Here is a 57,671-nt window from a genome sequence, read left to right as displayed (position 1 = left end):
TCGAAATAGGTGTCCAGGGCCGCGACGGTCGGCTCGGGGAGCTGGTACTCGTGCTGGCGGCACTGGCTGGCCACGATCCGGGTGAGCTCCGCGGAGCTGTAGTCCTCGAAGGTGAGGGTGCGGGAGAAGCGTGAGGCCAGCCCCGGATTCGAGGACACGAACCGGCCCATCTCCACCGGATAGCCGGCCACGATGACCACGATCCGGTCCCGGTGGTCCTCCATCAGCTTGACCAGGGTGGCGATGGCCTCCTGGCCGAAGTCGTTCCCCAGCCCGTGCGGGACGAGGGAGTAGGCCTCGTCGACGAACAGCACACCGCCCAGCGCCCGCCGGAAGACCGCCTGCGTCTTCGGTGCCGTGTGGCCCACGTACTCGCCCACCATGTCCGAGCGGTCGGTCTCGACCAGGTGGCCGTGCTCGAGGATGCCGAGCGTGGCGAGCAGCCGGCCGTACAGCCGTGCCACCGTCGTCTTCCCGGTCCCCGGATTGCCCGCGAACACCAGGTGCCGGCTCAGCGGCGGCGCCGGCAGGCCGGCCTCCTGCCGGCGCCGGACCGTCTGCATCAGCTTGACCTGCGCGCCGACGTCCTGCTTGACCCGGTCCAGGCCGACCAGCCCGGTGAGCTCGGCCAACAGGTCCTCCAGGGTCTCGGCCGCTTGCGACCCGGCCTCGGCGCCGTCCCCGCCGGCGCCGAGGCCGGCGCGACTGGCAGTTCCCCCGCCGAGCGCGGTGGCGGCGCCGATGGCGGTCGCCGCGGTGGCGCCGGGGCCGGAGCGGCCCGTGCCGGGCAGGTGCGACTGGCGCACGCCGTCGGTCTCGCAGCGCTCGAAGTGCGGCTCGGCACCCTCGGCCAGGCTCAGGTCCGTCTCGCAGTCCGCGATCCGGCAGCCGACGAGCCTGGGCCGGGCGCCGGCGCCGATGTGCACCGCGGGGAAGGCGGAGCCGGCGATCTCGCACCGCTCGAACGTGCCCGCTCCACCGTCGCCGACGAACAGGCCGTTCTTGCCCGGCCGGCGCAGCCGGGTCGACCGGACGTCGGGAGCCGCGCCGGTCCAGACGACCAGGCCTGAACCGCTGGTGTCCTCGATCCGGCAGTCCTCGATCAGGGTGCGGGCCCGGCCGGCCAGCACCACGCCGGCCGTACCGGTCCGCTCGACCCGGCAGGCACGCAACGTGGCCTCGGCGTCGACGCCGATCTGCACGCCCGCTCCGGACCCGCCGGTGATCCGGCAGTCCGTACAGGTGACGGTCGTGCCGGTGGCCACGGTGAGCCCGGTGGCGTTGTCGTCCAGCTCGCAGCCGGTGGCCACCAGCGCCGCCGTGCCCTCGGCGTGGACGCCGGACATGACACTGCCCCGGACAGTGACCGCGGTCAGTCGGGCGACCGCGGCGCCCGCCAGGTGCAGGCCGTGCTCGCGCGTCCCCCGCAGCCGGGCGGCGGTCAGCTCACCGTGGGCGTCGCCGCCGAGATGGACGTTGCTGTAGCCGCTTTCCTCGACGGTCAGGTCCCGCAGCGCCGCCCGGGCCGCGTCGCTGGCGAAGACTCCGTTCGCGCCGCTGCCGCGCACCGTGAGGCTCTCGCCGTCCAGGGCCCCGCGGTCACGGGCGACCACCCCGCTGGTTCCGGCGGTGTCGACGTCACATTCCGCCAGGCGCAGGACCGCGGCGCCGGTGACGACCGCGCCCGCCTGGGCGGGGCGGCGGATCCGGCACCGGGTGAGCGCGGCCTGGGCCGCACCCTCGACGAGCAGCCCGTCCGCGCCCGCGTGGACGACCTCGCATTCGACGAGACGCACACCGCCGCCCGCATCGCCCGCGTCCTCGGTGCCGTCGGCATCGTCCGCGTCGGTGGCCTCGGCCTCGGCGTAGGCGGGCGCGGGTGCGGCGGCCAGCGGGGACGAGCCCAGCAGGCGCACCCCCTCCGCACCCGGGTACAGGAACTGGCAGCCTGTCAGCGTCGCGGTGGCGCCTCCCTCGACGAGCAGCCCGCTGCGCCCGGCACGGTTGATCTCGCAGTCCCGCGCCAGCAGCGTCGCGCCGTCCCGGGCCCGCAGCCCGGAGCCGCTCACCCGGCTGACCCGGGTGCTGACGAGCTCAAGGGTGGCCGTGYCGCCGACCACCAGGCCCGTCCCGGCGACGCCCTCGACGACGCAGCTGTCGAGGAGCACGCGGGAGTCACCCAGCACGTGCAGCCCGGCCAGGTCGGCGCCGGCGAGCCGGCAGGCCCGCAGCCGTGCCCTGCCGTCGGCGACCTCCACCCGCCCGCCGACGATGTCGCAGTCGGTCAGCTCGACGTCGCCGGAACCGACGAACAGCGCGGCGGTGTCGGGCTGGGCGGCGACGACGATCAGCCCGACACCGGTCATGGTGACGGCCGCCGCGCTCACGACCACCGGGTCCGGCCCGCTCAGCCACACCGTCCCCGGCCCCCGCTCGGCGACCAGCCGCACCGGCCGGTCGAGGACGAGCCGCTCGGGATAACGGCCGGGGGCGATCGATACCGTGCCGCCGGCCGTCACCGCGCGCAAGGCGGCCGTGACGGTCGTGAACGCCCCCGGCCCGACCCGCGCCACCGCGGCATCGCGGGTGCCGGCGGCACGGCCGGCGCCGCGGTTCCCATCACCGGTGACCGGATCGTGGTCCGTCCCGGCGCCGCCATCCGCGGCGGGATCGACGCCGTCGGTGACGTGCCTCGGCCCGACCCGCAACCTGCGCATCTGCGTTCTTCTCCCCTGTCCACTGCCGTGCCCGCCAGTCCGTCCCGCCTGTCCGTCACATCGGCGGCGGGGCGGGCGGGACGACGACCGGTGGTGGCGCCGGGATGTTGTCCTGCGGGCGCAGGCCGGCGGCGGTGAGCAGCAGGTAGGTCCCCATCGCCCGCTCACCCAGCCGCTCGACGAAGGAGAGGCCGATGTCGGCCAGGCCGCCGCGGTGGAAGTAGCGCCCGGATCCGAGCTGGTGTGCCAGGGCGCGGGCGCCGCCGAGAGTCGAGCTGACGACCAGTGTGCCGGCGCCGCCCCAGGCCCCGGCGAGCGCGGCAGCCCCACCCGCCAGCGGGACGTAGTCCTTGGGCAGTCCGAACGCGGCGGCGTTGACGGCGTTGGCGACGAACGCGGCGACGAAGTTCACCGCGATGGTGGACTGGAAGTAGTCATAGGTGGTCTGCCGCCAGCGCGGTGGGTTCTCCGTCCCGCCCCATTCGTTGTCCCAGTGCTTGTCATGGTTGTACGGGTTGCGGTTGAAGTCCTTGCCGCCGTCGACGTTGGCGAGGCCGTCCTTGACGCCCTTGAGCCCGAGGGCGGAGCTGTCGTGGTACACGCTGTTGCCGGTCTTGATACCGCTGGCGATGCCCGCGCCGACCAGCGCCCGGAACCAGTCCTGAGGGTTGAGCTGGCCCTGGTTGAAGGCGAGGCCGATCAGCACCTGGGCGGTGAAGTCCAGGACGAACTCCTGGCTGAAGTCGAGCGCGGCCTTCTGCAGAATGCGGCGGGTGGGGCTGACGAACTCGCCGGCGAGGCCGTCGATCGCCTTGTACTGCAGCCGGTTGGACTCCCGCCACATCCGGTTCTTGCCGCGGAACTCGCTCAGTCCGCCGCGGAACTCGAACTCGCGGCCGACCTGCTCGAAGTTTCGGTGCTGGATGGACCACCGGTTCAGCGGGCCGCGCTCCCACACGGTGCCGGACAGGGAGCGGTAGCGCAGCAGCCGGCCGCTCGCGTCGGTCTCACGCCACTGCTTGTGGAAGCTCTCCGTCTCCCGGAACACGCCGCCGCCGGAGTCGACCCGCTCCCGGAAGACCGCGCCCTGGTCGAACTCCTTCCAGGCCCCGGTGCCGGCCGGCGCGTTCGCGGGCCGCGGGTTGGTGTACTGGCGGACCCGGCCGTCGACCAGCTCGCGCAGGACGTGACCGTTCGCGTCGACGTCGCGCCAGCGCGGCTGGCCGGTGCCGGGTGGCGCGTTGCCGGCCCAGGTCCCGTCGCCCCGGCTGAACTGGCGGGTGCCGGCGCTGTTCGGCACGGGGGTGCCGTCCGCGCCGCGGATCTCGGCGCGCCAGGTGCCGTCGGGCATCCGCTGGGCGGTCAGCGACGTGCCCTTGCCCAGCGCGCGGACATCCCGGATCTGGTGCCGCACACCGGCGGCGTCGGTGCGGAAGTCGCGGTAGGAGTCGTCCCACGAGCCGGACCAGCGCTCGTTTCGGCCGCTGGTGCGGACCCCGCTGTTCGTGCCGTCGTCCCAGCGCCACCTGCCGGTGCGGGCGTCTCCGGCGGCCTCGACGGTGATCCGTGCCGGGCCGGCCTGGCCCGCGCCGAGCGGGGCGTCGGAGAGCCACTGCTCCGACCGGCCGACGATCTGCCCCATCGTGTTGCGGGTGATGGTCTGCCCGGTGTGCACCGGGGCGAACGGGCCGTGGCCGTGGCCGCCCGGCGGCCTCGGGTTGAACAGCGGCCGGTGGCCCGCCCCGACCGTGCTCACGACGTTGCCGGCGGCGTCGGTGTGCCGGACGACCCGCAGCTGCCCGGCGGGGGCCCCGGTCGCGGTGCCGTCGACCCAGTGCTTCCCGTCGGCGAGGAAGTGCCGTTCGCCGTTCGCGACGACGTTCTTGGCGGAGTCGATCTCCCGCCAGTCCAGGGTGCGGGCGCCGGCGGCGGGCAGGTTGCCGTCCAGCGAGGCCCACTTCCCGTTCGCGGCCCGGCCGATCTCCACCGTGTTGCCGTTCTCCAGTTTGATCGCCCCGCGGACGAACAGCCCGTCCCGGGTGAAGTCGGAGAAGGAGCCCTCCGGGGTGATCGCCCGGACGCCGGTGGCCACCTGGGCGCCGTGGGCGTCGGTCTCGGTCCAGCGGAAGACCTGGTAGCGGCTGTCGCCGAGGATCGAGCCGCGGGCGGGGAAGTCGACGGCGCCCAGCTTCGACCCGGCGAGGTGCGAGACGGCCTTGCCGATCGGACGCCCGGGCAGTCCGGCCGGTGTCTTCCAGAGTGCGTCGGGCGGGCGCTGCTCGGCCCACCGGGTGGTCTTCAGCGTGTTGCCGTTGCCCAGGACGTCGAGCGTCCCGGTGTCCTTGATCTGCGGTGAGAACTCCTTGAAGGCATCGGTGGTCCGGAACCCGCCGCCGGGCCTCGGGGCGACGGCGTACTCCCGGTAGTGCAGGGCCTTGGGGAAGAAGTTGACCGCCGAGTGGTAGCGCTGGGCCACCACCTGCGCGCCGTTCGCCCCGGTGTAGGTGTCCCGCCAGCTGGTGCTGAGCCAGCGGTGGTCCCGGACGCCTTCGAGGGTCAGCTGGCCGCCCGCGTCGAACCGGTACCACCGCCACGACCCGTTCGCCTGCAGCTCGGCGCGGATCACGCCGCCGTCGGCGGCCCGGCGGTACTCGCGCACCGTCCGGTCGGCGGGCCAGCCGTGCTGGTGGTCCGACCACAACCGGCCCTCGGGAAGATCCTCGAAGACCCGGGTGCCCCGCCCGGCCGAGGCGCCCAGCGTGCCGTCGGCGGCGCCGCTCCACTGATGCCAGTAGCGCCGGCCGTCGCCGCCGCGGAAGACCTCCAGGGTGGGCCGCGGGTGGCCGTTGCCGTTGCCCAGGGTCTCCCGGGCGTAGAACGGCGTCCGGTCGCCGCCGACGAGCTCGATGTCGCCGTTGGCCTTCACCGTGACGGAGCCGCGGCTGTTGTAGCCGCGCACCGCCGGCGGGGCGTGTCCCGGGCCGAGCCCGGCCCGGGGCGCCGCGTTCGCGTGCCCGGCGAGCGGGCGTCCGGCGCCGTCCTGGCGCGCCCACTGGTTCGTGCGGTAGTCGACGGACAGGTGGGTGCCGTCGGCCTGGCCCTTGCGTCCCAGGAAGGAGATCCGCTCCGAGTGCAGCGCCCCGTCGTGGCCGATCACCCGGTAGTCGCCGCCGTGCGGGCCCGGCCCGGTGCTGGTGATCCGGTAGTCGGCGCCGTCGATGGTGACGCGGGTGTTCGGGACGGGGTTCCCGCCGTGGCGCAGCTCCAGCACCGGGTTGCCGGCCGGGTTCAGCGTGGTGTGCAGCCGGCTCGGTCCGAGGTTCCCCCGCGGGTCGCGCGGGGCGATGATCTCGTCGGTGAGGCCGCCGCCGGGTGTGTAGCGCTGCATCTCCCCGGCGGCGTTGCTGAGCCGGAGCTCGCCGCCGGCCCCGATCTGCAGGGTGGGCCAGTCTCGCGGCGCGCCGCCGGGGGCCAGGTGGCGGCCGGTGCCGGCGACGATGTCGAGCTCCACCGCGCCGAACGGGTTCGCGCCGAGATCGGTGGCGTTGAACCGGGTGGCGGTCTGGTTGCCGGCGGCGTCGTAGCGGTGCCAGGAGCCGTCGGCCGCGTTGGTGATCTGGTGCCCGCCGCCGGGCTGGGCCTGGTAGGTGAAGTTGTCCGGCGCGGGCTGCCCCGGCCGGTGCAGCGTCGCCGTGCCCGCGGTGAAGTCGATCTCCAGGCGGCCGGCCGCCGCACCGGCCGGGCCCTGGACGTCGAGCCCGGCGCCGGTCTGGCCGCCGGCGCCGTCGAAGCGCAGCGTCGAGTTGTCGGCCGCGTTGGTGAGCTGGTGCCCGCCGCCGGGCAGCGGCTGGTAGGTGAAGTTGTCGGGAGCCGGCTGGCCGGGGCGGTGCAGGGTGGCCGTGCCACCGGCGAAGTCGATCTGCAGGCGGCCGGCGGCCGCGCCGCCCGGGTCGCGGACGTCGAGGCCGGCGGCGGTCCGGGTGCCGGTGTGGTCGAAGCGGTGCCAGGACCCGTCGGCGGCGCGGGTGATCTGATGCCCGCCACCGGGCCGGAGCTGGTAGGTGAAGTTGTCCGGGACGGGCTGCCCCGGCCGGTGCAGCGTCGCCGTGCCCGCGGCGAGGTCGGTCTCCAGATGGCCGGCCGCCTGGCCGTTCGCCTCGCGGATGTCGAAACGGGCGGCGGTCAGGTCGCCGGCGGCGTCGAACCGCTGCCAGGACCCGTCGGTGGCCCGGGTGATCTGGTGCCCGCCGCCGGGCAGCGGCTGGTAGGCGACGTTGTCGGGCACCGCCTGGCCCGGCCGGTGCAGGCGGCCCGTGCCGGCGACGATGTCGATCTCCAGCTGGCCGGCGGGCAGACCGCCCGCCCGTACCTCGAACAGCGCGCCGGTCTGGTTGCCGGCGGCGTCATAGCGAAGCCAGGACCCGTCGGCGGCCCGGGTGATCTGGTGCCCGCCACCGGGCAGCGGCTGGTAGGTGAAGTTGTCGGGGGCGGGCTGGCCCGGGCGGTGCAGGGTCGCCGTGCCGGCGGTGAAGTCGATCTCCAGGCGGCCGGCCGCGACACCGGCCGCACCACCCGGGCCGGCGGGGCCGTGGACGTCGAGGCCGGCGTGGGTCAGCTGGCCGGCGGCGTCGTATTCGCGGAACAGGCCCGCGTCCGCCGGGTCGGAGATCCGGAACCCGCCGTGCCCGAGCTCGGTGACCTCGCCGCGGAAGATCACCGTGCCCGCGCGGTCGATGACGGTCCCGAGCTCGGGTCCGGCGTGGGCGGCTGCTCCCGTCCCGGCGGGCGCCGGGACGTCGAGGTTCAGGTGCAGCCCGCCGGCCAGCGGCCGGCCATAGCCGTGGACGGTGCCGTCCGGCCCGAGCTGGCGGATGTCGGTGGGGCGCATGCCACCGAGCAGCCGGGGGCGTTCGAGCAGGGAGAGCCGTAGCGCCTCGTCGTCCGCCGCCTGCAGCCGGTTGACGTCGAGGCCCAGATCGTCGAGCCGGCCCTGCGCGACGTCGAGCCGGGCCGCGGCGCTCTCCAGGTTCGCACCGGCCTCCAGCTGGGCCGGCGTGGCGACCGTCTTGCCCTTGCCGGCGCCCGCCACCGACGTCCCCTCGCCGAGTGGCCGGGTGTCCGGGCCCGGGTGCAGGTCGTCGTGGACGGTGCGGGCCTCGGCGAGCTGGTGGCGGGCGATCTTGAACTCCGCCCAGGCGTGGTCGGTCGCGGCGGCGAACGGGTCGTCCACCCCGCGGGCCCGCAGCCCGGCGGCGAGCTTCGCCTGGACGGCCTCGGCGACGTGCAGGTTCTTCTCCGCCCGGGCGATCTTCTGGGCCGCGGCCAGTGGGTCGCTCCCGTTCCCGCCGCCGAGCCGGGTGATCTCCAGGTTCTCCCGGGCGAGGCGCACCTCGGCGGAGATCCGGGTGAAGTCGTTCAGCGCCTTGCTGATCGCCGCGCCGCCGTCGCGCGCACCGCCCTCCACCGCCCGGGCGCTCACCGCGTCCGTGGCTGTGGCCGCGTCCGTGACTGTGGCCGTCGCCGGCGTTGGCGGGCTGAACGGTTGCGGGCCGGGGGGGGTGCGGCGGGGCGAGCAGGTCGAGCGCCGAGTGGACCGAGGGGTCGCGCGGCGCTGGCAGCCCCTGGCCACCGTCGGCTGACCGGGCGGTCAGCCCCAGGTCGTTGCCGTGCACGGTGCCGAGGGTGCCCTGCTGCAGACCCGCCAGCTCGCCCGGCCGGCCCAGCTCCCCGGTGTGCGGGGCCGGGTGCACCGGCGCCGCGATCTGCACGCCGTTCGCACCGATGAGCAGCTCGGTCCGGGCCGGCGGCGCGAGGGACGCCGGGCTCGGCAGCGCACCGCCGAGCGCCGCCGCGGCGGGAGGGGCGGTCACGGCCGGCGGCGGCGCGATCTGCTGGGCTACGTGACTGGGCGGGGTCAGCTGGGTGGGCGGGGTCAGCTGGGACGGCGCGGGCGCCGATGGCGCGTCGAAGGCGCCACCCGGGATCACCGCTCCGTCGTCGGCCGCGCCCAGGTTGAAGGCGACCTGGGTGTCGGAGACCCTGACCGCGGTGAGATCACCGTTGAGCACCGCCCGGATCTCGGGCAGGCCGTTCGCCGTCACGTCGCCGGCGTGGTGCACGGCCAGCCGGGCCGGGGAGACGAGGTCGCTCACCTGCGCGCCGCCGGCCGGGGTGACACCGCCGAGGGCGCTGGTGCTGGCGGGCGTGTGGACACTGGCGAGCGGGTTCGCGCCGGTGACGGTGTTGGCGTCGGCGAGGAGCTTCGTGGTGTCGGCCGACAGGTGCGACGTCGTCGGCAGGCTCGCGGGCGCGGGAGCGGCCTCCTTGCCAGGCGCCAGCAGGACGGCGCCCGAGAGGTCGAGGTCGGACCGGACCGGTGCCACCGGCTCTGGCCTGAGCGCCGCGAGATCCCGGCCGGCGACGGTCAGGTTCACGTCGGGCAGGGGCGAGTCCGCGGTGACGATCCGCCCGCCCAGCCCGGCGGGGTCGAGCGGCTTCGCCGAGACCCCGCCGCCGAGATCCGTCCGCAGGGCCGAGACCCCGTCGGCTTTCTCCGGCACCAGCAGGCCGGATTCGGTGCGCACCATGCCGGGCTCCGGCGGGTCGACACCCCGCAGGATGCCGTCACTGACCCGCAGCGCCCCGCCGGCCGCCGCTGCCAGCTCGACCTGCCTCGCCAGCCCCGCGTAGCGGCTGGCCTGCCCCAGGCCGCGGCCGAGGACCGCGAGCCGGAAGGCGTCCTGGACGCCGAGGACGCCGATCTCCACGCCGTTGAGCGGTAGGAAGATCTTGAGCCACTTCCACCCGCCCAGCTCGTTGCTCAGCACCTTGCCCACCGACCGCGCGGCCTCGATGGACCACCCGCCCAGCCCGCGGGCGAAACCGGGCACCGCGCGCACGCTCGCGACCAGTGCCGACGGCAGCTTGCCGGTCAGGTTGACGATGTTGCGGATGAGGCCCGCGGTTGCCGCCGGGCTGGTCACCACGAAGTTCTGCAGCGAGACGAACCCGCGGGCGGCGAGGCCGTCGGCCGAGGTGAACGCCTTGAACACCCAGGTGGAGCCGGCCCGGACGGTGTTCGCGAGGGTGGCGGAGATGTCGCCGACGCCCTTGACGACGGCGGAGAAGGTGATCGTCGAGATCGCCTGCCAGAAGTCGCCACCGATCCTGGCGATCGTCACACCGACGGAGCTGGCCGCACCTTTGAGGATCTTCGCGGTGGCGCCGGCGATACCGCGCAGCGTGGACAGTGCGATCAACGGCTTGGTGGACGGGCCGAGCAGACCGAGCAGGCCCAGGACCAGGCCGGTGATGTTCGTCTTCCCCGAGGCGAAGTCGACCAGCGCCTTGGTCGCCATGATCGCGTTCAGGCCGAGCGCGATCAGGCCGAGCGGGCCGCCGACGAAGATCGCCACCACGGTGATCGCCAGCACGATCCAGCCGAAGATCTCCCAGAAGACCTCGCAGGCGGACTTCTTCGGGTTCGGCGAGCGGATGTGCTCGCGGGCCCCCCTGATCGTCGCCGCGGCGGTGCCCGCGGCCGTCTTCAGATCGGTGCCGGCCTGGTTCGCGTCCGCGGTCAGGGTGTCGCGGCGCGAGTCGCCCTCGGCGAGGCCCGCGGCCTCGGTGAGCGCGCCGTCCGCCCGGGACTGCGCCTCCCGCAGCGCCGAGATGTAGCTGCGCACCGCGGGCTCGGTCTGCCCGAACGCGGTGCGCACGCCGCCGATGAAGTCACGGATGGCGGTGGAGATGGTGTCGCGCAGCCAGTCCGCGGTCTTCCCGACGAATGCGCCCTCGCCACTCTTGGCGACCACCTGGTTCAGGCCGGTCTCGGCGGTCTGCGCGTGCCCGGCCATGGTGTGCATGAAGTCGGCGACGGCCACCAGCGCCTCGGGGTCACCGGGGGTCGGGTCCCCGGCCAGCCCCAGCGGCGACCAGTCGGTCGGACGCGGCACGCGGGCCTCCTGTCGGCGGGCGGGGCACCCTCGGCGGGCGGGGCACTGTCGGCGGGCGGGGCACTGTCGGCGGGCGGGCGGCGTTGCCGGCGGCGCGGCTGTGGCGGGCAGCCACGGCTCCGGCAGGTACTACGCACCCGCCGGGCACCGCGGTTCACCGGTGGACGCCGCGCGGCGCGTCTCCCACCGGTGAACCTTCTGTGGCCGGGGCGCGTAGTAGGCGGTGGACCAACTGCCGGGGCTCGCCGCCGAGGCCCCGCAGTTCCACGTCCCGCGTCCCGCGCGGGCCCTGTTGCGGTCAGTCAGGAGCCGGTATGGCCGATCTCGTGCTCGACTACGCGCTGCTGCACGACCTCGCGGGCAGTATGCGCAGCCTGCGCGGGCAGATCGAGACCGACGTGAACACGGTCTCCGGGCGCTCGGTGGTCGGCTCGGGCGGCGAGGTCGGCTCCGTCGCCGTGGGTGACGGCACCCTGTTCGCCGCGTTGAGCGCCTTCTACTCGGCCTGCCACAAGCCGTTCAAGGACTCGATGGACAAGCTGAAGGAGCTCGGCGACCTGCTCGACAGCGTCGCCAAGGCCTTCTTCGACGTCGACGCAGACTTCGCCGGCAAGGTCAACACCGGCCGGCTGCAGGCCCAGATCGGCCAGTGGGAGGCCAGGAAGCTCGCCTGGGAGCACTACCAGGAGACCAAGGACAAGGTCATCACGTACCAGTACTACGACGAGAACGGTGTGCTCCAGACGGCCACCATCCCGCTGTGGGGGCCGGACCGGCCGCCGCCGGAGGATCCGGGCCTGATGCCCACCAGCCTGACCGGCGGGCCTGGCGAGTCGACGACGACCAACGCCGCCGAGGTGAACGACCAGGGACTGATCATCTCGGAGACGAGCACCACCACCACGCCGAACGGGCTGACCTACACCGAGACGACGTCCTACACCTACGTCGACCGCGACAACGACGGGGATCCGGACGTCGTCGACTACACCACCACCATCACCCATTCGGACGGCACCACCGAGCAGATCGTCAAGAGGACGAACCCGGACGACAGCTATGTCGTCACCAGCACCACCGGGGACGGTACGACCACGACGAACGTCACCCCGGCGGCGAACGGCGGCTACCAGAGCGTCACGGTGGACACCGAGGGTGAGACGACCACCGTGACCGTCGCGGTGAACCCGGACGGCACCGGGACGAAGACCGAGGTCGGCCCGAACGGGACCGACGTCTACACCGGCACCCCGGCGATCGGCCAGTGGACGCTGCAGTCCCACACCGACCCCGAACCGGACTACTCCGATTACCCCATCGGCGTCTGATCACCAGGATCTGATCACCAGGAGCGGCCCATGCCCAACATCTCGATCGACTACGCGAAGGTGAACACCGTCGCCACGTCGCTGAACGCCGCCGTCACCGAGACGGTGCCGAAGCTGACCTCACTGCAGTCGGCGGTGACGGCGCTGCTCACCAGCGACGGCGGCCTGTGGCTGCAGAAGTCCAGCCCCGTGCTCAGCCAGCAGTACACCGACTTCAACACCTCGGTGACCGGCGCGGTGAACAACATCACCAGCTTCGCCCAGCAGTTCAACAACATCGTCGCCCAGCTGCAGGCGATGGACGACGCGATCAGCGCCTCCTGAGAGAAGGACGGAATCCATGGCGGAGATCCAGGTCGACTACGGCCAGGTCAACACGGTCGCCAGCCGACTCACCACCGAGGGCGGCGAGATCAAGACGACGCTCATCCGGCTGCAGGGGCAGGTGACCGAGCTGCTCACCGGCAGTGGTGGGTTGTGGCTGCAGCAGTCCAGCCCGGTGATGAGCGCCCAGTACACCGAGTTCAACGCCTCGCTCACCACCGCGATCGAGAACATCGGCAAGTTCGCCGAGAGCTTCAACCTGATCGCGCAGAACCTGCAGAACATGGACACGGAGCTGTCCAAGCCCCCGCCCGCCTCGACCGGCGGCTGAGCGAGCCCGGCGGGCCGCGGCGGCGTCCGCGCGGGCCCGGGGCTGTCTACCGCAGGACGGTGTGCGGGATGGTGATGGTGCGCAGCGTCCCGGTCGCGTCGGTGACGTAGCCGCGGCCGGGGCGGATCCCGCCGCGCAGCAGGCTCGGCGGGATCCGGGTGCCCAGCAGGTCGCCCTCCAGAGAGGACTGCGGGGCCAGCAGTACGCCCTGCCGGGAGCGCCGGGCCTCCCCGAGCCAGCCGCTGATGGACTGGGACAGGATCTCCCCGCTGCCCGCATAGGCGAGGCCGACGCCGCGGTCCCGCCCGGCGGCGACGATCTCCCGCAGCGGTGGGTCGAGCGGCGCGTTGTACCCGAAGAGGTCCACGTCGTCGACGAGGACGACCGCCGGCCCCTGCACCTGCAGGGAGTCCATGCCGGCCAGGGTGACCTGGGGGTGGGCGGCGAGCCGGCGCAGCGGGGAGTCCCGCGGGGTGACCACGACCAGCCGGGTGCCCCCGGCGAGCAGCGACACCGCCAGGGTGGCGAGCGTGTTGCTGCGCCCGGACCCGGGGGGCCCGGCGACGAGGAAGGTGTGCGCCCGGCCGGCGAAGTCGAGCGTCATCGGCGCGGCCTCGTCGCCACCGAGCCCGAGCAGCGCCCGCAGCGGGCCGCGCTCGGCCTCGGGGACCCGCGCGAACGCGTCGGCGAACGTCAGCGCCCGGGGCAGTGCCGCGACCGGGAACGGGCGCCGGTCGGCCGGTACGTCCCGGTCGCGCACGCCGGCCCGGGTGGCGATCCGGCGCAGCGCGTCGGCCTGCGCCTGGCCCGCCGGGTCGGGGTCGAGCAGCGCGATCTGGAGCTCGGCCTGGTTCACCGACCGCCACCCGCGCCCCGGCGGGACGTGCGCGGGGACGCGCTGCGGCGGGACGCGGATCGTGGCGTAGTCGGTGCGCTCGCCCATCCGCAGCAGCACGCGGTGATCGTTCATGCCGCCGGCCCGCCCGGCCAGCAGGCCCCGGTCGGCCGTGGCCACCACGTGGATACCGGCACCGGTGCCCTCCCGCAGCAGGGCGAGCAGGGCGTCGTAGAGCCGGCCGCCGTCATGCTCCGGCAGGGTCGCGGCGAGGGAGTCCCAGCCGTCGACGAACAGCACCAGATGGGCGGGGGCCGTCCCGTCGGGCATCGCGGCACGCAGCTCGTCCAGCCCCGCACAGGAGTACTCGGCGAGCAGGGCCTGCCGGCGGGCCAGCTCCACGGTGAGGCGGTCGCAGAGCCGGCCGACCCGCTCCAGGTCGGACGCGGTGACGACGGCCCCGCAGTGCGGCAGCTCGTCGAGGACGGCCAGCGCCCCGCCGGCGGCGTCGATGCCGTAGAGGTGGACGTCCGCGCAGGAATGGGCGCGGGCGAGCCCGCCGGCCAGCGTGCGCAGCACCTGGGACCGTCCGGAGCGCGGCGAGCCGATGACGTACAGGTGCCCGAACGTGCCGAGCTCGCAGCACACCGGCCGCTGCAGCTGCCGGCTCGGAACGTCCTCCAGCGCGTACGGCACCGCCCTGGGCCCGCACCGCTCGAGCAGGTCCTCGAACAGCACCCGCTGGCGCAGCGCGGGCAGCCAGGGGCTGGGCTGGGGCTCGTGGCCGGTGCGGTCCGCGGCGGCGCGGACCGCGTCCACGAGCACGTCCAGATCAGTGGGAGCGAGATCGTCGGCCGCCTGGTCCGGGTCGGTGCCGGCTGGGGCGGCGATGATCGGCAACGGGCGGCCGAGAGCGGACCACGACAGCGGCACGGCCGCTGGCTCGTCGCCCGCGCCGCGCGGACCCGCGAAACCCGCGAAACCCGCGAAATCAGCTGATCCTGCTGAAGCCGCTGATGCGGCTGAACCGGCCGCGTCGGCGGAGTCACCTGGAGCAGCGGCACCGGCCGGGTGCGTGGATGGATAGGGAGCGCCGCAGTAGGCGGTCTGGAACAGGAGGGTCGACCGGTGCGCGAGCCGGGCCAGCGCTCGACCCGGAGCCGCCGCCGGGATGAGGGCGGCGTCCGGGGTGTCGACGACGTCCGAGCTCTCCATCGGGTCGGTGACCCGCAGGGCGATGCGCAGGTTGGTGTTGGCCCGGATGTCGCCGGTCACCACGCCCGCGGGCCGCTGGGTGGCCAGCACCAGGTGGATGCCGAGCGAGCGGCCCCGCTGTGCCAGGCTGACCAGCCCCGGGATGAAGTCCGGCACCTCGCGGGCCAGCGTGGCGAACTCGTCGATGATCAGCAGCAGCCTGGGCAGCGCGGGCAGGCCGGGCTCCCGGGCCCGCAGCGAGCGGTAGTGGACGATGTCCTTGGCGGCCGCGGCGGCGAGCACCTCCTCGCGCCGGCGCAGCTCGGCCGCCAGCGACTCCAGGGCCCGGACGGCGAGCGCCGGGTCGAGGTCGGTGACCATCCCGAGGGTGTGCGGCAGGCGTGCGCAGCCCCGGAAGGCGCTGCCGCCCTTGTAGTCGACCAGGACGAAGACCAGCTCGTCCGGGCGGTTGTGGGCGGCCAGCGAGCCGACGAGGGACTGCAGCAGTTCGGACTTGCCCGCGCCGGTGGTCCCGGCGACGAGCGCGTGCGGGCCGTCGCGGACGAGGTCGAGGACGACCGGGCCGTCGAAGCCGGTGCCCAGCGGGAAGCGGGTCGAGGCCGGCCGTGCCGCCCAGGCGGCGGCGACGACGGCCGGAAGCTCGAGCTGGTCCGGTTCGGCCAGCCCGAGCAGGTCCAGCAGGCGGACCCGGTCGGGCAGTCCGTCGGCGGTGTCGGGGCTGATGTCGCGCAGCGGGGCGAGAGCCCGGGCGACCTGTTCGCACCAGTGCGTCAGGACCAGGTCCGGACGTACCCCGGGCACCTCGGGGATGTCGCTCTGGCGCACGGTCAGGCTGCCCACACCACCTGCACGGCCCTCACCGCCGCCGTTACCGCCGCCCCCGCCGTCGCAGCGCACGACGGCGGTGCACTCCTCGGGCAGCAGGCGTGTCTCGGTGTCGAGGCAGATGGCGAAGATCCGCACAGCGGGGCCGTCGGTGAGCACCTGGATCATGCCCGGCACATCCCGCAGCCGGCGTGCCCCGTCGACGAGCACGACCACATCCGGCTGGGTGAACATCACCGGTCCCAACGCGGAGCCGCGGGCGGACTGCCGGGCCCGGATCTGTGCCTGCAGCTCCGCGACTCGGTGGGCCACGGTCTCGGGGTCGTTGCCGATCAGCACGAACGGACCGTGGCCGGTGGCCGCCGAGGCCGGGCGGGCGTGGGGCAGCCAGCGCACCCACTCCMAGCTCTGCCGGCTGGCCGCGTCGGTGAGAACGACGAGCTGCAGGTCACGTGGGCTGTGCAGGACGGCGCACTGAGCGAGCAGCCAGCGAGCGAGGGCGTGGACGGCGCTGCGTTCACCGGCAACGCCGACGACACCGCGGCCGGGCAGGTCCACCGCGAGCGGCACCTCGGGGACGTTCCAGCGCAGCTGGCGGTCGTAGTCGTCGAGCGCTGGGTCGTCCACCTCGATCAGCGACGGCTGGTCGACCGTCCCGACCCGCAGCAGGAGGTGGTCCGGGTCGGTCCGCCGGCGTTCCCAGAGCCGGTGGCCCGGGCCGGTGGCGGTCAGGCCGACGGCCGCCGGGTCGGGTGCGGCGTCGCAGCGGGCCAGCCGCTCGGCGAGGACCGCGGTGCGCAGGTCGCTCTCGCCCGCGGCCCGGCGGGTCCGGTACCGCGCGCACTCCTCCCGGTAGCGGCGGCGGCCGCTGCGCCTGTCCTGGCTCCAGTTGGCGAACGCCAGGATCGGGCTGAACAGCATGATGACCAGGAAGAAGAAGGAGTGGAAGAACCACACGAACGCCAGGCCCAGCAGCATCGGCGCGATCATCATCAGGACCGGGACGGGCCGGCGGCCGGGCGGCGACGGAGGCGTCGGGAAACGCCGGCGTGAGGTCAGCAACGGCGGAACGATCCGTGGCGGCCGGTTGAAGTCGTGGCCGACGACGTCCTCGGCCGGTGTGATGGCGGCGTCCGGCTCGAAGGGCTCGGCCAGGCGCAGCAGCACCGGTCCGACGACCAGGTCCGACCCCACCTCCCACGGCGTGCACCCGGGTGCTCCGGGGCCGGCCTCGGGCCAGTCCGGCGGTTCGGGTGGAAGGGGCAGGTCCCGGTGCTCGACGCGCAGCGCCGCGCGGTGCTCGTCGGTGCGGCGCAGCTCGGGCGCGCTGGGCACGGTCGTGCGCACCCCGGTCGGGGAGATCCCGGTGAGCCAGGTGTCTCCGCCGTGCCCGATGTGCAGCACCGCGGCGAGCGGCGGTACGCCGTCGTCGTCCAGCTCGATGGCGCTGCCCGCCGCCGCGCCGATGTCGTGGGCGCCGGGGCCGACCCGCCAGACCCGTCCCGCGTCCGGACCGCCGACGACCCGCACTTCGAACCACAGGGTTGGGCCGGTGTGCGTGACCAGCGGATCGACCGGGCGGGGCGGGGTGTCGAGACCGAGTCGCAGTCCGGGGACGATGCCGCTGCCCCGGACCGTGGCACGCGGGTCGAGTGGTCGGGTGCCCAGGAAGCAGGCGGGCGCCGGGTCGGCGAGGCTCGCGGCGAGCTCCCCGACAGTGCTCGTGGGCCGCAGCTGGACCAGGACGTCGCCGCGGATGTCGACCGGGGGCGGGCCGAGCGCGGGCGGTGGCGGGAACGGGGCCGGGTGGTCGGCGGGGTTCTCGATGCTGAGCAGCACGTGCACGGTCAGTCCTCCGCTCCCGCCGCGCCGACGCCGGCGTCGACSGTCCCGGGCCGGCCGATGGCCGCGGCGGCGTGGCTGCCCTCGTGCCGGGCCGGCTCCGGTTCGGTCAGTCCGCCGGCACCCGGGGCGGCCGGGCGGATGGTCGCCGCGTCATCGGCCACTGATATGTTGCTTTCTGTCACCGCGTCGCTTTCTGTCACCGCGTCGCTGTCTGGTGCTGTGCCGCTGTCTGACGCTGGGACGTCGGATGGCGCTGGGACGTCGGATGGCGGCGGGTCGCTGTCTGGTGCGGCGGCGGCCGGGACGGGCCGCCAGGCCGCTGCCGGCTCGTCCGGGGCCGCGCGGCGGTGCTTCCGGTCGAGGTCCCTCAACGCACGGGCCACACCGCGCTCCAGCGGGGCGCAGTCCGCGTGCAGACCGAGCTCGGGAGCCGTGATCCGGCCCAGGGCGTCCAGTTCGAGCCGCCAGCGCGGACCGGGATGCCGGCCGACCATGAGTACCCGCAGGTTGGGCAGCAGCTCGACGAGGCGGACGAGACGTGGCAGATCTTCGGCTGCCGGAGCGGGGCAGACCAGCACCGTCAGGTCCGTGGGCCCTGCCTGGTCGTCGCCGTCGCCGTCGCCGTCGCCGTCGCCGTCGCCGTCGCCGACGCCGGTCCGGCCGCGGCTGTCATCCCAGGGCGAGCCGGCCGGACCGGGGCCGCCGAGGACCAGGCCGGCAGCCGCCTGCCAGTCGAGGAGGTCGAGGGCGTCGGAAAGCGGCGGTCCGCCGAAACCCGGCAGGATCGCGTCGACGACGATCAGCCGGGTTCCGGCCGGAGCCACGACGCCGGCGGCGATCTGCGCCGCGATCGTGGCCGCCAGCCGGCGGGACAGGGCCGGCGGGCCCTCGATGGTCCCGACCGAGGGGAGCGCGGCGAGGTCGAGCAGTGCCAGTGCGGCGCGCGACCCGGGCAGCAGGCCGACCGCGACCGGGCAGTGCGTCCGCGCTGGGGCGCGGCCCGGCGCGCCGGCCGCCGGGAGGTCGGCGGTACCGGGGCTGACCGGTGGCGCGGCCAGCTCCGCGCGGGTGAGCACCGGCCCGGCGGCGTCCACCTCGCGCCCGGCGACGTGGGCCTGGATCGTGTCGGCCCGCACGACGGCCTGGAACGGCCAGATGTCCGCCCGCCGTCCCACCGGCGGCGCGGGCTCGCCCCCGTCCGCCGCGGCGAGCGCGGCGACGGTGTGCGGGCCGAGTGTCGGGTCCGTGAGCAGCACGGCGATGTCGCGTACATCCCGATGGAAGCGGTACCAGGCGGTGGCGAGGCGGCCGAGGTCCCGCACACCCCCGGCGAACTGGCGGCGTCGGTGGGAGATCGTCCGACGCCAGCCTCTGGTCCGGGAGAACCAGCGGGTGAACACGATCACCAGCACGAGGGCGACGACGCCGGTCAGGATGTCAAGGATCAGGGTGCGATGCTCCCGCAGCAGGTCAGCCACGTGCCCACCGCTGGTACGAGCCGTTGTTGCAGCCCATCGTGTAGAGATTTCCCTGGCCGTTGCTGTCCAGGCAGAGGCCGGTCGCGACGTCGACCAGGTTCACCGTGCCGTAGCCGGACTCGACCATCCTCCACTGCTGGTACTGGCCGTTGTTGCAGCCCATCGTGTAGGCGTTGCCGCTGGCGTTGCTGTCCAGGCACAGGCCGGTCGCCCGGTTGACGAGCACCAGGGTCCCGTAGCCGTACACCGTCCACTGCTGGTACTGGCCGCCGTTGCAGCCCATCGTGTAGCCGTTCCCGGCGCTGTTGCTGTCGAGGCAGTAGCCGGTCGCGAGGTCGGTGAAGGTCACGACGCCCGAACGCTGTTGCTGGGTGGTCGCGGGTGCCGCGGCCACCGGCGCGGCGGCGGGGGCGGGCGCGGCGGCAGGGGCCGGGGCGGCCGCGACGGTGGCCGCTGGTGCCGGTGCGGCGCCGGCCGGGGCGGCCGCGGCCGGTGGCTGGGCCGGCGTGCCACCCCCGCGGGATGTCGGCCGGGTGGTCGACGGCTTGGGCCGGGGTGCGGTGACTGGAGGGGGGGCCGCCGGGGGAGGCGGTTCGGTGGTGGGTTCGGGCCGCTCACCGGCCGCGGTGGGGTCCGTCGCCGTGGGGTCCTGAGCCGGTGCCGCCTCGGTCCGGGCTGGCCGCGACGGGCCGCCGGCCGACTGGGTCGGGCTCTGCTGCGCGCTCGCCGCGGCTTCGTCGCCGGCTGGTGACCAGGGCCCCGGAGTCTGCCCCGGGCCGACCCCGCTCACCAGGAGCGCGGCCGTTGCGAGGACCGCGGCGGTGCCCAGCACGGTCCAGGAGCGGCCCGAGACGCGGGCGCGGGGGCGGCGGCCGCGCGGTGCACGGCTCCAGGCCGCGAGGAACGAATCTTTCACGGGTCTCACCTCGCCGCTGGGAAACCTTTGCTGGCCGAACGGTCCCCGTACGGAACATTCCTGGAGGGGGAATTGTCCGAGATGGGAAGCTATCGAGATGCCGCGGCGGGGTCGAGTCCGTCATGGAACATTCATCGGGACTTTGCCGTGAGGTCACCGCAGGTCCGGGTGAAAGCCGTCGGCCCGCACGGTCACTCCACGGGGCCGGCCGGGACCCGTGTGCCCACGAGAGGCTGAGCCTTTTGCCGGCAGGCTGCGGAACCCGGTCGAAACCCGTCGGCTGTTCGGCCTTCGGGCGTGATGCGTCCACCGATTTCGCGGCGGATTGTGCCCGGCGATTCCGGGCCGCGCCGCGCCGCGCCGAACGCGGTTCGCGATGGCTCCGGTTCGCGGATGGCACGTCGTGCCAGGGCGCCGTCACACGTGCTGTCTCGGTCGATCCGCCGCGGCCACGACGTGGCCTTCGGCCGTGACCCTCGGCCGCGCCTCGTGCGGGCCGGCTGACGGCCCGACGGGGTTGGCACGCAGCGCCCGGACCTCCGGCCGGCGGATCTGCACCCGCCCAGCGATCTCACGGACCTCGTAGAGCGGCTGCGGACGGGTCGCCGGGCCTCGCACGACCGCTCCGGACTCCAGCTCGAAGCGGCTGCCGTGCCAGGGGCAGCGAACGCAGCCGCCGACGCGATCACCCTCGTGCAGGGGGCCGCCCCGGTGGGTGCAGCGGTCGCCGATCGCGACGATCTGGCCGTCGACCCTGGTCAGCAATACCGGCACCCCGTCGATCTCGACCTTTCGCGGTTCCAGGGTGACCTCGCCGGCGGCCAGCACATCCGTCCAGTCAGCCGGGCCCCGCTGGAAGGCGGTGGTGTCGACGCCGACCCCCTGCGCGTACGCGAGGTGGCCGCCCAGCCAGCCGCCGATGCCGAGGGCAGCCGCTCCGGTGACGCTGGCGGCCAGCCCGCGGGCGCCGCGGCGGCGCTGGTTCCACGACACGGCGTAGCTCGCGATCCCCACGATGTTGGACGCGGCATGGACGAGGCCGACTCGCCGCTCGGCGCCCCCGGTGTCGAGCCAGTCCGACCACCCGGCGAGCGCGGCCGGGCCGGCTGACAGCAGGCCGAGCGCGAGGAGCCGGCGGGCCGCGGGGCGGAGGGCCGCGCCGCCGGTGGTGTCCAGGAGGGTCGCGCTCAGCAGCGTTCCGGCTGGCACGAGTATCGCCGCCGGGTGCAGCGGATGGCCGAGCGCCCGGCCGCACAGCACATCCCGCAGACGCTCGGATCGCAGCGCTGATGACCAGAAGCCCGAAACACCGTCGGCGATCGTGTCAAGCCGCTCGTCCCGTTCAATGCGGTCGAGCAGCTGTTCGGTCCCGCGCATATCGACCTCTTTTCGCGTGCTCGGACGACCTGACTGGTTCGCGGGGGCAGGGTGCCTTGTCGCTGTCGCTGTCTGTCTGTCCTGGACGTCGTGGGGCGACGTCGCTGCTCACGGTCGGTGGCTGCTGCTCACGGTCGGCGGCTCCGGCCTGCTCCGCCTGCGCTGCCGACCTTGTCCTTGCCGTCCTTGCCGTCCTTGCCGTCCTTGCCGTCCGAGGGCCGAGCCAGCGACAGGAGGGCCCCGACAGCACAGACGACGCCGGCGAGAATGACGGCGTCGCTGCCGGCCCGGCTGGTCATGACGCCGGCGCCGATCACGAACAGGGCCACCGCGACCGCCGCGAAGCCCAGGGCGATCAGGATGTTGCGTGGAGCCATGCTGGGCCTCCTGCCGATGTCAGGTGCGCTCGACCGCGGCTTCGGTCATCGTCGTCCGAATAGTCCGTCCTGTGATCTTCCCTCGGCGCGGACGGAGCAGGGTAGGGGACAGGTCTGGGCGTGCCCTGTTGTCAGGGCCCGAACCACAGTCGGGGGCGTGGCGCCGCGCTGAGACGAGGACGCGGGACTTCTGGTCCCGAGGCCATGGTCATCGTGCGGGGTGCAGGCGGAACAGCGCCGACCCGTGCGGGGCGAGAGCGACCGGAAGCGAGCCGTCGGCGGTGTGGCTGACCTTGCCCGTCCAGAGGTCCGTGGCGCGGTAGCCAGCCGCGGAAGCCGGCAGCGCCAGTTCMGCGCCGGTGACCGTGGCTGTCCGGGCACGGTCACCGCGGTTGACCGCCAGCACGGCGAGATCGCCGCCCGCCAGCGGACGGGACCACAGCAGGACGCCGTCGTCGCGCGCCACCCTGGTCGCGGGGGCACCGAGCGGGTCCTGGTCGACGGCGAGCACGGCGGTGTTCGTGAGGATCGCGCGGGTGCTCTCGGTCATCGTCGTCAGGTCGTTGCCGGCGATCAGCGGCGAGGCCAGCATCGCCCACAGACCCAGCTCGCTGCGTGCCTCGGTGTCGTCGAGCGCGGGCGCGTCGGTTCCGGTGGCAAGCTCGGCCAGCTGCTCCACGAAGGGATTGGCGGTGGCCGGGGTCAGGCCGATCGTCAGCATGTCGAGGTCGTTCCAGTGCCCGGGGCCGCCRCTGGCCGTCCAGCGGGCGGTGGCGTCGAGGTTGTCGGTCAGGCAGACGCCCGGGTAGCCGTCGAGGGGCTGGGTGGACGTCCAGCATGGTGCCTGGTCGTTGGTGACCCGCCACAGGTGGGCGACCGACGGTGCCCACTCCCACGGTGTCACCGCCTGCGGATCGCCGTCGGCGGACGGGTTGATGCTGAACACGATCGGCCGGCCGGTGGCGTCGAGGGCGTTGCGCATGCGGGCGAAACCGGCCCGCAGCCAGCGGCGGGCGTCGGTGCCGGCCGGGCGCAGCGACGGGTAGGTGCAGGCGTCGTACTTGAGATAGTCCACGCCCCAGGCGGCGAAGGTGGCCGCGTCGGCGGACTCGTGCCCGAAGCTGCCGGGCAGGCCCTGGCAGGTGGCGGTGCCGGGGGAGGAGTAGAGGCCCAGCAGCAGACCCCGGGCGTGGACGTGGTCGGCGAGGGCGGCGATGCCGGTGGGGAAGCGCTGCGGGTCGGCGGCGAGCCTGCCGCCCGCCGTGCGGGCCGGCGCCTGCCAGCCGTCGTCGATGATCACGTACCGGTAGCCGGCGGCCCGCATCCCCGAGTTGACCAGGGCGTCGGCCGCGGCCCGGATGTCCTGCTCGGTGGCTGCCGCGCCCAGCGCGTTCCAGCTGTTCCAGCCCATCGGCGGGGTGCGCGCCAGCCCCGCGGAGACCTGCCGGTTGACCGGGCCTTCAATGATCACCTGCGTACCGCCGCCGGTGTCGCCACCGATCAGGACGATCAGCGACAGCAGGGCGATGACCAGAGCGAACACCGGCGCGACCGGGCGGTGCGCCGTGCGGCCGGCGGGCGGGCGGCGTGCATCGGCGCTCCCGGCGGTAGGCGACGACGAGGACTCTAGTGCTGTCGCGACCCGCGCCGTCGTGGCCGGCCGCAGGCGTCCACCATCGTGGAACAGGGCCCGGCCGGGGCTCGGACCGTCGTGCCGGCCGCCTCAGACGGCGGTGATGCGCCAGCCTTCCGGCGTACTGACGAGGTTGACCTCCCGGGTGGCCGAGGTCGCCCCCGGCCTGCGGTCGATGACCGAGCCGTCAGCGGCCACGATCGTGAACGGCGCCATGCTCGCGGTGAACCGCAGGACCACGACCGACGCGTTGTGGCTCACCACCTCGACCGACTGGACGGTCTGCTGCCCGCCCTTGCCGCGCGCGCCGTTCGCGCTCATGAGCTGGATCGCCTCCTCGTCCGTCGCCCGCGCGCCGCTGCCCTCGGCGTAGACCTGGGAGAGCAGGCGGACGTCGGCGGACTCGAACGCGGCTACCCGGGCCTGGTCGAGCCGCTGGAGAACACTGATCCAGTCCTGCTCGCTGTACTGCGGACTGGCCGACGTGGCGGGCGTGGAGGGCGTCTGCGCCGAGGTCTGAACGGCGGGACTGGGTTTCGCGCCGGGGGCGTCGGAGTCCGTCAGGTAGCCCCCGGCGAGCAGGACCACGCCGGTCACCCCGAGCACGGCTGCCGTCGCCACCGCGGCCCCGACCGCGCGCCGCCTGGTCTCCCGCCGGGAACGGCGCCGTCGGGAACTGCGCCGGCCCGCCGCCGGGAGGTCGTTCGCCGCGGCCTCCTCGTCGGTGGCGGGCTGCGGCGCGGCGGCTGGCGCTGTGCCGTTCTGCTGTTCGGGCGCCGGGGGTGCTTGTGCCGGGCGTGCTGCGTGCGCCGGAGGTGTCGCGGATGACGGAGGTGTCGCGGATGACGGGGGTGTCGCGGATGACGGGGGTGTCGCGGGCGGCCCGAAACCGGTCGCGGTCGCCGATGGTGGCACGGACATCCGGCGGCGCAGCTCCGCGTCCTGCTCCGGCTCAGGTGCCCAGGCCGGGGCTGGGGTCACCTCCCGCGGAGGCGCCTCCCCGGAGGGCCTGGTCGCGGCCAGCGCGGCCGAAGGACGGGTCGACCCGGTCAGCTCGCCGAGTAGCTCGGCGGCGCTCGGGCGGTCCGCGGGGCGCTTGCTCATCGCCGCCCGGACCAGGGGGAGCAGGCGGGAGTCGAGACCGTCGAGATCCGGCTCCTCGTGGACCACGCGGTACATGACGATGGGTGCGGCTCCGGTCCCGAACGGTGACCGCCCGGTGCCGGCGAACGCGAGGACCCCGCCCCAGGCGAACACGTCGGCGGACGCACCCGTCGGCTCCCGGGCGGCCTGCTCGGGAGCCATGAAGGCGGGGGTGCCGATGGTGTCCGAGGCGTTGGTCAGCAGTGACTGCGACTCGATCGACATCGCCACGCCGAAGTCGATGACCCGCGGGCCGGTCTTTGACAGCAGCACGTTGGCCGGCTTGATGTCGCGGTGCACCAGCCCGGCGCTGTGGATGGAGGCGAGTGCCGCGGCGATGGACACCGCGAGCTGGTGCAGGTCGGTGGTCGACAGCGGCCCGTGCGTGGTGACGGCCTCGGCGAGGGTCGGCCCCTCGAGGAACTCGGTGACGATGTAGGGCCGGCCGTCGAAGACGCCGAAGTCGAGGACCTCGGCGGTGCAGAACGGCGCGACGCTGTACGCGATCCGGGCCTCCCGCTGGAAGCGGGCAAGATACTGCTCCTCGCGGGCCAGATGATCGTGGATGACCTTGACCGCGACGCGGCGGCCGGCCGGTGAGCGCCCCAGATAGACCCGGCCCATCCCGCCGCTGCCGAGAACGCTCTCGAGGGTGTGCGGACCGATGAGGCGGGGATCCGTCGGACGCAGCGGCGTCACGCCGCCGATCGCCATGCGCGCACCCGAAGCCCTTCTCGCTGCGATGCCCAAACGCCTCTTCCGGGCGTTCTGTATCCGGGCGGTTCATGCCTTCTCGGATGATTCTGCCGTCGCCGAGTTCCAGGCGCCAAGCCGGGTCGGCACCGGTGCTTCGGTGCCCGCGGGCTTTCCCCGAAAGGAATAGGGAAATCCCGCGAGGTGCCCCCGCCGGTGTTTTCGGTGCCGGCATATCCGAACGCTTCCCCGCGCAGGTCAGGCCGCTACGCGAGCCGGCGGCGGTGGGCTCAGGCAGCGGCCGCGTGGTCCGGGCCGGCGTCGGGCCACCCGCGAGAGTCGGCCACGGGTACCGGGTGCCGCCGGGTGATCACGTTGTCGACGAGCCGGTAGGCCTGGACGAGGCCGACCCGGCCCTTGACCGTCGTCGGTGCCAGCCCGAGGACCTCGGCACCGGCCAGCCCGGCGGCGGTCGCGGCGGACACGACCGTCATGCCCGGTTCACGGGCCATGCTCTGCAGCCGTGCGGCGAGGTTCACGGTGTCGCCGACCAGGGTGTAGCCGAGCCGCTCGTCCCCGCCGAGCACGGCCGCGGCCACCTCACCGGTGCAGACACCGATGCCGAGACCGAACGGCTCGAGACCGCGGGCGGCCCACTCGCCGTCCAGGCGCCGTTGCCGTCGGTGCATCGCCAGGGCGGCTCGGCAGGCGCGGCGCCGATGGTCCGCGCGCCGGGCCGGCACCCCGAACGCCGGCATTCCGAACGCGGCCACCACCGCGTCACCGGCGTACTGCACGACGATCCCCCCGGTCTGGCGGATCGCCGCGACCATCTCCCGGCGGTGGGCGTCCAGCTGACCGGCGAGGACCACGGGATCGGAGCGCTGCGCGATGCCGCTGTAGCCACGGACGTCCGACATCAGCACGGTGACCACGAGGCGCTCGGCCTGCGGCGACGGCCAGCGGGTGGTCGCGGTCCGGTTGTTGGTTGCGATCCGGCCGGTGGTCGCGGACCGGCTGGTGGCGGAAAGGGGAGCGGGGGAAGGAACGGTGGCGGTGTGGGCGGTGGTGATCGGCCTCGCGGCCGGGAGGGCCTGGATCGTGTCCATGGGTTCGGCATCCTTCGCAGGGCTCGGACTGCTGCGGGGCTGGGGACTGCTGCGGGGCTGTGGGCGGGTGTGGTCAGCGGGCTCAGGCGGTCAGCGGGCTCAGGCGGTCAGCGGGACCGGGTGGCCCGCGACGAACATTCCGCCCGGGTCGACGGCGGCACGGATCGCCCGCAGGCGCGCCCAGGCGAGCGGGTCGTAGCCGGCGGCGACGTCGGTGCGGTTCGCGGTGAGGTTCAGGCACTGCTGGCGGGCGCTGAACGGCGCCATGGCGTCGACGACCCGGCGCGCGTCCAGCCGTGCCCGGGCGAGCAGCTCGGAGGTGGGGACGACGCCGCTGGCGTACAGCACGAACGCGCCGTCCAGCGAGGCGAGCGCGCCCCCGCCGGCGGCCGGTCGGGACAGCGCCCCGCCGAGCTGGCGCAGCTCGGCGGCGACCTGCAGCGAGGTGCCGGAGTCCGGGCCGGCGACGTCCAGCAGCGTGCCGACCGCGCCCGCCGGCAGCTCGTGCAGCGTGCGGCTGGCGGAGACCAGCGGGGTCGGGCCCTCCGGGTCCAGGTGCAGCCGCAGCAGCGCGGACGCGGGCAGCCGGGTGAAGGTGTCGAGTTCCGGGGCCAGCTCGCGCAGCGGTGCGAGGATCCGCTCGGCCTCAAGATTGTCGGCGAGCACCGCACCGTCGATCATGACGAGTGCTCGGCCGCGGACCGGCTCGGGCATCTCGGGAAGCGGCGGCACCTGGAGGAGGCGCAGCGACGTGCTGACGGCGTCGGGCGCCGGCCCCGCCCAGTCGAGCCAGCGGGTCAGCACCCGCTCGCTGTGCCGCCAGTCCCAGGCCAGCAGGCCCGCGTAGGCGGTGCTGATCGGGTGGAGGGCGAACTCCAGCGCGGTGACGACACCGAAGCTGCCCCCGCCGCCGCGCAGGGCCCAGAACAGGTCGGGTTCGTGGTCGGCGTCGACGCGCACCAGCGTGCCGTCGGCGGTGACGAGCTCCGCCGCGGTCACGCTGTTCGCCGCCAGGCCCAGCGCCCGGCCGTACCAGCTCAGGCCGCCGCCGAGTGAGTAGCCCACCACCCCCACGTCGGGGGACGAGCCGTGCAGCGCGGCGAGGCCCTGCCCGCCGGCCGGGGGCACCACGTCGAGCCACCGCGTTCCGGCGCCCACCCGGGCCCGTCGCGCCCGGGCGTCGAGGGCGACGCCGGTGAGCCGGGACGTCCGCAGCAGCACCACGTCGTCGAGTGGGCCGAGTGCCCCGGCGCCGTGCCCGGTCGCCTGCGCGGCGACCCGCAGGCGGCTGGCCGCGGCCAGCCGGACCACCGCGGCCACCTCGGTGGCGTCGGCGGGATGCGCGATCGCCGCCGGGCGCTGCTCCACGGCCAGGTTCCAGGGCTTGCGGGCGAGGTCGAAGCCGGGGTCGCCGGCGACGAGCAGACCACGCGGATACGTCGCGTGCGTCGCGCCGCCGGACGAGGCGGATCCGGTCGTGGTCGGGTGTGTGTTCACAGCGCTTCTCCCAGGCCTGTCGTGCGATGGGACGACAGTGCCGGCAGCCGCTTGCGAGCTACTTGCGGCTGACCGGTTGCGGGCGACTTGAAGACTGACGCTCCTGGAGCACCGCTTGTTGAGCGTGGGTTCCGGCCCACGTCACGGGGCGGCGGACGTCGGACCGGGGCACGCCTGATCCGCGTCATATGCGACGATGCGACAGCAGAGCCGGGCATCCGGGCAGTGGGGGGAGAGCTGTGCGGGGTGGTCCAGGCCGTGTCGGACCGGACGCTGGTGACCGCGGCGGCGGCGAAGCCCTCCCCGCCGCCACCGAGGGGCATGGCGAGGTGGCCGAGGCAGCGGCGATCACCGTCCTGGGGGACCTCACGGCGTCCCGTGGCGGGGTCGAGCTGGATCTCGGTGGTCGCCGTCAGCGGGCGGTGCTGGGCCTGCTCGTGGTGGCCCGCGGCGACGCCATCGCCGCCGACCGGCTGATCCATCTGCTGTGGGCCGACCACCCGCCGTCGGGGCCGAGCGGGGCGCTGCAGTCGTATGTGTCCCACCTGCGCCGCGCCCTGGAACCCGAGCGGACCGCCCGGTCCCGGGCCTCGATCATCATCAGGTCGGGATCCGGGTACGCGCTGCGGGTCGCCCCCGACGCGGTCGATGCCTGGCGATTCGAGGAACTGGTGCGCCGGGCCGCCGCCGAGGTGGACCCGGACGCGCGGGTGGCGGTGCTCACCGCGGCGCTGGGCCTGTGGCGCGGGCCGGCCTTCGGCGAGTATCAGGACGAGCCATGGGCGCAGCCCGAGGCGGCCAGACTCGCCGAGCTGCGTGAGGTCGCCCGCGAACAGCTGATCGAGGCCCGGCTCGGCCGCGGTGAGACGGCTGTCGTCGTGCCCGAGATCGAGGCGCTGGTCGCCGAGCAGCCGCTGCGGGAGGAGCGCTGGCGGCTGTTCGTCCTGGCCCTCTACCGATCGCGGCGCCAGGGTGACGCGCTGTCGGCGCTGCGCCGGGCCCGGGAGGTCCTTGCGGCCGAGCTCGGGATCGACCCGGGGCCGGCACTGCGCGCCCTCGAGGCCGAGGTGCTGCGTCAGTCACCGGCTCTGGAGGCACCGGCGCCGGCCCCGTCGTCGCCTGTCCCGCCTCCCTCGACCCCAGCCCCAGCCCCAACCACAGCCCCAACCCTCATCCCATCTCCAGCCATTGCCACAGTTCCAGCCATTGCCACAGCTCCAGGCCCGAGCACAGCCGCGGGCCCAGGCCTGGCCACAGGCCCGGCGCCGGGGCCGGGGTGGGCACCGCTACCGGCCCGGCCGGGCGGATGGTCCGCGCCGGTGCCGGCGGGTGACGACCTGGTCGATCGTGACCGGGAGGTCGCCGAGCTCGCCGCCTGCGTCGCCGACGCGGCCGAGGCGCAGGCCAGGCTGGTGGTGATCGAGGGCCCGGCCGGGATCGGCAAGAGCCGCCTGCTCGTCGAGGCCCGGCGGCCCGCCGTCGCCGGCGGGTTCCGGGTCCTCACGGCCCGGGGGAGCCAGCTGGAGCGGGAGTTCGCCTTCGGTGCGGTCCGCCAGCTGTTCGAGGCGGAGGTCGCCGCGGCGACACCCGACCATGAGCTGCTGACCGGCCCGGCGGCGCAGGCCGCCACGGTCTTCGACCTCGGCCAGACCGGTGACATGCCGAATCTGTGGGGCGGGCGGGTCGGGCCCGACCCGCGGGACGGGCGCGACGGGGGACGCCCGGGTGACGCGCCGGCCGTCCCGCGCGGCGACGGCTCGCTCGCCGTGCTGCACGGGCTGTACTGGCTGACGATGCGGCTCGCCGCCCAGGCGCCGATCATGCTCGCCGTGGACGACCTGCAGTGGTGCGACAGCGCGTCGCTGCGGTTCCTGGCGTACCTCGTCCGCCGCACCGAGGGCATGCCAGTGCTGATCGTCGCCACGGTGCGGACCGGTGAGCGCGGCGAGGACGAGGCCCTGCTGGCCGAGGTGACGCACGACCCCGCCACGGTGTGGATCCGTCCCGCACCGCTGGGTAGGCACGCGGTCGCCGACCTGGTCCGGGCCCGCCTCGGCACCGACGCCCAGGACGGTTTCGTGGCCGCCTGCCACGACGCCACCGCCGGAAACCCGCTCTACCTGCGGCAGCTGCTGCGTGCGCTGCTGGTCGAGGGGGTCCGCCCGGACAGCGCGCACGCCGGCACCGTCACGACGATCGGTTCGCGGGCGGTCTCCAGCCTGGTGCTGATGCGGCTGGCGAGGATGCCGCGGGAGAGCATCACGGTCGCCCGCTGGATCGCGGTGCTGGGCGGCGGCGCGGTGCTGCCGACCGTCGCCGCCCTGGCCGGCCTGTCGGACGCGGCCACGGCGGCCGCCGTCGGCGCGTTGGCCCGGGCCGAGGTGCTGCGCGACGACTACCCGCTTGGTTTCGTGCATCCACTGGTGGCCGACGCGGTCTACCGGGACCTGCCGCCCGGGGAGCGCCAGCTTCACCACGACAGCGCGGCCCGGGTGCTGTACCAGTCCGGGGCCGCCCCGGAGCAGATCGCCGCGCACCTGCTGCAGGTTCCGCACCGCGGTGACCCCTGGGTGGTCGACGTGCTGCGCCGAGCGGCGGCTCGGGCCAGCGAGCGCGGTGCGCCCGACGCCGCCGCGTCCTATCTCGCCCGCGCCCTGCGCGAGCAGCCCGAACCGCGGCTGCGTGCGCAGGTGCTGCCCGAGCTGGCACATGCGGCCGTCCTGGGCGACGGGGTCGCCGCCGTCACCCACCTGGCGCAGGCGTACGCGGAGCTGGAGGCCGGGCCGCTGCGGGCGGAGATGGCACAGATGCTGACCCGGGCGCTGACGTTCGCGGGCACCCCCGGCGAGGCGACCCGGTTCGGCTACGAGGTGGCGGACGAGCTGCCGGCCGAGCTGGACGACGAGCGGCAGGGGCTGCTCGGCCTGGCCAGGATCGGCGGCTACATGCACGACGTCGAAGCGGCCGTCTGGCGTCGGCAGCCCGAACCGGCCGTGAGCGGTGGTGGCCCCGGCGCGCGGATGCTGGCGTCCGCGCTGTCCTGGGAGCTGGCGATCGACGGGACGGACCGGGCCCGCGCGATCGAGCTGGCCCGGTTCGCGGTGGACGGCGGGGTGCTGACCCGCGCCGATGTCGGCCTGCTGTGCGTGGTGGCCGGTGTGACGCTGCACCTGGCCGACGAGGACACCGACGCGGTGTGGGCGGAGAGCCTGGCATACGCGCACCAGCACGGCTCGGTGTTCGGCGCGCTGGGCGCGAACCTGTGGCGCGCGTACTGCACCTGGGGGCTCGGCGACCTGCGGGAGGCCTACCAGCTGTTCCGGATCGCGAGTGACCAGTCGGCGTCCTGGGGGCTCGCCTTCGGCGCGGGGTACGCGAACGGTTACGCGGTCGGGGTGCTGATCGACATGGGTGACCTGGCCGGGGCCCGGTCGCTCGCCGACCAGGTGCGGGACACCCCACGGCCGGCCGATGCCGACCGTGTCTTCGCGGAGATGCACGCCGGTCTCCACATCGCCCATGGGCGTTTCGAGGAGGCACTGATCGCCCTGGACGACAGCCGGGCGCTGATGGTGAGCGCGCGCAACCCGGGCTGGCGGCCGTGGCGCTCGCTGCGCGCGCGGGCGCTGTCCGGTCTCGGCCGGCATGCCGCGGCCGTCGAGCTGCTCGGGGAGGAGCTGGCGGCGGCCCGGGCCTGGGGTGCGCCGAGCGCGGTCGGACGCACCCTGCGCCTGCTCGGCGAGCTTCGGTTCGTCGCGGGCGACGTCGACGGTGGGGTGGATGACCTGCGGGAGGCCGCGGCACTGCTGGCTCCCACCCGGTCCAGGCTGGAGTACGCACGTGCCCTGTACGCGCTGGCGGGGGTGAGCAAGGCGGCCGAGACGACGGTGCTGCTGGGACAGGCGGCCGACCTGGCCTGGCGGTGCGGTGCCACGGGCATGTACGAGCGGATCCGGGACCGGCTCGCCGTGGCCGGTGCCCCGCTCGCGCGCCGCCCGACGGTCGAGCTGACCCGGACGGAACGGGACATCGTCACCCGGCAGGCGGCCGGTGCCGACGAGCGTGAGATCGCCGAGGCGCTGTTCGTCACGCCGCAGACGATCCACCGCATCCTGGCTTCCGCGCGGGAGCGGCGGGCGGCGCACATCGGGGGCTGACGGGCCGCGGGCGCGGGCGCCCGGCGGCGCGCGAACCGACCGATGTTGACGTCGAGTTTGACAATGTGCGCCGCGGCCGGTCTTATGGACGCATGCGGCGGCGGAGCTGGGACCTGGGCTCCGTGGCTGGTTGCTTCGACCCTTGTGACCAACCGATCGGCCGGTCGGCTGCTCGGCCGGCCAGCCCTGGGTCGGGTGCTGTGCGTGGTCGGCCGGCTTATTCCTCCGGTCGCGGAACCATCGCGTCGAAAAAGGTGTCGAGGTTGCACTCGAACAGCGGCGAATCTCCGTTGGTGAGGCGCTGTCAAGTGATCCTCGGTACGTCGGGGAGAACCGGCGGTGCGGGTTTGGAGAACATGTTGACGATGACTGCTCTTAGTACGGACCAGGTGGCCGGCCCGCGGGCCGGTACACGGGCCGGTACACGGGGCCGCCGCCGGCTGGCGCAATGTGTTCGGTTGGTCGCGGAGGGGGCCGTCTCAACCTTCCTGACCCGCGGTTGGGTCATCAGCTCACCGTCCGCTCTGCCGTTATCAGGTTGAGCACATCTACGAAGGAAGAACTACCGATGAACCTTCGCCCCGGACGCCTGCGCGCCGTGGCCGTGCTGCTTGTGGTGCTCGGCCTGGTGGCTGCGGCGTGCTCCAACTCCAGCGGTAAGCCGGACAGCTCCGCCAGCACGGGCGGGAACAGCGCCAGCGCGCCTGGCGTGACGAGCACGGAGATCAAGTTCTCCGTGCTCGGCACGAAGACGAACAACCCGCTGGGCAACTGTCTGCACGAGTGCTTCCTCGAGGGCATCAACGCCTACTTCGCGTACCGCAACAGCGAGGGCGGGGTGAACGGCCGCAAGCTCGTCGTGAGCAAGGAGGTCGACGACCAGCTCGGGCAGAACAAGCAGCGGGCCGTCGAGATCATCGCTGCGAACGACACCTTCGCCACCTTCAGTGCCACCCAGCTCGCGACCGGCTGGAGCGAGTTCTCCGACGCGGGCGTCCCGCTGTACGGGTGGGCCATCCACCCGGCGGAGATGAATGGCAAGGAATCGATCTTCGGTAGCTCGGCGCCGCCCTGCCTGGACTGCATGGACCGCACGTTCCCCTACGTGGCCAAGCTGGCGGGCGTCAAGAAGATCGCGGYGCTCGGCTACGGCGTGACCGACAACTCCAAGCAGTGCGTCAGCCAGATCACCGACACGGTCGACCGCTACAAGGGCAGCACCGGCCAGGAGATCGCCTACAAGAACGACTCGCTGGCCTTCGGCCTGGCGAACGGGGTCGGCCCCGAGGTCACGGCCATGAAGAAGGCCGGAGTCGAGATCATCATGACCTGCCTGGACCTCAACGGCATGAAGACCCTGGCCCAGGAGCTCAAGCGGCAGGGCATGGACAACATTCCCATGTACCACCTGAACTCCTACAACCAGAAGTTCGTCACCGACGCCGATGGGCTTTTCGAGGGCGACTACATGAGCGTGGGTTTCCGCCCCTTCGAGGCCAGTGACGGCGACACCGCGATGGTCGCCTTCCGCAAGTGGATCGCGAAGGAGGGCGGGTCGCTCGACGAGATGTCGATGTACGGCTGGATCGTCGCTGACCTCGCCTACCAGGGCCTTCTCGAGGCTGGGAAGAACCCGACCCGGGAGGCGGTGATCTCCGCCACCAACAAGCTGACCGAGGACACCAACGGCGGCCTGCACCAACCCGTCGACTGGTCGCGTCAGCATGAAACGGCCACCAAGGCAGACCCGATAACCCACGGTTACAAGCACGTGTGCCGAGCGCTGGTCCAGGTGAAGAACGGCAAGTTCCAGCTGGTCGGCGGCACGAAGGACAAGCCGTTCGTCTGCTGGCCCGCCGAGGACGCCACCTGGACGGAGCCGACGCTGACCACCTTCAAGTAGGCGTCTGGCGAACCGGCAGCAGGTCGGCCGGCTGAACAACATCTCGGGTCCGGAACGGCCAAGCCGCCGCGCGGCCCACGCGCAGCCAGCAGGCGTGTGGGCCGCGCGGCGTTTTCGGTCAGCCGTGCGGGGCCTGCCGCGGGGGCCCGGCCGGGATCTCGACGGTGATCTCGTCGCCCAGGCGGTAACCCGCGGTCAGCGGCAGGTCGTCGCCGCTCCAGAACCGCCCGGGGTCGTACCAGTTCGGCCGGCGCCCCGGCGGCAGCAGCCCCATCGCCTCGTAGGTGACAGCCACGACCTCGGCGCAGTAGGCGGACTCCAGACCGGCTGGCGAAGGCTCGGCCCGGGCCGGCCGGGCTCCCCTCAGGACACCCAGCACCCGCGACGCGCGGGTCCGCGGGGAGGCGTCTGCCTCGGTGGCGATATCCGTCTGCGGCCAGATTCCCGTCTGCGGCGAGACGGCCGCCTCCGGGGAGGGCGGCGAGATGGCCGTCTCCGGGGCGGGGAGGTCGGCCTCCGGTGACGGGCCCGCCGCGGTGGCGGCGCCGGGGCGCCGCAGTCGTGGTGCCCGGCCGGCGAGCCAGCGGCCCGCGAGCCGCGCCGTCGACGGGAACGGGGTGCCGTCGAGCCGGGCGACCGTGCGCAGCACGGCGTCCTCGGCCGCCCGGTCGACGGTCGGCTCGAGCTGGCGCAGCCAGGCCCGCTGGCCGTACCGGTTGCCCCAGACGACGACGGCCTCGCGCAGGTCGTGCAGCTGTACTCCGCGATGGTGACCGCCGGCCCACACGTCGTGCAGGGAACGGCCCAGCTCCGCGTGCCACATCAACGGCGGAAGGTCGTCGAGGACGACGGCCATCCCGACATGGTTCACCGGGCTGTTGGTCGTGAGCTGGATCGCACGGTCCATGGTGCTGCGGCCGCGGAAGATCCACACGTCGCCGGTGCGGGTGAGCTCCACGGCGTCGTCGAGGGTCAGAGGTCGGCCGCCCATGACGTCAGCCTAGAACCCGCCAGCGAGCCCGGCGCGAAGTCACTCCTGCCCGGCAGCGACGGCTTCCCGGAGGGCGAAACCTCCGGTCCGCGCCCTGCGCCGTGCCCGGTCTGGCTGCCTGGACGCCCGCTGGTCGTGGGCGTGCTCTCCGTAGCCTGAGCGCATGACGAGATGGAAGCTGTCCCTCGGCGTGGCGCCCGGCCGTTGGTGGAAGGTGCTCGGGCTGGCCGGCCTCGTGGGGGTCGCGGCCGGGGGCGCCGCGGTGGCGCGCGCGGAGCGCTCCCGGCGCGCATACACCCCGGACGAGGTCAGGGCGCGCCTGGTCACCCGGCATGCCGAGGCAGCCGCCGGATCCGCCTCCGGATCTGCCGTCGAGGTGGTCGACGAGGCCGCTGGCGAGGCCGCCGCCAACAGCGCCGCGGCGGAAGCCGGTCGGGATCGCGAAGACCGCAACGGCTCGTAGCGCCCCCGCCCCGTTCCCGACGCCTCCCCGCCTTCGACCCCTCCCGGCACACCATCCGCCACCTTCCAGGCGTTGCAGTATTGCAATGATGGGTCGGTCGGTGGCACGATGCTGGCGCCAACTTTGTCGATCAGACTTGTGAAGTTATGGCGTCCCGCCGGGTGGATGGCCCTGCCGTGCGGCCCGACGCCGTGCGCCACGGGAGGAACACAGTGACCATCGACCTGACGGGCGGCCTCGACGCGGAGCGCGAGTTCGTTCTCCCGGGCCAGCCGGACGACCCGGAGATGCGTGAGTCGGTCAACGCCTGGATCTGGGACGACGGCGCCGAGTTCGGCCTGCCCCGCGTCGGCATCGAGGCGGTCGGCGACCAGTGGGAGACCCACGACATCCAGGTGAACATCGCGCTCGCCGACGGCCGGGTATTCAACATCTTCGACGCCGGCAAGGTGCACGATCCGATCGGCGCCGACGGGCGGCCCCGCACCCTCGGTGCCGGGCCGCTGTCGTACGAGCTCGTCGAGCCGTTCCGGCACTGGCGCGGGCGGCTGGATGGCCTGGCCGTGCAGACCACGGTCGGGGCACAGATCGACGGCAGCTACCGGCGCGGGGCGTCCGACGGGCCGCTGGTCCCGGTCGAGCTCGCCCTGGACCTGCGCAGCGCCGTCCCGCCGTGGGAGGGCGGCACGCTGCTGGAGGAGGCCGGTCTGGTGCTCGCCACCCAGGAGGAGGGCGCGCTGATGGGCGGGCCCCGCTTCGAGCAGCTCTTCCGGGCCTCGGGGCGGCTGCGCCTCGGCGACGAGGTGTACGACCTGAACGGCGGTGGCCTGCGGATCCGCCGGGCCGGCATCCGTCGGCTGGCCGCCTTCCGGGGCCATGTCTGGCAGTCGGCGCTGTTCCCGAGCGGCCGGGCGTTCGGCCTGTGCCTGTACCCGCCGCGCCCCGACGGCAGGCCCACGTTCAACGAGGGCTACCTGTTCGACGGCGACGGCGAGCTGATCCCGGCGCGGGTCACCCGGGCGCCCTGGCTGCGTGAGCTGCGGGCCAGCGGCGGGGACGTCTCCGTCACCCTGGAGACGTCGCGCGGCGAGACCACGATCGAGGGCCAGACCATCCTGTCGACCTTCGCGACGATGGGCGCCGACATCGGCTCCGCCTCGCGTCTGCATCTGCAGCAGGCCCTCGCCCGCTACAGCTGGGACGGGGAGACCGCGAACGGCATGATCGAAAGGTCGGCCGTTCTAGGCTGAGTATCGCAACGCCGCGGTGGACAGCGGCGGCGGTGCACAGCCGCGGCGGACGGCCGCGGCGGGCGGGCGTCGCGGCCACCGGGACGGCGGTCGAGATCAGGCACGCGGGCGGGACGTGCTCCGCGCGCGAGGGGAGTGCTCGAGAGATGGCGCGGCGTTTCCGCTTCAACACCGGCCCGGGCCGGACACCGGACGTCGGCGCGCTGCGCCAGGCCGGCCAGCGCATCGAGGCCCTCGGCTACTCGACCTTCGCGCTGGCCGACCATTTCATGATCCCGTTCGCGCCGCTGATCGCGCTGCAGGCGGTCGCGGACGCGACGTCCACGCTGCGGATCACGCAGACCGTGCTGAACCAGGACTTCCGCCACCCTGCCGTCCTGGCGAAGGAACTGGCGACGCTCGACGTGCTGTCCGAGGGCCGCCTGCAGATCGGCCTCGGTGCCGGCTGGATGCGGGCCGAGTACGAGCAGGCGGGCCTGCGCTTCGATCCCGCTCCGGCCCGCATCGAGCGACTGGAGGAGGTCGTCGTCATCCTGAAGGGCCTGTTCGGCGGCGAGCCGCTGCATCACGCGGGCAGGCACTTCACGGTCGACGGGCTGCGTGGCACGCCGCGGCCGCACCAGCGCCCGCACCCGCCGATCATGATCGGCGGTGGTGGCCGGCGGCTGCTGTCGGTCGCCGGGCGGCAGGCCGACATCGTCCAGATCATGCCGCGGATCTCCCGGGGCGGACCGGCGGAGCCCGAGCGCGACCCGTTCGGCGCTGACACCTACCTGGAGAAGATCGACTGGGTGCGGGCGGCCGCCGGTGACCGCTTCGCCGACATGGAGCTTGCCGCCCAGCTGCTGCACGTGACCGTCGGCGCGGAGCCCGACGAGGAGTTCGAGTCGTTCTACCAGGGCTTCGTTCGGCAGCGGGTGGACACGGGGGTGGGTGCCGTGCCGTCCCGCGAGGAGCTGCGCGCATCGCCGATGGTGTTCGTCGGCTCCCTCGACGAGGTGTGCGCGCAGTTCGTGGACGTCCGCGACCGGTTCGGTTTCAGCTACTTCTCGACCCCGCTCGGTGCGACCGCCGAGGCGCTGGCACCGGTCGTCGAACGGCTGGCCGACTGCTGAGGCGCAGGCGCCGACGTGCGGGGCCGGTCGGCCGCGGCGCGCGCGCCGCTGTGAACGTCGGCGCGCGGGCCGCCGCGTGCGTCGGTGTGCGTGTCGGCGAACGCGGCGGCGAGCTCGTCGCGCGCGTCCGGGTGCGCGACGTTGCGGATCAGTTCGTCCGCCTGCTGGCGCAGGCTGCTGCCCCAGATGTCGGCCACGCCGTGCTCGCTCACGACATGACTGTGCTGAAAGCTGGTGGTCGGCTCGGTCAGCGCGGCGACGATGGTGGAGCTTGTGCTCCTGGCGTGCCAGCTCGGCAGTGCGATGATCGCCTGCCCGTCGGTGGCGTGCAGGGCGCCCGTGACGAAGTCGGGCTGCCCGCCGAACCCGGACCAGATCCGCCCGCGGACGTAGGAGGCGTTCGCCTGCGCGTGCAGGTCGACCTGCAGAGCGGTGTTGATCGACGTCATCAGGGGCTGGCGGGCGATGACCGCCGGGTCGTTGACGGTCTCGGTGCGCAGGAACCGGATCCGTTCGTTGCGGTCGAGCCAGCCGTACAGCTGCTGCGAGCCGAAGACGAAGCTGCTCACGATCGGCGCGTGCCGGTCGAGCGCCGCCGCCTGGTCCAGCGCCAGCAGTCCGTCGGAGAAGGTCTCCGTCCAGACCCGCAGGCCGCGGCGGCCGGTGAGCGCCGCGAGGGTCGCGTCGGGAACAGTACCGATGCCCAGCTGGAGCGTCGCCCCGTCGGGGACAAGAGCGGCGACCCGGGCGCCGATCTCCTGGTGGATGTCGTCGGGCGGGCGTGGGGTGGGGGAGGCGAGCGGTACGTCGACCTCGATCGCCAGGTCCACCGACGCGATGTCCAGCTCACCGTCGCCGAAGGTGTAGGGCATGCGGCGATTGATCTGGGCGATCACCAGGCCGCCGCCGGCCCGGGCGGCCCGGACGGCGGCGGGCAGAATGTTGACCTCGGTACCCATCGACAACCGCCCACCGACCGGCCGGCTGGTGTGCAGCACGACGACATCAGGGTGGTACCCGCCGGTGAACAGGCGTGGGACGAGGCCGAGGCGGCTGGGCAGGTATTCGAGTGCCGGGCGGCCCCGCATACCGGGGCCGACGAACGGCGTCACCGGAATGACTCCGGGCCGGTCCGGGAGCCCTTCCTGCGGATTCAGCACGAAAAGCCGGTAGCGCTCGATCGCCCGGTCGAGGGCGCTCAGCGCGACGAGTGGTGACGCGAAGTTCCCGGCCGCCACCACCGTCGGCGGATTTTCGCCACCTGCGCCGATGGCGCGGACTTCGCCCGGTTCGTCGTTTTCGTCGACTTTGTCGCGGACGCCCAGACGGGCTGCGACCAGATCGCCAAGGGCCGATTCGTCGACGCTGCGCATGTCTCTATTGTCGCCGGTCGCTCCCGCGCCGGCCGGTGCCGGGTCCGGCGGACCGCCGACATACCCACCGGTATCCCGTTGTCGGCACGGTCCATACCCACTGGATATCCACGGAGCCACAATTGATTCCCGCTGGAGGGTCCGTACGGCGGAGGCCCGGCAATGCGCTCGGGTGGTACCGACGGTGTCGGCACGCCAAGTGGAGTGCAATCGCGGACGTGCCGTGAGACCGGGAATTCGGGCGGCGTGCCCGGCGTCGTCGGCCGGAGAGCCCGGCGTGTCGCACGGTGGCTGACCGTGCCGCCTGCGTCACGCTGTCGGTCGCGCAGGCGACTCGAACGTTCGGTCAGTCCCGTCCGCCCCACCTGTGGCTCCACCCACATTCACCTGGATCAATCCGTTGGTTCAGGCGGTCGCCCCAAGACCCCGCCGCGCAGTGGTTGACGCGCCGGCCCCCGCTGCGAATCCTTGTCCTCCAGCGGGTGGGCTGGGGGCCGACTGGCGGGAGTGTGCATCGTGAGGAGCCGACGTGACCGAGGAAGTTTCCGCAACTCCACACCGGAGTTATTACGGACGCTGGAAACCGCAGCGCCGCCCGTACTGGGCCCGGGGTCGCTCCAGGGATCTCGCGGTTGCATTGTCGGTCATTCTGCTGGGTGCCACGGTCGGGTGTTCCACGCCGGATGAGTCAGCCTCGCCTACCGCCTGCGCGGCCGTCCCGGGGGTCACTGACGACACGATCAACCTGGGAATGATCCTCTCCGACACGGGAACCGCGGCCAGCCAGGCCATCGGTGCCCGTGCCGGCGCCGACGCACGGTTGCGCTCCCAGAACGAGGCCGGTGGGGTGCACGGCCGGAAGATTGTCTACGAGCTGCGCGACGACCAGTCGGACCAGGGGGAGAACCTGGCCGCGGCGAAGAACCTCGTCGAGAAGGAGGGCGTCTTCGGCGTCTTCAGCGCGACGAGTGTGTCCACCGGCTCGGCCGAATACCTGCACAACGCCAGGGTTCCGGTCTTCGGCCTGGCGATGGAAGCGGCGTGGGGCACCTACGACAACATGGTGAGCTACCTCAATCGCTTTCCGTCGTCGGTGGTCTTCGACACGCTCGGGAAGTTCGCGAAGGCGAAAGGCGTCCAGCGCGCGGTAATCCTCACGACCGGCACCTCCGTCGCCTCCGTCGCCGGCGCGGAAAGGATAACGTCGATTCTCCAGCATTCCGGAATCGAGGTGGTGGGAACCGTCGACTACGCCCCGGCACTGACCACACCGGCAACCATCGGCCGCCAGATCGCGCGGACCGGGGCTGACGCCATGTTCGCCCCGGTGACCGGAGACGATTTCATCGACGCCTACCAGGGCGCGATGGCCGCCGGCGCCGACCTCAAGGTCGGGCTCGGGGTCAGTGGGTACGGTCACGAGCTGCTGGCCCGGAAGGGCGCGAAGATGGCCGGCGCGTACTTCTACGTCGCGTATCTCCCCTTCGAGGCCGACACCGTCGCCCAGCAGACCTATCTGGACGCGATCGCGCGCTACGCGCCGGAGCTGGATCCGCCGGATGCGCAGGCCGCGATCGAGTCCTACATCACCGCCGATCTGCTGATCGAGGGGCTGCAGGCGGTAGGGCCGTGCCCGACGCGGCAGGGGGTGCTCACCGCGCTGCGGTCGATCTCGAACTACGACGGCGCCGGGCTGCTGCCCGCGCCGGTCGATCTCACCCAGGGGTTCGGCCAGTCCGCGCGCTGCCTGACCTTCGTGCGGGTCAACACCGCGGGCACGGGCTTCGACGTCGAGCAGCCGTCAGTGTGCGGAGATCAGATCGCCGGCGGTACCTCGTGACATCGTGACGCCGGCCAGTCCGGCGCCTGCCGAACGTGTTCAGCGGCGGTCCGTCGAATCGGCCCCGCGCCGCCACGCGGCCGGCCGACCCGGCGGCGCCGGGCAGGGGAGCGCGGCTGGACAACCGACGGGGCGAGAAGGCGAACCGCGTAACGCCGCTCCGGCGCTCACGTGACGCCCATGTTGATCCCGCCGCATTCTGGATCAATCCGTTGGCGGGTGCCCTCGCGGTCTCGTGACGAAACAGTTGACGAGATGCGCCGCGCTGCGAATCCTTGTGCTCCAGCGGGTGGGCTGGGGGCCGACTGGCGGGAGTGTGTATCGTGAGGAGCCGACGTGATCGACGGAAATATTGCAACTCCACACCGGAGTTCTTACGGTCGGTGGAAACCATCTCGCCGGCCGTACTGGGCCCGGGGCCGCTCCAGGAACCTGGCCATAGCATTATCCGTGGCTTTGCTGGGCGCGGCAGTCGGGTGTTCGGCACCGGATGAGTCGACGGCGACGGCCGCCTGTTCACCGGTCACGGGAGTCACCGACGACACGATCAACCTCGGTCTGATCCTGTCCGACACGGGTATCGCGGCCAATCAGGTCATCGGCGCCCGCGCCGGTTTCGACGCCCGGGTCCTGTCCCAGAACGAAGCCGGTGGGGTGCACGGCCGTAAGATCGTCTACGAGCTGCGCGACGACGAGTCGGACCAGTCGGTGAACCTGGCGGTGGCGCGGGACCTCGTGGCGAAGGAGCAGGTCTTCGGTATATTCAGCGCGACGACCGTGTCCACCGGCTCGGCCGAGTACCTGAACAAGGCCGACGTCCCGGTGTTCGGTCTTGCCACGGAAGCAGCGTGGACGAACTACGACAACATGGTGAGCTATCTCAACCGAATGCCGTCGTCGGTGGTCTTCGACACCCTCGGGAAGTTCGCCAAGGCAAAAGGCGTCCAGCGGGCGGTGATTGTCGCGACCCCCGGTTCCCTGACCTCGCAGGCCGGCGCTGGCCGGATCACCTCGATCCTCGAGCACTCCGGGATCGAGGTGGTGGGAACCCTCAACTACGCACCGGCGCTGACCACACTGGCAACCATAGGCCGGCAGGTCCGGCAGACCGGTGCCGATGCCCTGTTCGCCCCGGTGACCGGCGATGACTTCGTCGACATCTACCAGGGGGCGGTTTCCGCCGGCGCCGACCTCAAGGTCGGGCTCGGGATCAACGGCTACGGCCACGAGTTGCTCGCCCGAAAAGGCGCGATGATGGCTGGCGCGTACTTCTACGTCGCCTATCTCCCCTTCGAGGCTGACACGGTTGCCCAGCAGACCTATCTCGACACGATCGCGCGCTACGCTCCGGAGCTGGATCCGCCGGATGCGCAGGCCGCGATCGAGTCCTACATCACCACCGACCTGATGATCAAGGGGCTGCAGGCCGTCGGGCCGTGCCCGACCCGGCAGGGAGTGCTCACCGCGCTGCGGTCGGTCTCGGCCTACGCCGGAGCCGGCCTGCTGGGCGCGCCCGTCGACCTGACCAAGGGTTTCGGTCAGTCGGCCCGTTGCCTGACCTTCGTGCGGGTGAACACGGGGGGCACCGGCTTCGGGGTCGAGCAGCCGTCGGTGTGCGGAGATCCGATCACCGGTGGCGCCCCCTGAGCCCGTGATCCCGGCCGCGAGCTGGTATCCCCGCGGCCGGGGATACCAGACCTTGCACGACCTGGTGTCAGACCAAGACCTGGCGTCAGACTACGACTTGGCGTCGGACCACCGTCCGACGACGGTGATGTCCGCGACGAAGCGGACGTCGCTTCCGGCCGCCCAGTACGCAGCGGTCGACTCCAGGGCCCTGCGGGTCGCGGCGACCGCCTCGGCCGCCCGGGCGGTCGGAACGTGCAGCAACAGCTCGTCGTGCAGGCAGAGCACGATCTCGCCGCCCAGCGGCACGAGCAGCTGGCGTACCGTCACCGCCCAGGCTTTGAACAGCTCGGCGGCTGAACCCTGGATGACGGCGTTGCGGGCGAACCGGCCCCACGCCGTGGCGGCCCGGTCAGGATCGGCGCCGCCGACGGCTCCCGGGTCCGGGCCGCGATCGTCCGCGCCCCCCGCGTCGGCTCCCGCCACCGCGGCTGTGCCCGAGCGCGTGCCGCCGCCCGTCCCGGCGGCGCCGGTTCGCAGCGGAAGCCGGCGCCCGCCGAACGTGCGCAGCGGCGGCCCGTCGGAGCCGCCCCGCGCCGCCGCACGGCCGGCCGACTCGGCCGCGTCGAGGTAGGCGAGCGCTACCGGGTAGGACCGGCGCATCTGGCGCAGCGCCTGGCCCGCGGTGCCGGAGGTCTGCCCGTACATCGCCGCGAGCACCGCGACCTTCGCCGTGGGCCGGTCGACGCCGAGCCGGGCCGCGACCGGCGCGTACAGGTCGTCCTGCCCGGTCGCCGCGGCCAGCTCCCGGTCACCGGAGACGACCGCCAGCACCCGCGGCTCGATCTGGCCGAGGTCCGCCCGCACGAACTGGTGGCCGGGCTCGGCGACCACCACGACCCGCAGGTCGGCCGGCAGGTTGTGCAGCCCGGCGGCGGCCGTCATCCGCCCGGCGGCGCCGTCGCTGCCGCGCCACTCACCGCGCAGCCGGCCGTCGGCCCCGACGTGCTCGTCGAGCCAGCGGAAACCGTAGGTGGTCGCGACCCGTTCGGCCCGGCGCCAGACCAGCAGGGCGTCGACCGCCGGGTGCGCCGTTCGCAGGGCGGTCAGCCGCCACGACCGGGTGTCGGGCACGTCGATGCCGACCGCGGCGAGCCCGGCCYGGACGGAGGCAGGGTTGCGCAGATCGACGGAGCCGCCGAGGTGGCGCAGCACCGGAGCGTCGCGGGCCCGCCGCGCGGCCAGCTGGCCAGCCTCGTCGCGGGGCCGTGGGCCGACGAGGCCGGTGATCGTCGCCTCGGCGGTCGGGCGGTCCACCGGCAGGCCGTACCGCCACAGCTCATGGGCGAGCAACTCGGCGCCCGACTCCGCCCGCGCGGTCAGCACCGCGAGCGGGAGCCCGGACGGACGGGCCCGCGGGTCGGCCAGCGCGCGCAGCGCCCGCTCCTGCGCCGCCCGCACGGTCAGCGCCAGCCGCGCGAACCGGGCCGCCCGTTCCAGCCTGGTCGCCAGACCACCCGGTGCGAGGCCGAGCAGCGTCTCCTGGACCCAGACCGGCCGTAGCTGGCCGTCGGGCCCGACCGGGTCGTCGGGCCGCCCGCCGGCCGGCCAAGCCTCCCGCGGGTCTCCCACAGGTGCGTCCCGCGGGTCCCCCGCGGGAGCGTCGCGCGGTGTGTCCGGCGCGCGGGGGCCCTGGGCGTCCTGGCGCTCCCGGGGGTCGTCCTCGAGGGCCGCGAGCAGGTCGAGCTGGCCGTCACGCCGGACCCGCGGCGGCGGTGGCGGCGCCGCGAGCCCACGGGCCGCGGCCCACACCACGCCCGGGTCATCCCGCCCGCCGCCGTGCAGGAGCCGGTGGACCGCGGCCAGGTCCCAGCACTGCGCGGGGGCGCGCCGCCGGCCGGACGCCCCCGGACCTCGCCCACCGGAAGCTGCGCCGCTGCCGCCGGCCGCACGGGCACCGCCGGCCAGGCCGCTCACAGCGCTCACAGCGCTCACGGTGGTCGCAGCGGTCACGGTGGTCGCAGCGGTCACGGTGGCCCTGCCGGGGGCGTCGGGCGGCCCGGTCAGCGGTGTCCCGCCGCCATGCGCCGACCACCACACCCAGCGGGGTGCCAGGGCCGACTCCACCTCGGCCAGGACGGCCGCGGCCTGCGCCGGCCAGGCCCAGCCGGCGTCCGCGTGCGCCAGCGCGACCCCGACCCCGGGGACGGCCACCACCGCCACCGGCGTGCCCCGGCCCACCCCCGCCGCTCGCAGCACCTCGACCGCGCCGGGGCGCGGCATCGGGTCCACCACGTCAGGCTCCTCTGTGGACGCGTTCCTCCGGCGCGTCCACAGTCGCACAGCCCTGTCGGCGGGTGGTGCTGCCAGCCCGTCCATCGTCAAGATAATCAACATTGTTGACGACCGCCGATGCGCATTGTCGATCTTGAAAGTCGACGGCGGGACGGCGGAACGGCAGAACGGCAGAACGGCACAGCGACCCGGCGGTACGAGGGGTTGCAGGTGCCGCGGGTACCAGCGGTGTGGTGTGGCGGCGCCCGATGCAGGATGACGGCATGGCTGAACCGCGCCCGGTGCCCGTGCCGCATCCGCTGATCGAGGCTCTCGGTCTGCAGCCGCATCCGGAGGGCGGGTGGTACCGGCGGACCTGGCAGTCGCCGCTCGAGCTCGACGCGCATGGCGGGGTACGGCCGGTGGCGACCGCGATCTCCTTCCTGCTGCTGCCGGGGGAGGTCTCGCACTGGCACCGGGTGCGCTCGGACGAGCTGTGGTTCTGGCAGGGCGGCGGAGCACTGCTGCTGACCGAGGGTGGGACGCAGGGCGCCCCGGGCGCGACGACCGGGTACCGACTGGGGCCGGAGCCTGCGGTGGGCGGCGCCGAGCGGGTGCAGCACCTGGTGCCCGCGAACGTCTGGCAGACCGCCCGGCCGGCCGGTGCGGAACACGTCCTGGTCGGCTGCGTGGTGGCGCCCGGGTTCGACTTCGCCGACTTCGAGCTGCTGGACACCCCGGGCTGACCGCCCCGCGCGGGGCTGCCGGTTCCTTCGGGTCTGTCCCGCGGTGTCCGCCTACGCTGTGTGGGGTGCACAGAGGTGGCTGGGCCGGGGATCCGCCGGCGACGGACGAGGAGGCCGCCGCCCGGATCGTCGCCGCGGCCAGGGCGTGCATCGAGGTTGACGGGACCGGCTCGGACCTGGCGAAGGTCGCCCGGCGCGTCGGGGTCACCCGCCAGACGGTCTACCGCTACTTCCCGACCAGGCGGGCCCTGTTCGAGGCTGTCGCGGAGCAGGGTGTGGAGGCGCTGGTGGCCGGGATGGCCGCGAGCCTCACCGGTGTCGACGATCCCCGGGACGCGCTCGTCCGGCTGATGCTGCACTGCGTCCGGACGTTGCCGAACGACCCGGGCCTGTCCTTCATCGCGCAGCCGGGCCGCGGTGACGCGCTGATCACCACGGCGGACGCGCCGCGGCTCACCCTGGCGGTGCTCGACCGGCTGCCGATCGCTCTCGACCTGGGTGAGCAGGCCCGGGCGGCGCTCGCCGAGCACATGGTGCGGCTGCTGCAGTCGCTGCTGCTCGACGAGACCACCCAGCTGCGTTCCGACGAGGACCTGGGTGTCTTCCTGCATGCCTGCCTCGACCACCACGTAGCGTAGCCTAAATATCTATATATTTTTTCCCCGACTGGGCCTGGGCTGGTTGTCGGCCTACCTCCCGCCGAGCCCGCGATCAGTTGAAACATGTAGATCTGTGCCTTAGGGTTTCGCGCATCGCTGTTGCGGTGTTCCCGGCAGCCGGCAGGTCCGCTGCCTGGTGAGCCCGTCGCCTCGTCGCCTCCTCGGCGCACCGGCCCTGGACGCGCTGATCTCGACAGGCCGATCGGTGAATCACTGATCTTGAACTGCTGACCTTGAAGAACGGGAGTGCCGGATGAAGGTGACCGCGGCGGTGCTGCGGCAGGCGGACGGCCCCTACGCCCTGGAGGAGGTCGAGCTCGACCCGCCGGGGCCGGGCGAGGTCCTCGTCCGGGTCGTCGGCGCGGGTATGTGCCACACGGACGTCGTGCCGCGTCAGGAGATGTCGCCGGCGCAGCCGCCGGTCATCACCGGGCACGAGGGTTCCGGCGTGGTCGAGGCGGTCGGCGACGGGGTGACCCGGGTGTCGGTCGGCGACCACGTGGTGCTGTCCTTCGACTCGTGCGGCGAGTGCGCGAGCTGTCAGCGCGGCGTGCCGCCCTACTGCGACCTGTTCCTGTTCCGTAACTTCTTCGGCCGGCGTCTCGACGGCACCACCGGTGTGCGTGACGCGGCCGGCGGCGAGATCGCCTCGCGCTGGTTCGGCCAGTCCTCGTTCGCCACGTACTGCGTCGCGGCCGAGCGCGGGGTGGTGGTCGTCGACCGTGATCTGCCACTGGAGAAGCTGGGGCCGCTCGGTTGCGGCATCCTCACCGGCGCGGGCTCCGTGCTCGTCGCCATGGACGTCCGCGCGGGTGCCAGCTTCGTGGTGTTCGGCGCCGGGGCGGTGGGGCTCGCGGCCGTGATGGCGGCGAAGGTCGCCGGCGCCGACCCGATCATCGCGGTCGACCTGCACCAGCACCGGCTGGACCTCGCTGTCGAGCTTGGCGCGACCCACACCCTGGACGGCCAGAGCGCGGATCTGGTGTCCCAGATCCAGGCGCTGACCGGCGGTGGTGCCGACTACACCTTCGACACCACCGGCAACGCGACCGTGATCGGCAACGCCGTGGGCGCGCTGCGCGCCGGCGGGCACTGCGGAATGGTGGGCATCCAGACCGAGCCGATCACCTTCGACACGATCACGCTGCTCGGCAAGCGGATCTCCAACATCCTGGAGGGCGGCGCCGATCCGCAGGTGGTGATCCCGCGGCTGATCGAGCTGTGGCGCGCCGGCCGGTTCCCGTTCGACCGGCTGATCGAGACCTTCCCGCTGGCGGAGATCAACGCCGCGGAGGAGGCGTCCCTTTCCGGCAAGGTCGTCAAGCCGGTCCTGCTCCCGTCGGAGGCCTCCGCATGACCAGCGTCATCGAACGTGACCAGCTTTTCATCGGCGGCGCCTGGCGCCAGCCCGCCGGCTCCGGGCGGATCGAGGTCCGCTCGCCGCACGACGGGCACCTCGTCGCCACCGTTCCCGAGGCGACCCGTGCCGACGCCGACGCCGCGATCGCCGCCGCGTCGGCGGCGCTGGCGGCCAGCACCTGGTCACCGAGTGCCGGCAAGGAACGCGCGGAGCTGATTAGGAAGGTCTCGGCGGGCCTGCAGGCCCGGGCCGAGGAGCTCGCCGGGATCATCACCGACGAGATGGGCTCGCCGGCGGCGTTCTCCCTGTTCGGGCAGGCCATCGGCTCCGCCATGGTCATCGAGGGCTTCGCGGACGTCGCCGAGAGCTTCCCCTTCGAGCAGGAACGCCCCGGGCTGATGGGGCGCTGCCTGATCCAGAAGGTCCCGGTCGGGGTCGCGGTGGGGATCGTGCCGTGGAACGTGCCGATCTTCCTGTCGGGCATGAAGCTGGGTGCGGCGCTCGCCGCGGGTGCCCCGATCATCCTGAAGCCGCCTCCGGAGGCACCGGCCAGCTCGTTCCTGCTGGCCGAGGTGCTGCTCGCGGCGGACGTCCCGCCGGGGCTGGTGAGCATCCTGCCCGGCGGCGCGGAGCTCGGCCGGTACCTGGTCGGGCATCCGGGTGTGGACAAGGTGTCGTTCACGGGCAGCAGCGCGGCCGGCCGGACGGTCGGCGCCACCTGCGGCGAGCTGATGAAGCGCGTCACGCTGGAGCTGGGCGGCAAGTCGGCCGGTGTCATCCTCGACGACGCGGATCTTGCGACGGTCGTCCCGCAGCTGCTCGACTCGGGGCTGCAGAACAACGGGCAGGTGTGCGCGGCGCAGAGCCGCATCCTGGTGCCGGCGTCGCGGTACGACGAGGTCATCGACGCGCTCGCCGACCACATCCGCGGTCTGACCGTCGGTGACCCGAGCGACATGGCTACCGCGATCGGCCCGCTGGTTTCGGCGCGGCAGCGTGACCGGGTCGAGGGCTATCTCGCGGACGGACGGGCCAGCAGTGCCCGGCTCGTCGTCGGCGGCGGCCGTCCGGCCGGGCTGGACGCCGGCCACTATGTCGAGCCGACCCTGTTCGCCGATGTCGACAACGCCAGCCGGATCGCCCGCGAGGAGATCTTCGGGCCGGTGGTGACGGCGATCCGCTACCACGATGACGACGAGGCGGTCGCGATCGCCAACGATTCCGACTACGGGCTGTCCGGCTCGGTCTGGACCGCCGATGTCGCCCGCGGGGTGGCGTTGGCCAGCCGGATCCGCACCGGTACCTGCGCGGTCAACTCGGTCGCGATCGTCGAGCCGCGCAGTCCCTTCGGGGGTTTCCGGCAGTCCGGGGTCGGGCGGGAGATGGGCCCCGAGGGTGTCGAGGCCTACCTGGAGACCCGCACGGTCGTGCTGCCGTTCGGATAGCTGATCCGGGCCCGGGCCGGCGGTGTTCACCGCCGGCCCGGGACGCGGGTGAACGCCGCCGGCGCGTTTGGCGAGTCGCAGGAGTGAACGATTCTGGTCGTTCCGACGACCAGAATCCCTCGTTCTTGCGGGTTGTCAGGCGAATCTGCGCCCCTTGTGCGCCTCTTGTGGGGAAGTGGCCGTGGCCGTCAGGCGGTGAGGAGGTCGAGGGTGGCCAGATCGCGGATCGCCGCGCACGCGTTCGTGATCATCGACAGGAACATCCGGTGGGAGTTCTCGGTGGGCTCGTTCGTGGCGTAGACGGCGCCGAGCACGGTGATCAGCGGTGCCTGAAGGGTCCCGAGGCGGTAGTCGTGGAAGCACGCCTCGAACGGATAGTCCGGCACCCCGATCTCCAGGAGACGGTCGTGGTAGGCGCGGACCAGTGCCTTCTCGTGCGACCGGCGAAGCTCCGGGGTGAGGGCGGTGGAGAGGAAGTAGGCGACGTCACGGCCGGGGAAGCCGATCTCAAGCGACTGCCAGTCGACCGCCATGACCTCGGTGGGCAGCCCGTCGGTGGCTTCGGAGAAGAGCAGGTTGTCGAGCCGGTAGTCCCCGTGGATCAGGCTGTGCCGGCCGCCGATGTGGCTGCCCCAGCGGCCGAACAGATCGGCCGTCCGGTGGAGGGTGTCGAGGTCGCTGGGGGAGAGGTCCGGGCCGAAGCGGTCGATGAAGGGTCCGGCGGCCGTCGCGAACAGCTCGCCGAAGAAGCCGATGGCGGCCTCGTCGCTGTGACGCAGCCAGCTGGCGGCGTCACGTAGACCCTCCTGGTCCCAGAAGGGGGCGTGCAGGCCGGCGAGGTTGCGGATCGCGGCGTGGGCCTGGGCGGGGGTGGCGCCGTGGACCTGGGAGCCGGGCCGGGACGGGTGCGCGTCCTCGAGGACGAGGGTGAAGCTGTGGCCGTCGGTGGTGATGTCGGCGCTCCAGCAGCGGGGGACCCGGATCTGCGCGCCGGTGGCGAAGCTGCGGTAGTAGCCGACCTCGCTGCGGTAGCCGGGTGCGATCTGGGCGCGTCCGGCGGGGGTGCCGGCGGCGAGTTTGAGGACCACCGACGGCGGCGCCGGGTCGGTTGCGTCTGGTGCGACGGTGAGGTGGAAGCGGTAGCTGGAGCTGAGCTGGCCGCTGCCGACGGGTTCGTGGCGCACGGCGGTGATCTCGGTGTCCGTGCCGCCGCGGCGTAACGCGGCGGTCATCCACTGCGGTGTGACGTGGTGTGGGTCGTCGACGATCCATGCGACGTCGCCCGCTCCCGCCCCGTCGCCTGTGCCCGGTAAGGGGCCGGTGCCCGCCGCCGGCGTAGCGCCTTCCGACTCGCTCATCCTGTGTGCCCTCCGGCAGCCCTGGTGGTTCCGCGGCGTGTGGGCCGCCCAGGGCTGCGACGGCCGGGCCGGATGGTGTCAGGAGATCTTGTAGCGGATCGGGAGCCGCTTGGGGCCGCCGACGAAGACGGTCTGCATGTACTCAGGGGTGCCGGCGAGCTCGACCTCGCGCAGGCGGGGGACGAGTTCGGTGTAGAGGGCTCTGGCCTCGAGGCGGGCGAGGTGGGTGCCGAGGCAGTAGTGGGCGCCGAAGCCGAAGCCGACGTGCTTGTTGGGGGTGCGGCCGACGTCGAAGGTCTGGGGGTCGGTGAAGACGTCCTCGTCGCGGTTGGCCGACGGGTAGGACAGCAGGACGGCGTCGCCGGCGGGGATCGGGACGCCGCGGATGGTGGTGTCGCGGGTGGCGGTGCGCATGAAGTGCTTGACGGGGGACGTCCAGCGGATCATCTCGTCGACCGCGGTGGGGACGAGGGCGGCGGGGTCGGCGGTGAGGCGCTGCCACTGGTCGGGGTTGTCGAGCAGGGCGTGCAGGCCGCCGGAGATCGCGGCGCTGGTGGTGTCGTGGCCGGCGGTGGCGATGAGGACGTAGTAGCCGACGACCTCGAGTTCGCCGATGGTGTCGCCGTGGACGGTGGCGTTGGCGATGACCGAGCCGAGGTCATCGGTGGGGTGCTCGCGGCGGTCGGCGATGACACCCTGGAAGTACTGGAAGAAGTCGAGGAGGGCTTCCATCGCGGCGGCGTCGCCGTCGGCGGCGCGGGCCATGTCCTGGTCCTCGGCGCCGAACAGTTCCTGGGTGAGCTTCAGCATCCGGGGGAAGTCCTCCTCCGGCAGGCCGAGCAGGGAGAGGATGACGTAGAGGGGGTAGTGCGCGGCGACGTCCTGGACGAAGTCGCATTCGCCGCCGAGGTCGGCCATGTGGTCGACGTAGCGCTTCGCGAGCTGGGCGATCCGGTCGGACAGCCGTCGCACTCCGGCGGGCTTGAACCAGTCGGCGCTGATGTGGCGGTAGATCGGGTGGTCGGGGGCGTCCATCTGGACGAGGGCGCGGATGGGTGGTGCGGGGGCGTCCGGGTCCTGCTGGACGGCGGTGCGTGGGGCGTTGTGCCACAGCTCGGAGTCGCGGGAGATCTCCATGACGTCGTCGTACCGGGTGATCGCCCAGAACGGGGCGAAGCCCTCGGTCTCGACCCGGTGGACCGGGGACTCGCGGCGCAGCACGGCGGTGGCGGCGTGGAAGCGCTGCTCGTCCGCGTAGGCGGTGGGGTCGGTGAAGACGCCGCCGGCCTCGTCAAGGTTCATGATCAGGTCCTTCTCGCTGCCGGCGGCGGGGCCGCCGTGCGGCCGGTGCCGCGGTCTCGAACACAGGAGGGAGGCACTCGGTCGGCCCCGGGGGATTCACGGTCGATCGGCAGGACCGCACCCGATGCGCCCTGAGCCCAGAAATTATCTAGAAGTATGCCCTGGTGCAACGGCTTGGCTGTCGGCGGGCGGCCCGCTTCCGGGGGAGGCTCCGTGGCGGCTGCGCGCCCGCTGCGGGGGAGAACGCGGTCAGGGCGAGTTTCGGCGCCGGGCTGCGACAGCCGCGGCGGCCTGGAAGAACAGTGCCCTCCCCGCACCGCGGGCGCTGGCGGCGAGGAACGTCGCCCAGTCGAAGTAGTCCCGCCACAGCACCACCCGGCCGTCTCGCACCTCGAACGTGCCGCAGACCCAGAACTCCGCCTCCCACGAGCCGGCACGCAGGACATCCGTGCGTTCGGTGAGCACGACCGGGCCGTCCGCGGCCAGATGGTGGATGCGCGCCTCGAACCCGGTGCCGTACCGCAGCATCCAGCGCAGCTGCTTCTCCACCGCCGCCCGCCCGCGGGCCGGCGGCAGCGGAACGTTCTGGTAGACGACGTCATCCGAGACGAGCGCCAGCGCCGCGTCGGCGTCGAGCCGCTCCAACGCCACCAGGAACGCCCGGACCACGGCCCGCGGCTCGGACGACGACGAGGTACCGGTGCCGGACTCGGCGCCTGGGTCGGGCTTCGGGCCGGGGCCGGAGGATGCCGGCGGTTCGGGTGAGGCCGGCGGTTCGGGTGAGGCCGGCGGTTCGGGAGAGATGTGGGGGTCGGACATGGCGGTCCCTTCGGACGAGCGGATCCGGTCGCCAGCCGCGGCATCCCGGCGCACGAGACGCCCGTGGCACCTTCATCATTCGCGCAGTCCCCGGCCGCCGTCCCCGGGTCGCGGGGAGAAGCCCCGGCACCCCTGGCCGCAGCCCTCGGCCCGGCCGGTATCGCCGGGGCGACCAGTAACGCCACGGCGGCCGCGACGAGGCTGGCAGACTCGGGTGGTGGCAACACGCCGGTGACGCCGCCCGGCTTTCGTCGAGACGGCGTGGCGCCGGGACGAGGGGGATTCACCATGCGCAGGTTGAACGGCCAGGGTGAGCAGGCCATCGCGGATCTCGCCCGCCGGTACGGCGTGAGCGCCGACGCGGTGCGAGCCCTGTTGGACGCGGTGCTGCTCGGCGGCGGCACCCAGGCTCAGTTCTCCCATCCGGAGCTGGGCGGCAGCGGGCAGTGGATGGCCGGTGGCATGACGATGGTCGGCGACATGTTCAACCACGGCCTGCAGGCAACGGTCAGCGGCCTCGCCACGGAGCTTTCCAGCCTGCTGAGCTCGACACACTTGTATGCGCCCGCCTCGCCGCCGGCCGCGGGCGGGCAGCCTGGCGCGGCCCACCCGGCGAACCTGAACAACTGGTGGCCCGGTGGCCTGGGCCAGCCCAGCTCGACCGGCAGCCAGAACGAATCCCGATATGCCGTCTTCCCGGCCGCGCGGCGGCTGGCCGTGCGCGGCGGCGACGGCGAGGTGCGCGTCTACGACACCCTCGACCACCGCATCGCCGGCGTCCAGCAGCAGGGCGGCCCGCGCGGGACGCTGTCCTTCTCCAGCCAGCACGGTACCTTCACGGTGGAGAGCCTGCCGCTGGTGACCCCGGTGCCGCAGCGGCCCCACCCGGTTGCGAACCCGTCCGAGCCCGCCCCGGCATCCGCCGGCGGCACCGACCCGGAGGCGATTCTGGCGGCAATCGAGAAAGTGAGCGACCTGCACCGCCGCGGCATTCTCTCGGATGACGAATTCACCGCGAAGAAGGCCGAACTGCTGGCCCGCCTTTAGCGCCATGGCCGGCAGGGCCTGCCGTCACCCCATCCATGCGCCATGGTCGGTTCTACAGGCATTGTCAGAATCCCTCGAAGCTACTGAGTATGTGCCGCTGCTCGCCGGTCGGCTCAGGCCGGGGCGCCGTCGAGCATGGTCTGGAAGCCGCCCGGCGCGTACGGCCCGATGACGAGCTGTTCGAGGACGCCCAGGCCCACCCGTTCGCCCCAGGTCGCGCGCACCACCTGCTGGACGTGTACGTGTTCGGGCGCGAGCGTGTCGAGCTCGGCGACCTTGTGGACCTCGCCGCCGACGGCGAGCTCGTCGTGCCAGCGGCCGTGCTTCCAGTGCGGGTGGAGGTAGCCGACGCCCTTCATCCGGAAGGTGCGCAGCGGTTCGAGCTCCACCGTCTCGTCCGGGCCGAGCAGGAGCGTGGCGCCGTCGGAGCGGCGCAGGCCCGGTGCCCAGCGCACCTGGTGGCGCACCCCGTGCAGCCAGCTGATGCCGGTGTCCGGCCCGAACACCGGGTCGCCGTCGCCGAGCACGGGCAGGACGGCGGTGCGCTCCAGCCACGGCCGGCCCGTCTCGTCCTCCATGACGACGTAGTGCAGGGCCCGGTCGGCGAAGTTCAGCGGGGCCCACAGGAAGAACACCTGCGGCAGGGCGGTGCGCGGCGCCGCGGGGGTCCGTTCGCCCACGCCGCGGATCCCCCACGACCGGTCCTTGGTGCCGTAGGTGCCCGGGGTGATCTCGATGCGCTCGCCGCCGGACTCCACCCACCCGCTCCAGGTGACCATCTGGGTGGCCCGGGTGGAGTCGGTGAGCAGCGTCGGCCCGTCGTACTGGGTGGCCCGGGGCTCCTCGTGCGCGGGGGTGCGGGCGGTGGCGGTGAGCTCGGCGGCGAGGCCGTGCTCCGGTGCGTCGACGATGATCCGGTTCACCCGCAGCGGTTCGACGATCTCGACCCTGATCGGGCCGATGCTGGTGCGGGTGCGGTCCAGCGGGATGCGTCCCGAGGCGAAGACCGAGCACTGCACGTCCTGGTGGACGACGCTGAACGCGCCGTCGATCGTGCCACGGTTCGGGTACAGGCCGAACGCGAGCGCGAAGTAGACGTCCTCGTCGTAGCCGTTGAACCAGAACCGGTCGTAGTGGTCGGGATGYCCACCGCCGGCGTGCGCGACCGGCAGCGCGCTCTGATGGATCGGATAGTCGTCGAACGGCGTGAGCATGGCCTTCTTTCCCTCCATCCGCTCGGCCGTCCGTCATGTCGGCGGCCCGGCAGTCCGTTGCCTGTGCCGCACCGGCGGGTGGGCGTGACCAGGATCGGGGGCCGGTCACGGGGCGGGCATCCGTAGAAGTACCGGGATGGCTACCGGGATCGTCGCAGGTGTCGGTGCGTCTTGACGTCGTGGCAGACGCCCGCCAAAGATGATCCATGGCAGTCTCCGCGCAGCTTCGGTTCCGGGGCGAGCGGCTGTCCACCGAACGCACGAGCTTCGTCGGCCGGCGTGCGGAACGCACCGAGCTGCGTGAGCTGCTCGGTGAGTTTCGCCTGGTCACGGTCACCGGAGTCGGTGGTGTGGGCAAGACCCGGCTGGCGATGCGGGTCGCCGCCGAGACGCGCCGCGCCTACCCGGACGGGGTGTGCGTCGTGGAGCTGGCGCGGCTGCGGGATCCGCGGCTGGTGGCGCACACCGTCGCCGCGGCGTTCGGCTGCCAGCCGCGCGGGAGCGCCGAACCGTCGGCCGTCGCGCTCGGGGCGTACCTGGAAGCCAGGGATGCGCTGCTCGTCCTGGACAACTGCGAGCACGTCGTCGAGGCCTGCGCGGAGCTGGTGGACCTGCTGATGACCCGCTGCCCGCGGCTGCGCATCCTCGCGACGAGCCGGGAGTCGTTACGGGTCGAGGGTGAGGCGACGTACGTGGTGGCGCCCCTGCCGGTCGGCGGCGGGAACGGAAACGGGGATGGTGCTGGGGCCGACGCGCACCTGCCCTGCGACGCGACGACGCTGTTCGTCGAACGGGCCCGTGCCGTCCGCCCGGACTTCGCGCTGACCTGGCACAACCGGGCCGCGGTCGGTGACATCTGCCGTCGCCTCGACGGCATCCCGTTGGCCATCGAGCTCGCCGCGGTCAAGACACGGGCGCTGTCACCGACGGAGATCCTGGCGCGGCTCACCACGCCGACCGCGCTGCTGCGCCACGACGGCCGGATGGTCGCCGACCGGCAGCGGACCCTGCGTGCCTGCGTCGCATGGAGCTTCGACCTGTGCACCCCGCAGGAGCGGCTGCTGTGGGCCCGGCTGTCGGTGTTCGCCGGTGACTTCGAGCTCGACGCGGCGGAGGGGGTCTGCGGTGAGGGGCTGGCCGAACCGTTCCTCGACCTGATCTTCGCGCTGGTCGACAAGTCGATCCTCACGTTCGAGCCGGGTCCGGAGCGCGGGCGGCTGCGGCTGCTGGAGATGCTGCGCCAGTACGGCCAGGAGCGGCTGGAGCACGACCTCGAATGGCGCGGCGAGTGGCAGGTGCTGCGCCGCCGCCACCACGACTGGTACGCGGGGCTCGCCGCCCGCGCGGAGGCGGAGTGGACCGGCCCGGCGCAGCGGTCCTGGGTCAGTCGGCTGCGCGCCGACCACGCGAACCTGCAGCTGGCGCTGGAGTTCTGCGCCGCCACCCCCGACCTGGCGGCGAACCTGGCGCTCGCGCACTCGCTGCACCGCTACTGGGTCGCGGACGGATGGTTCACCGAGGGGCGGTACTGGCTGGCCCGCCTGCTCGACGACGGCGGCTCGGGTACCGGCGGTGGCTCGGGCGCTTCCCGCCGTGCCGGAGGCGGCGGCGGAGGCGCCGGAGGTGTGGGTGGTGACGAGGCCGGCCGCGGGGGTGGCGACAACGTCCCCGGCCGGGTCCGTGCGCTGCACACCGCGGGCTGGCTCGCGACTCTGCAGGGTGACCGTGGCGACGCCGAACGGATGCTGGAGCATGGCAGCGAGCTGGTGGCGGCCGGTGGCGCGGGTGCCGAAGCGGCGCTCATCACCCAGCTCACCGGCCTCGACGCGGTGTACACCGACAAGCCCGACGCCGTCGCGAACCTGGAACGGGCCCTCGCCCAGTTCCGCCGGGACGGTGACCTGAACCGGCAGCAGGAGACCCTCGCGGTGCTCACGCTCGCCACCGCGCTGGGGAGCACTCCGTGGGCGGCGCAGCGCTACTACCAGGACTGGGTCGCCCTGGCGCATCTGCGCCGGGACCGCCGGCTGCGCGCGTACGCGGAATGGGCCCGCGCGCTGGCCACCTGGCGGGCCGGTGACCCGAAGGGCGCGCTGGCGATCGTGCGCGCCGCCTTCTTCGGGGAGAGCGGGCTGCCCGACCATCTGGGTCTGACCCTGTGCCTGGAGGCGCTGGCCTGGATTCGGGCGAGCCTGGAGGAGTTCGCCGGCGCGGCGGTCCTGCTCGGCGCGGCGGACCATCTCTGGGAGCGGATGGGGACGTCCACCGCCGCGCTGCCCGCGCTGTTCCGGCTCCGCCAGGAATGCGAGGCGGCGTGCCGGGAGGGCCTGGGCCCGCGGGCCTTCGACGCGGCCTGGGCACGGGGAGCCGCGCTCGCACCGGCGGAGGCCTGGGCCACCTCCTGCGCCACCGGTTCGGCGACGGCTTCCGCCGCCGAGGCGGCCACCGGACCGGTCAGCGGATCGCCGAGCGGACCGACCGCTGGGCCGGTCCCCGGATCCACCAGCAGGTCGAGTACCGGACCGCTCGCTGTGCCTGCCGGCGGGTGGCTGGGCGGTGTGCGGTTGACGCGGCGGGAGAGGCAGGTCGCCCAGCTGGTCGCGCAGGGCCTGAGCAACAGGGACATCGCCGCCACCCTGGTGATCTCCCCGCGGACGGCCGAGACGCACGTCCAGCAGATCCTGAAGAAGCTGGGGCTCACCTCGCGGGCCCAGGTGGCGGCCTGGCTCTCCGCCCAGCCGGCCGAAACCGCGGGCTGAGCGGGCGGAGGCCCTTTACAGTCCTGACGCTGTATGGCAAGAGTGTTTACGTCCGACGGGCTTGGAAGTACTCTGCGGTGCCGACGATGCGGTTCCCCCGAGGGGCGGGTGCATCCGGTCGAGCGGGCTCCCCACCCGAAACATAGAGGGATACTTTATGCAACCTTCCCATCCTGAATCGTTGTCCGGCCCTGCGTCCGGTTCCGGTTCCGCTTCTGCCGCCAGCGTCGACGCCAGCGTCGGCGCGAACGTCGGCGTCAGTGCCGACGCCGACGCCGGCACGCGCCGTGAGCCGGGTGCGGGTGCGGACGTGCCGGGCGTCGGCACCGCCGAGCAGATCGTCGACGACCCGGCCGAGATCACCCCGGAGTG

37 protein-coding genes (2 of these 37 only partly in view) are annotated in these 57,671 nt (G+C 73.4%); 19 read left to right on the top strand and 18 right to left on the bottom strand.

The annotated features are described in order from the left end of the window. On the bottom strand, positions 1-2,717 hold the 5' portion of the coding sequence (locus CcI49_RS44075; RefSeq protein ID WP_083749318.1) for a right-handed parallel beta-helix repeat-containing protein. 169 nt of this gene lie to the left of the window's left edge; the window shows 2,717 of its 2,886 coding nt (coding positions 1-2,717); it begins with the start codon at positions 2,715-2,717; the stop codon falls past the left edge of the window. A gap of 55 nt (positions 2,718-2,772) precedes the next feature. Then, positions 2,773-8,196, bottom strand: a complete 5,424-nt coding sequence (locus CcI49_RS41950) for a hypothetical protein (RefSeq protein ID WP_076824698.1) — start codon at positions 8,194-8,196, stop codon at positions 2,773-2,775. A 187-nt stretch (positions 8,197-8,383) separates the two neighbouring features. On the opposite strand from CcI49_RS41950, the gene CcI49_RS05330 reads away from it, so the two are divergent. The 5 genes from CcI49_RS05330 to CcI49_RS05310 all read left to right on the top strand — a co-directional run bounded on the left by CcI49_RS05330 (position 8,384) and on the right by CcI49_RS05310 (position 12,655). After that, positions 8,384-9,499, top strand: coding sequence for a hypothetical protein (locus CcI49_RS05330; RefSeq protein ID WP_076824696.1), 1,116 nt, complete (start codon positions 8,384-8,386; stop codon positions 9,497-9,499). Between the two features lie 169 nt (positions 9,500-9,668). Beyond that, the gene (locus tag CcI49_RS05325; protein ID WP_131831009.1) at positions 9,669-10,394 is read left to right on the top strand and encodes a hypothetical protein; all 726 of its coding nucleotides are present in this window, start codon (positions 9,669-9,671) and stop codon (positions 10,392-10,394) included. A 592-nt stretch (positions 10,395-10,986) separates the two neighbouring features. Then, a complete protein-coding gene (locus CcI49_RS05320; RefSeq protein ID WP_076824692.1) occupies positions 10,987-12,000 on the top strand; it encodes a hypothetical protein in 1,014 nt (337 codons plus the stop codon). Between the two features lie 30 nt (positions 12,001-12,030). Continuing rightward, positions 12,031-12,324: a hypothetical protein gene (locus tag CcI49_RS05315; RefSeq protein ID WP_054567627.1), complete on the top strand. Its 294-nt coding sequence runs from the start codon at positions 12,031-12,033 to the stop codon at positions 12,322-12,324. Positions 12,325-12,340: 16 nt separating this feature from the next. Further along, a complete protein-coding gene (locus tag CcI49_RS05310) occupies positions 12,341-12,655 on the top strand; it encodes a WXG100 family type VII secretion target (protein WP_054567626.1) in 315 nt (104 codons plus the stop codon). Positions 12,656-12,701: 46 nt separating this feature from the next. Here the strand turns inward: CcI49_RS05310 and CcI49_RS05305 are convergent, their stop codons facing one another. The 9 genes from CcI49_RS05305 to CcI49_RS05265 form a co-directional block, all read right to left on the bottom strand. Continuing rightward, positions 12,702-17,375, bottom strand: coding sequence for an FtsK/SpoIIIE domain-containing protein (locus CcI49_RS05305; protein WP_083749317.1), 4,674 nt, complete (start codon positions 17,373-17,375; stop codon positions 12,702-12,704). Positions 17,376-17,377: 2 nt separating this feature from the next. Then, on the bottom strand, positions 17,378-18,853 hold the full coding sequence (locus CcI49_RS05300; RefSeq protein WP_076824690.1) for a hypothetical protein: 1,476 nt from the start codon (positions 18,851-18,853) through the stop codon (positions 17,378-17,380). Then, positions 18,846-19,769, bottom strand: a complete 924-nt coding sequence (locus CcI49_RS43035; RefSeq protein ID WP_241839908.1) for an RICIN domain-containing protein — start codon at positions 19,767-19,769, stop codon at positions 18,846-18,848. Before CcI49_RS43035 ends, CcI49_RS05300 begins: the two co-directional genes overlap by 8 nt. 417 nt (positions 19,770-20,186) lie before the next feature. After that, entirely contained in the window at positions 20,187-21,146 is a 960-nt protein-coding gene (locus tag CcI49_RS05290) for a Rieske 2Fe-2S domain-containing protein (RefSeq protein WP_054567622.1), read from the bottom strand. A gap of 128 nt (positions 21,147-21,274) precedes the next feature. Continuing rightward, complete coding sequence (locus tag CcI49_RS05285; protein WP_076824688.1) at positions 21,275-21,523, bottom strand: hypothetical protein; 249 nt, start codon at positions 21,521-21,523, stop codon at positions 21,275-21,277. A gap of 208 nt (positions 21,524-21,731) precedes the next feature. After that, positions 21,732-23,066: a glycoside hydrolase family 27 protein gene (locus CcI49_RS05280; protein WP_076824686.1), complete on the bottom strand. Its 1,335-nt coding sequence runs from the start codon at positions 23,064-23,066 to the stop codon at positions 21,732-21,734. Positions 23,067-23,246: 180 nt separating this feature from the next. Next, positions 23,247-25,013 carry a serine/threonine-protein kinase gene (locus CcI49_RS42440; RefSeq protein WP_076824684.1) on the bottom strand — a complete coding sequence of 589 codons (1,767 nt, stop codon included), beginning with the start codon at positions 25,011-25,013 and terminating at the stop codon, positions 23,247-23,249. A gap of 269 nt (positions 25,014-25,282) precedes the next feature. Next, complete coding sequence (locus CcI49_RS05270; RefSeq protein ID WP_235498020.1) at positions 25,283-26,101, bottom strand: adenylate/guanylate cyclase domain-containing protein; 819 nt, start codon at positions 26,099-26,101, stop codon at positions 25,283-25,285. Between the two features lie 99 nt (positions 26,102-26,200). Continuing rightward, the gene (locus tag CcI49_RS05265; protein ID WP_076824682.1) at positions 26,201-27,598 is read right to left on the bottom strand and encodes an FAD-binding protein; all 1,398 of its coding nucleotides are present in this window, start codon (positions 27,596-27,598) and stop codon (positions 26,201-26,203) included. Between the two features lie 329 nt (positions 27,599-27,927). Between CcI49_RS05265 and CcI49_RS05260 the strand changes: the two genes are divergently transcribed. Then, complete coding sequence (locus CcI49_RS05260; RefSeq protein ID WP_241839907.1) at positions 27,928-31,755, top strand: BTAD domain-containing putative transcriptional regulator; 3,828 nt, start codon at positions 27,928-27,930, stop codon at positions 31,753-31,755. 568 nt (positions 31,756-32,323) lie between these two features. Next, positions 32,324-33,658, top strand: coding sequence for an ABC transporter substrate-binding protein (locus CcI49_RS05255; protein WP_076824678.1), 1,335 nt, complete (start codon positions 32,324-32,326; stop codon positions 33,656-33,658). A 118-nt stretch (positions 33,659-33,776) separates the two neighbouring features. Here CcI49_RS05255 and CcI49_RS05250 read toward each other — a convergent pair whose 3' ends face one another. Then, entirely contained in the window at positions 33,777-34,649 is an 873-nt protein-coding gene (locus CcI49_RS05250) for a hypothetical protein (RefSeq protein WP_054567615.1), read from the bottom strand. Positions 34,650-34,812: 163 nt separating this feature from the next. On the opposite strand from CcI49_RS05250, the gene CcI49_RS05245 reads away from it, so the two are divergent. The 3 genes from CcI49_RS05245 to CcI49_RS05235 all read left to right on the top strand — a co-directional run bounded on the left by CcI49_RS05245 (position 34,813) and on the right by CcI49_RS05235 (position 37,477). Continuing rightward, positions 34,813-35,112, top strand: a complete 300-nt coding sequence (locus CcI49_RS05245; RefSeq protein ID WP_083473371.1) for a hypothetical protein — start codon at positions 34,813-34,815, stop codon at positions 35,110-35,112. A gap of 212 nt (positions 35,113-35,324) precedes the next feature. Further along, positions 35,325-36,362, top strand: a complete 1,038-nt coding sequence (locus CcI49_RS05240) for a hypothetical protein (protein ID WP_076824953.1) — start codon at positions 35,325-35,327, stop codon at positions 36,360-36,362. Positions 36,363-36,508: 146 nt separating this feature from the next. Then, positions 36,509-37,477: a TIGR03621 family F420-dependent LLM class oxidoreductase gene (locus tag CcI49_RS05235; protein ID WP_054567613.1), complete on the top strand. Its 969-nt coding sequence runs from the start codon at positions 36,509-36,511 to the stop codon at positions 37,475-37,477. On the opposite strand, the gene CcI49_RS05230 is transcribed toward CcI49_RS05235, so the two are convergent. Next, the gene (locus CcI49_RS05230; RefSeq protein ID WP_083749316.1) at positions 37,405-38,850 is read right to left on the bottom strand and encodes an acetyl-CoA hydrolase/transferase C-terminal domain-containing protein; all 1,446 of its coding nucleotides are present in this window, start codon (positions 38,848-38,850) and stop codon (positions 37,405-37,407) included. The two genes, CcI49_RS05235 and CcI49_RS05230, sit on opposite strands and share 73 nt — an antisense overlap. Before the next feature lie 529 nt (positions 38,851-39,379). Here CcI49_RS05230 and CcI49_RS05225 point away from each other — a divergent pair. Together CcI49_RS05225 and CcI49_RS05220 are read left to right on the top strand one after the other, a co-directional pair. Then, positions 39,380-40,690 (top strand): ABC transporter substrate-binding protein, encoded by a 1,311-nt coding sequence (locus CcI49_RS05225; protein WP_076824676.1) that lies wholly within the window; start codon positions 39,380-39,382, stop codon positions 40,688-40,690. A gap of 450 nt (positions 40,691-41,140) precedes the next feature. Then, positions 41,141-42,337, top strand: a complete 1,197-nt coding sequence (locus CcI49_RS05220) for an ABC transporter substrate-binding protein (protein WP_241839905.1) — start codon at positions 41,141-41,143, stop codon at positions 42,335-42,337. 90 nt (positions 42,338-42,427) lie between these two features. On the opposite strand, the gene CcI49_RS05215 is transcribed toward CcI49_RS05220, so the two are convergent. Next, complete coding sequence (locus CcI49_RS05215; protein WP_083749342.1) at positions 42,428-44,599, bottom strand: DNA polymerase; 2,172 nt, start codon at positions 44,597-44,599, stop codon at positions 42,428-42,430. Between the two features lie 275 nt (positions 44,600-44,874). On the opposite strand from CcI49_RS05215, the gene CcI49_RS05210 reads away from it, so the two are divergent. The 4 genes from CcI49_RS05210 (at position 44,875) to CcI49_RS05195 (ending at position 48,800) form a co-directional block, all read left to right on the top strand. Beyond that, entirely contained in the window at positions 44,875-45,336 is a 462-nt protein-coding gene (locus CcI49_RS05210; RefSeq protein ID WP_054567914.1) for a cupin domain-containing protein, read from the top strand. Positions 45,337-45,401: 65 nt separating this feature from the next. Beyond that, a complete protein-coding gene (locus CcI49_RS41945) occupies positions 45,402-45,974 on the top strand; it encodes a TetR/AcrR family transcriptional regulator (protein ID WP_054567610.1) in 573 nt (190 codons plus the stop codon). Between the two features lie 274 nt (positions 45,975-46,248). Next, positions 46,249-47,352 (top strand): NAD(P)-dependent alcohol dehydrogenase, encoded by a 1,104-nt coding sequence (locus CcI49_RS05200; protein ID WP_054567609.1) that lies wholly within the window; start codon positions 46,249-46,251, stop codon positions 47,350-47,352. Then, positions 47,349-48,800, top strand: coding sequence for an aldehyde dehydrogenase (locus tag CcI49_RS05195; RefSeq protein ID WP_076824672.1), 1,452 nt, complete (start codon positions 47,349-47,351; stop codon positions 48,798-48,800). Before CcI49_RS05200 ends, CcI49_RS05195 begins: the two co-directional genes overlap by 4 nt. A 188-nt stretch (positions 48,801-48,988) precedes the next feature. Here CcI49_RS05195 and CcI49_RS05190 read toward each other — a convergent pair whose 3' ends face one another. From CcI49_RS05190 to CcI49_RS05180, 3 genes are all read right to left on the bottom strand, one after another. After that, the gene (locus tag CcI49_RS05190; protein WP_076824670.1) at positions 48,989-50,158 is read right to left on the bottom strand and encodes an oxidoreductase family protein; all 1,170 of its coding nucleotides are present in this window, start codon (positions 50,156-50,158) and stop codon (positions 48,989-48,991) included. Positions 50,159-50,236: 78 nt separating this feature from the next. Further along, a complete protein-coding gene (locus CcI49_RS05185; protein WP_076824668.1) occupies positions 50,237-51,460 on the bottom strand; it encodes a cytochrome P450 in 1,224 nt (407 codons plus the stop codon). Between the two features lie 249 nt (positions 51,461-51,709). Then, positions 51,710-52,129 carry a limonene-1,2-epoxide hydrolase family protein gene (locus CcI49_RS05180; RefSeq protein WP_054567913.1) on the bottom strand — a complete coding sequence of 140 codons (420 nt, stop codon included), beginning with the start codon at positions 52,127-52,129 and terminating at the stop codon, positions 51,710-51,712. Positions 52,130-52,567: 438 nt separating this feature from the next. On the opposite strand from CcI49_RS05180, the gene CcI49_RS05175 reads away from it, so the two are divergent. Then, on the top strand, positions 52,568-53,326 hold the full coding sequence (locus CcI49_RS05175; RefSeq protein WP_076824665.1) for an SHOCT domain-containing protein: 759 nt from the start codon (positions 52,568-52,570) through the stop codon (positions 53,324-53,326). A 113-nt stretch (positions 53,327-53,439) separates the two neighbouring features. Here the strand turns inward: CcI49_RS05175 and CcI49_RS05170 are convergent, their stop codons facing one another. Further along, the gene (locus CcI49_RS05170; protein ID WP_076824952.1) at positions 53,440-54,540 is read right to left on the bottom strand and encodes a hypothetical protein; all 1,101 of its coding nucleotides are present in this window, start codon (positions 54,538-54,540) and stop codon (positions 53,440-53,442) included. 206 nt (positions 54,541-54,746) lie between these two features. Here CcI49_RS05170 and CcI49_RS05165 point away from each other — a divergent pair, with 206 nt between their 5' ends. Then, positions 54,747-57,299 carry a LuxR C-terminal-related transcriptional regulator gene (locus CcI49_RS05165; RefSeq protein WP_076824663.1) on the top strand — a complete coding sequence of 851 codons (2,553 nt, stop codon included), beginning with the start codon at positions 54,747-54,749 and terminating at the stop codon, positions 57,297-57,299. Between the two features lie 157 nt (positions 57,300-57,456). Further along, positions 57,457-57,671, top strand: the 5' portion of a protein-coding gene (locus CcI49_RS05160; RefSeq protein WP_076824661.1) for a phosphotransferase. Its footprint extends 1,072 nt past the window's final position; 215 of the gene's 1,287 nt are visible here — the first part of the coding sequence; the start codon lies at positions 57,457-57,459; the stop codon falls past the right edge of the window.

Source organism: Frankia sp. CcI49, from assembly GCF_001983215.1.
Lineage (GTDB): Bacteria > Actinomycetota > Actinomycetes > Frankiales > Frankiaceae > Parafrankia > Parafrankia irregularis.
Note: the sequence above shows the minus strand (reverse complement) of the source record. Positions and strands in the feature narration are given on the sequence as shown.

What these genes read in the sequence shown, in the direction of transcription:
- CcI49_RS05325 (WP_131831009.1), top strand. Translation starts at nt 9,669, where the DNA reads ATGAGGCCCGCGGTTGCCGCCGGGCTGGTCACCACGAAGTTCTGCAGC.
- CcI49_RS05320 (WP_076824692.1), top strand. Translation starts at nt 10,987, where the DNA reads ATGGCCGATCTCGTGCTCGACTACGCGCTGCTGCACGACCTCGCGGGC.
- CcI49_RS05315 (WP_054567627.1), top strand. Translation starts at nt 12,031, where the DNA reads ATGCCCAACATCTCGATCGACTACGCGAAGGTGAACACCGTCGCCACG.
- CcI49_RS05310 (WP_054567626.1), top strand. Translation starts at nt 12,341, where the DNA reads ATGGCGGAGATCCAGGTCGACTACGGCCAGGTCAACACGGTCGCCAGC.
- CcI49_RS05290 (WP_054567622.1), bottom strand. Translation starts at nt 21,146, where the DNA reads ATGCGCGGGACCGAACAGCTGCTCGACCGCATTGAACGGGACGAGCGG.
- CcI49_RS05285 (WP_076824688.1), bottom strand. Translation starts at nt 21,523, where the DNA reads ATGGCTCCACGCAACATCCTGATCGCCCTGGGCTTCGCGGCGGTCGCG.
- CcI49_RS42440 (WP_076824684.1), bottom strand. Translation starts at nt 25,013, where the DNA reads ATGGCGATCGGCGGCGTGACGCCGCTGCGTCCGACGGATCCCCGCCTC.
- CcI49_RS05270 (WP_235498020.1), bottom strand. Translation starts at nt 26,101, where the DNA reads ATGGACACGATCCAGGCCCTCCCGGCCGCGAGGCCGATCACCACCGCC.
- CcI49_RS05250 (WP_054567615.1), bottom strand. Translation starts at nt 34,649, where the DNA reads ATGGGCGGCCGACCTCTGACCCTCGACGACGCCGTGGAGCTCACCCGC.
- CcI49_RS05245 (WP_083473371.1), top strand. Translation starts at nt 34,813, where the DNA reads ATGACGAGATGGAAGCTGTCCCTCGGCGTGGCGCCCGGCCGTTGGTGG.
- CcI49_RS05235 (WP_054567613.1), top strand. Translation starts at nt 36,509, where the DNA reads ATGGCGCGGCGTTTCCGCTTCAACACCGGCCCGGGCCGGACACCGGAC.
- CcI49_RS05230 (WP_083749316.1), bottom strand. Translation starts at nt 38,850, where the DNA reads ATGCGCAGCGTCGACGAATCGGCCCTTGGCGATCTGGTCGCAGCCCGT.
- CcI49_RS05210 (WP_054567914.1), top strand. Translation starts at nt 44,875, where the DNA reads ATGGCTGAACCGCGCCCGGTGCCCGTGCCGCATCCGCTGATCGAGGCT.
- CcI49_RS05200 (WP_054567609.1), top strand. Translation starts at nt 46,249, where the DNA reads ATGAAGGTGACCGCGGCGGTGCTGCGGCAGGCGGACGGCCCCTACGCC.
- CcI49_RS05195 (WP_076824672.1), top strand. Translation starts at nt 47,349, where the DNA reads ATGACCAGCGTCATCGAACGTGACCAGCTTTTCATCGGCGGCGCCTGG.
- CcI49_RS05190 (WP_076824670.1), bottom strand. Translation starts at nt 50,158, where the DNA reads ATGAGCGAGTCGGAAGGCGCTACGCCGGCGGCGGGCACCGGCCCCTTA.
- CcI49_RS05185 (WP_076824668.1), bottom strand. Translation starts at nt 51,460, where the DNA reads ATGAACCTTGACGAGGCCGGCGGCGTCTTCACCGACCCCACCGCCTAC.
- CcI49_RS05175 (WP_076824665.1), top strand. Translation starts at nt 52,568, where the DNA reads ATGCGCAGGTTGAACGGCCAGGGTGAGCAGGCCATCGCGGATCTCGCC.
- CcI49_RS05165 (WP_076824663.1), top strand. Translation starts at nt 54,747, where the DNA reads ATGGCAGTCTCCGCGCAGCTTCGGTTCCGGGGCGAGCGGCTGTCCACC.